This window comes from Paenibacillus sp., from assembly GCF_048976745.1.
Taxonomy (GTDB): Bacteria; Bacillota; Bacilli; order Paenibacillales; family Paenibacillaceae; genus Paenibacillus.
In genome coordinates, this window is sequence record NZ_JBHGUU010000014.1 from 173015 (window position 1) to 214039 (window position 41025).

The following is a 41025-nucleotide window of genomic DNA, read 5'->3' on the forward strand; positions in this document are numbered from 1 at the left end:
GTATGTATTCGTTAATATTGCTCAGTCATATCAGAGCTGAGGTTATCGCATTCGGCTACGTCCCGTAATGAGGGAGATGACGAACAGTACAACAAAGATGAAGAAGAGTACTTTCGCAATTGAAGCAGCTGCTTCAACAATACCGAAGAATCCAAAAATACCTGCTACCAGTGCAATAATTAGAAATAAAACAGACCATTTCAACATAAGGTTTCATCCTTTCGTTTGCTTGATTCTGGAGTGAGTTGTGTTCACCTCACCGCCTTGTGTAGTCTAACTTTAACCGGGGGCTATCCAGTTGAAACATTGGTTTTTTTTCCAAGCGCGAGCATATTTGAAGTAACATGTTATTTTGTTTCGTCCGGGAAATCGCCGGGTAACTATAGCAATAACAAACTGATGCACATATGGAAAGTGAGGTTCTTCTATGATCTATCAAATTAGCGTGGCCCTGATTGCAGTGGCATTTGCAGTCCTTGTGTTCTTTTTAATTCGTACCTTGAAATCCGCTCAGGGTTCCCTGGACAATGTCTCACAGACATTGCAGGAGGTACAGAAAACGATTGATGAACTTAGCTATGAAGTGAAGCAAACGGTAAGACACGCCAATGATATTACGGTGGATGTACAGCACAAAATGAAAAAAATTGATCCTGTGATGGAATCTGTCGAGAATCTCGGAGAAGTGTTGAATGAAGTGACGGCAGCAGCCAAGCAAGTCTCCTCAACACTGATGGCTAAATTTCAGACCAAACGTAGCAATACTGAACAGAGCAAGCGCCCTGAAACGAGTCATGCAATTACACCGCCTGCTACATCAACGGATCGTACGCTGCAATCCTACGAAGCTACATATAATGATGAAGCTAGGGGCGGGAAAAATTGGATGAAGTATATTGATATAGCAGCGAATGTGTGGCAACGGATGCGCAAGTAACATTACCGCTTTGTAACCCGTGAAAAAGCCTTCGGAGCGGTGATGAACCTGATGAAAGGGTGAGAATCATGATGAAACTACTGCTTGTGATGTTTAGCGTAATTTCTCCCTTTTCCGTTCAACCGGCAGCGGTACCCGCTGCTCACGATATGCAATGGACGGCAATGGAAGAGAAGGCGTCAGAGGTAACTCTGGCTGTTGATCGATCCGAGACTTTCCAGCATATTCGGACTCTGAATGGCATTTCTCTGGATGACACCATGGACGATTTGTTGGCCAAGAAGGGCCAGCCGGTGTATAAACAGGAAGATCCTTATCTGGGATGTCCTGAATATCACTTTCGTGATGTGAAGGTTGGTTTGTGTGAAGATACGGATGTCATTCATTATGTGCATATCGATGCATCTGAAAATCACATTATGTTAAACGGAAAGAGAATCGAGATGAATATTGAAGCGATCCATCATGCTCTCGGGAAACCGTATTATGTGGCTGAGGACGGAGAAGTGTTTCTCCGTGGAGACCAGGCTCTAAAGGTATATATGAAGTCAGGCTCTCATCAGATTGAAGGTATTGATCTTTTTGATGACACAGTTTCCTAGGATTGGTTATTACCGAATCGTTTCAACCCCATATAGTATGGTTATATATTAAGTAGCTCGATACAGAAGATTAAATCAGAGGAGAGTGGAAACGATGAATTCAACCAATGAGCAAGCATATGCAAAAGTGGTAGAAAACGGAGTCCAAGCGGTAGAAGCGGTGAAAGAATTGCAGATTACCGGATACCTTGCTGATCAAATCTTTGTTCTCGCCCATGAGAAGGATCGTACAGATCGAATTGCTGATACAGCAGATGCCAAAGAAATTGGCATAAAGGAAGAAGGCGTATTTGATTCCTTGGCGAATCTGTTCCGCTCACGTGGTGATGAACTCCGGGCCAAAATTGTTTCGATGGGCTTTACCGAAGCTGAAGCTGACTTCTACGAGAGTGAGTTAGACAAAGGTAAAGTACTCGTAATTGCCAAAAAGAAAGATTGATCAATATAACGGTGAAAGTGGAAGTTTGCTGAACAGGACAAGCTTCTGAATCACTTAAGTAAAATGCTTAATCAAAAACATAGATAAGGAATGGGGCTTCCCCCATTCCTTATCTATGTTTTTGCAAGTTTGGAAGCGGGATCAGGACGCTGCAAAAACAGGGCGAAAAGCGGTGAAGATTACCCGTGATGGTGCCATTTACTGATAGAGTTTTTTTGTTTTTACGATTATAGTTATACTAGGAATTATTATGTCTACTGCCGTTTTGTATGCAAAATTTGTATAATTAACGTTCGTTTTACCTTAATAAGAATCGACAAACCCGGACGCCACAGATAAGGAGATATCAATGAGAATACTTATTGTTGACGACAATCCGACGAATGTCATTATCATTCGAGAAATTCTGAAAAAAGAGAACTATCGTGACATTGTAACCGCGAGTTCCGCCATGGAAATGTTTGAAGTGTTGGGAATTGGGGAGGAAAGCAACGAACTTCGCCCAAAACCGTCGGATATTGACCTGATTTTGCTAGATATGATGATGCCCGAGATGGATGGTATCGAAGCCTGCAGTATTGTGCAAAAATTTGAAAATTTAAAGGATATACCGATTATTATGGTGACTGCGATCGGGGACTCCAAGAAACTTGCCGAAGCATTGGATGCAGGTGCGTCAGACTATGTGACCAAACCGATTAATAAAGTCGAACTGATGGCCAGAATTCGACTTGCACTTCGTTTGAAACAAGAGAAGGATTGGCATAAAGAGCGGGATCAACGTATTCAGGATGAGCTCAAGTTGGCAGCGATGGTCCAAAATGCCGTATTAAGTCCGGCAATTAGGGACCCGTTGTTCCAAGTGCACGCCATCTATAAACCATCCTTTGAGCTAGCGGGTGATCTATATTCTTGGTACCCCCTTGGAGAAGGTCGTTACGGAGTGCTGCTGCTCGACATGATGGGACACGGGATATCTTCATCCCTGTTTACCATGTTTATCGCTTCTGTCTTGAAAGATACAGTGACCACATATGTGGATCCAGAGAAGGTCATTCAGGAGTTGAACCGTCGTTTTAACCAGCTCCATCTGGAGAAACAATTGGTACAGTATTATTTTACGGCCATTTATCTGGTCGTTGATACACGAATGAAGCGTATTGATTATGTTAACGCAGGGCATCCACCTGCTTTATTTTTCCGAAACGACGGCAGTGTCACCACATTTGACAGCGTCTGCTGTCCTGTTGGTTTATTTGACAAAATGGATATTGAACCACAAACGATTCATTACGAGGGTGATGGGCATATAGCACTTTATACGGATGGATTATTGGAAGCTGTTCAGGGCGGGCAGGAGGAGCAACATGAATTCCTGATCGAAAAATTGACCGGCTCACATCAGTGGGATGAAGCTGCTATGCAGGCCATGTTTTTTGACGACGAAATTCCCCAGGAGCGGGATGATGATAAATGTCTGGTCTGGATTACTTTAGATAAAGGGGCGGGGGATGAATGAAGATCAGAAATAAACTGCTGATTGGTTTTACCGCTCTGATGGCTATTTTGATCGTGCTCACGTTTGTGAGTTATGAGCGCCTGAACAGTAGCAATCAGCAGATTGATCAGATGTATCAGGAACGTTATCTCAAAGTGAGGTTCACCTCAGCTGCACGCGGAGAAGTTAACGACATTGCCAAAGTGCTGGCTAACTTGTTATTAAATCCGAACAATTCGATTAGTGCTGCTGAAGGTGACCTGAAGGAGATGAAGGAACGAGGTGATCGTAATCTCGAAGAAGTGAGAAATCGGGCGGACAGTGCACCTGAACATCAGCTGGTGGATCGAGTAAATTCGGCGTGGACCGCTTATACGTCCTATGCTACGAAACAGATCAATCTCATGTCCCAAAACCGGGTAGAAGATGCGAATAACTACCGCAATGCAACAGGGCTCGCGGTGCAAAAAGAAACTGTGGATAGTTTGAATGCTCTTTCCCGATATCAGGATCAAGAGATTGATGCCGAGATCAAAAACGCTAATGCAGCGTATACAAGAGCAGTGCAGATCACAATAAGTATTATGATTGCGGGGCTGTTGCTTGCATTGGGGGTCATTATGTGGGTGCTGCCGAGTATTACGCGGGGGCTGAACACCGTATCCATGATGATCACCAGTTTTGGCAAAGGCCGTTACCGCACAATCAGACGCTTACAGATCAAATCCACAGACGAGATTGGTCAGATTGCCAGTGTGTTCAAAGATGTATCCAGTGATCTGGAAGAAAAACTGGAAGTTGAGAAGGCTTATATTCAGGCTCAACAGGATCAAAACTGGATGAACTCAAACATCGCACGAGTTCCCGAGTTACTTCGGGGAATTGGTTCCATTCGACAAATCTCACAGATGTTTATCAGTGAGTTCACACCGGTCCTTGGTGCTCAGCTCGGTGTCGTTTATCTGATCGATGAGGAAAAACATCCCGACGAACTGAGACGGTACGGTGCATATGCATTTGAAGAGAACGAAGACGTTGGTAAGGAAATGTACCGGATCGGTGAAGGCCTAATTGGTCAGGCAGCACTGGATATGACACCAATTGTTTTGGAAAATACGCCTGAAGATTACGTGAATATTGGTTCAGCTTCAGGTTCAACACGTGCTACAGGTATCATGATTTATCCTGTCGTGTTTGAAGACGAACTGATTGGCGTTGTGGAACTTGCTTCCTTTGAAGGGTTCAATGAGCTTCACAAACAATTGTTTGCTCAACTGATTATGAACTTGGGCGTTATTCTGAACAACGTTCGTCGTCGTTTACGTGTCGAGGAACTGCTTCGTGAATCCCAGGCACTAACAGAGGAACTACAGGTTCAATCCGAAGAACTGCAGACCCAACAGGAAGAACTGCGCCGCTCCAATGAGAATCTGGAGGAGCAGACAGAAGCGCTTAAACGCTCCGAGGAACTATTACAGCGTCAACAAGAAGAATTGGAGCATTACAATACGGAGCTCATTGCCAAGACGCGAGCGCTTGAAGAGCAGGTACGTGAAGTTGAAGAGAAAAATGACGAAATTGAGAAAACGAAGACACAGTTGGAACAACAAGCTACGCAGCTGTCGATGACAAGCAAGTATAAGTCCGAATTTTTGGCGAATATGTCGCATGAACTTCGTACACCGCTGAACAGCCTGCTCATTCTTTCCCAATTATTGTCGGAGAACAAGGGCGGAAATCTGACTGACAAACAGCAGGAATATGCACAGACCATCTACATGTCGGGTGCAGACCTGCTGAAGATGATTGATGAGATTCTGGATCTGTCCAAAGTGGACGCAGGGAAGATGGATATCAATTATGAGACCGTTCGAATGGAAGAGCTGACCAGCTTTGTTCAGCAAAACTTTGGACCGATGGCGAATAAAAAAGAACTGAACTTGCACATCGAATTCGACAGCGATTTGCCGGAATGGGTGTATACGGACAGTCATCGCGTGAAACAGATTTTGCGGAATTTGTTGTCAAACGCGTTTAAGTTTACCAATCGAGGTTCGGTTAGTCTGATTGGACGACGGATGAAACCGGAAGAACTGCCAGGTTATATGAACACGAATCAGGAATATCTCGGATTTAGTGTAAAAGACACGGGGATTGGTATTCCATCGGATAAAACAGATCTGATCTTTGAAGCGTTCCAGCAAGTGGATGGGACAACAAGTCGGAAATACGGCGGAACTGGCTTGGGATTGTCCATTAGCAGAGAACTGGCACGTTTGCTTGGTGGTGCAATACAGGTGGAATCATCCGAGGGTGAAGGTAGCTGCTTTACCTTGTACCTGCCGGATAATCATGAAGAAGAAGCCTTGGCAGAGGAAGGTGCTTCAAGAGAAGCGGCTGTATCCTCAGAGGATCTTTATGAACAGTCCATTGAAACACGGACCATGCTTTCAAGTCATCAGTCCATCCTATCTCCTGATCCGGAACGGAGCGTAGGTACAGATCTGTCTCCTACCCACACTCCAGATGTCACGCAGATCGAAGATGATCGGGAGAATATCACGGAAGGTGACAAAATCCTCCTCATCATTGAGGATGATGTGAACTTTGCACATATTTTGATGGATATGGCGAGAGGAAGAGGATTCAAAGCACTTGTTGCCCTGCAAGGTGACAAAGGTCTTGAAACGGCCCGTCAATATCTGCCGGATGCCATCATCCTTGATATTCAACTGCCTGTAATGGACGGTTGGACCATTCTGGGTGAACTGAAGAGCAGTTCGGCAACACGTCACATTCCGGTACATGTCATTTCAGTCATTGATGATATGAAGCAAGGTCTGATGATGGGCGCCATTGCTTACTTGAAAAAACCTTCCAGCAAGGATTCACTGGATAAAGCTTTCTCGCATATCAAATCATATACCGAAAATCAGTTGAAACGACTGTTGATTGTGGAAGATGATGAAATTCAGCGTAAAGCCATTATTGAATTGATTGGTCATGATGATGTTGCAATTACGGCAGTATCTACAGGTAGTGAGGCGCTGAATGAATTACACAGCCAGCGTTATGACTGTATGGTACTGGATCTGATGTTAACGGATATGACCGGCTTTGAGTTGCTCGACCAGATTCGGGATGACGAATATCTGAACGATCTGCCGATTATAATTTATACAGGCAAAGAACTGGATTCCAAGGAAGAAATGAAGCTGCGCAAATATGCGGAGTCCATCATTATCAAGGACGTGAAGTCACCAGAACGTTTACTGGATGAAACCACCTTGTTCCTGCACCGGGTAGAAGCCAATTTACCGGAAGACAAGCGTCGCATCTTGCAGAAGTTACACAACAAGGAAACGTTGTTTGAAGGTAAGAAGATATTGCTTGTTGATGACGATATTCGTAATGTATTTGCTCTTTCCAGTGTCCTTGAAGGTTATCGTATGGATGTAACGTTTGCAGAGAATGGCCGCGAGGCTCTGGAGATTTTGGAGAATAATCCGGAATTTGATCTGGTACTGATGGATATGATGATGCCAGAAATGGACGGTTACGAAGCGATGACACGAATCAGACAGATCCCGCAGTTTGAAAAGTTGCCGATTATTGCGCTCACGGCCAAAGCGATGAAAGAGGATCGCGGCAAATGTATTGAGGCCGGAGCATCTGATTATGTGAAAAAACCGATCCAGACCGATCAATTGTTATCCTTAATGCGCGTATGGCTGTATTCGTAAGTTCATTATTCGTATGTTCATGGTTTGGGTAATGAAAGACAATACGACGAATACGCAAGTAACAAATGAAGAAGTGGAGAGAATTTATGACACCGTGGGAACCTACCGAGACGGGGGCAGATTTGGTCCGTATGCCGCAAGATGAAGAACGCGAGCTGATCGAGATTGAGTTGCTGTTGGAAGGCATGCACCGTTTATATGGATATGATTTTAGAAACTATGCACTGCCATCCCTGAAACGAAGAATCTGGCATCATGCACATGCTGAAGGTGTTAAGAGCATATCTGGATTGCAGGAGCGTGTTCTTCATGACCGTTCCGCGTTTGACCGTTTTGTACAGAACTTATCCATCCCTGTAACGGAAATGTTTCGAGATCCTTCGCTTTTCCGAATGTTTCGGGAAAAGATTATTCCTATCCTGAGAACCTACCCGTATATCCGAATATGGCATGCGGGTTGCTCTACGGGAGAGGAAGTCTATTCCATGGCGATCATGTTGCATGAGGAAGGACTGTACGATAAGGCAAGAATCTACGCAACGGATATGAATGATCGCTCTTTGCAACAGGCCAAAGAAGGCGTATATGGTATTGAGAAAATGAAACTATTTACTACAAATTATTTGGAGGCAGGGGGTACCAGAGCCTTCTCCGAGTACTATACAGCGAAATACAATTCGGTGATATTTCATCCTTTTCTAAGGAAGAACATCATTTTCGCCGAGCACAACCTGGCAACAGACCGGTCATTTAACGAGTTTAATGTTATCTTTTGCCGTAATGTCATGATTTATTTTAATGATGAACTGCGGAACCATGTGCATGGGCTGTTCCATGAGAGCTTGAGCCACTTTGGTATTCTGGTTCTGGGGTCAAAAGAATCGATACATTTTACAGAGTTCAGTGATACCTATGAGCCGTTAGACCGGACCGAAAAAATATACCGGAAGATCAAATAGGGGGTTAGGGTTAGCCATGGGGCTCAATGAACCAATCCACATATTATTGGTAGATGACCGCCCTGAGAACTTGCTTGCTCTTGAAGCAGTTCTGGAATCGGAACAATATAAACTCGTTAAGGCAACTTCCGGAGAAGAGGCACTCCGCTGTCTGCTAAAAGACGAATTTGCGGTTATCGTTCTCGATGTGCAGATGCCTGGAATGGACGGAATTGAGACAGCAAAGTTAATTAAGGCACGGGACAAGTCCAAGGATGTGCCGATTATATTCATCTCAGCGAATAGCAGAGAAGCGGAGCACTTGTTTGCCGGATATTCAGCCGGGGCCATTGATTACATGGTTAAGCCATTTATTCCTCAGATTTTGAAATCCAAAATCGAGGGATTTGTGGAGATGTTTATCACCAATAAACGACTGAAGACACAGACGATGCTGCTTCACCAGAAAACACAGGAACTGGAGAAGATGAACCAACAACTCATTCAGGCCAAGGAAGAAGCGGAAATCGCAGCTAATGCAAAGACCGAGTTCCTGGCGATGATGAGTCATGAGATTCGCACACCGATGAACGGAGTTATCGGTATGGTGGATCTGCTAATGGAGACGGAACTGAAGGAAGATCAGAAGGAATATGCAGACATCGTTCGCCGCAGCGCGGATGCACTGGTCACGGTCATCAACGACATTCTTGATTTTACCAAGATGGAATCAGGCAAAATGGAACTTGAAGAGCATCCTTTTGAAATTGTCTCTTGTATTCGGGAAGTGTTGGGGTTGTTTGCTGCAGAAGCAGGCAAAAAGAATCTGGAACTGGATTATTTCCTGGAAGATTCTGTCCCTGAATTAATATATGGAGATATGGCAAGGTTACGTCAGGTTCTCTTGAATCTTATTGCAAATGCGATCAAATTCACCGATCAGGGTGGAGTGTATCTGATTGTGTCAGTTAAGGAAGAACAAGACGGACAACTGGCATTGGAGTTTGCTGTTAAAGACACCGGGATAGGAATCGCTTCAGACAAAGTTGATCGCCTGTTTCAGCCTTTTTCCCAGCTGGATACATCCATGACACGTAAATACGGTGGAACTGGCTTAGGACTGGCAATATGCAAGACTCTGGTTGAAATGATGGGTGGGCAGATCTACCTGGATATAACAGAACAGCGGGGAGCGACGTTTGTATTCACGATTCAAGCGAAACGTTATGTAGAAACCGAACTGGTCCAGAGGAACGGGGAAGAGAAGTCGACGGATGTGAAGAATGAGAATAAATACCCCACGGTATTAATTGTGGATGATCATCCTATTAACCAGAAGTTGATGGCGATTATGCTCGGTAAACTTGGCTTGCTCTCAGACATTGCTGAAGATGGACAGAGTGCACTTGATATGGTAAACGGTAGCCGTTATGACTATGTATTCATGGATCTGCAGATGCCTGTTATGGACGGTTTGGAATGTACACGGCGGATTCGAGAAAGCCTATCCCAGTCCGATCAGCCCATCATTATAGCCATGACAGCTAACGTGATGGAAGGTATTCAGCAACGCTGTATTGCTGCAGGGATGGATGATTATATTAGTAAACCGGTGAAAATGGGAAATGTAAAACAGAAAATAGCCCAGTTTCAGAAACAACGACAAATGCTAAACCCAGGCCCTTCAGCCATGAATCAGGCCAATTGAAACATTTGCCAAACTCCTTTCTGTTTCACTCGTGCTGAAGTTGGGTTATTAGGTAAGGAAACCATTGATCAGGAGAGAGATGTCTAATGAATACAAATAAAAATGAAAAATTCAATGCAAGAACCGAAACTCAGGACGGCGTGTGCACGGTGTATCTGACTGGCGAACTGGATTTGTCGGTTGCTCCTGACTTCCGCTTGGTGATGGAGCCGCTCGTGGATAACAAGGAACAGGATCTTGTAATCAACATGAAAGAATTGAAGTACATTGATAGTACAGGGATTGGTATCCTGTTATCTGTACTGAAGGCAAGACATGGAATGGAAGCTCGCTTTGAAGTACAGGAAGTTCCTGCGCAAATCCAGAAACTTTTTGACATGACGGGCATCGCCAAATTCTTTGTCACACAGAAGAATTCCCAATAGGAAAGGATCGAAAAAGGAATGAATGCAGAAGTTCAAAGAGTCACCCTTAATTTACCGGCGACAGCTGATTACGTTGATATTGTAAGACTTAATCTCTATGGAGTTGCCTCCAAGATGGGATTTTCTTATGAAGACATTGAGGATATGAAAGTTGCTGTATCCGAGGCCTGTAACAACTCTGTACTGTATGCATACTCACACGAAGGCGGCATGGTTGAAGTTGTATTCGAAGTGGATGGCGAAACATTGTCCATTACTGTCAAGGACGAAGGTGCCAGCTTCGAGAACATGAATCCTGCTGTGTCGCGTGCCGGTCTTCACGACAAAGAACTGACAGAAGCACAGATTGGCGGACTTGGGTTCTACCTGATGCAAGCCTTGATGGACGATGTCAGTGTGGAAAGTGAGACGGGCAAAGGTACGAAAGTAGTACTCGTAAAACGTCTTGCAAGAAGTGAGGAGAAAGTATGAATGAAAAAGTGACTCCCCCAGAGTCCATGTCTGAAGCTATAGGTTTGATCTGGGAATACCAGCAGACCCAAGATAATGAAATTGCAACAGTTCTTATCCGTAAATATGAACCAATGGTCAAAATGGCAGCAGGTAAGATTGCTCGGAATCGCCCCGATCTATACGAAGACTTGTATCAGACCGGGCAGATGGCCTTGATTCGTTTGCTTAAGCAATACGATATCAATCTGGGTATTCCGTTTGAACCTTATGCCATGAAGAGCATGATTGGTCATATGAAGAACTACTTGCGTGATAAATCCTGGTATATTCAGGTTCCCCGGAGGATTAAGGAAAAGGGGGCCCTTGTACAACATGCCATTGATGAGTTAACCGTGAAGTTGGAGCGCTCACCCGGTGTGAATGAAATTGCTGAATACCTTGATTTGACTGCGGAAGAGACGATTGAAGTTCTGGCTGGTCGGGAATGTTATCACTATGTGTCACTGGATTCTCCTTTATCTCAGGATGACAGTGCAGCAACATTGGGTGAACTGATCAGTGCAGATGTTAATGACTATGATTCGGTCGAAAAACGGATGGACTTGCAACAGGCATTGGGACAATTGAAGGAACAAGAGCAGCAGGTACTTATTCTAGCATTTCAGGATGGCCAATCTCAGCGTGCAATTGCACAAAAGCTTGGTGTTTCGCAGATGAGTGTATCTCGGATTCAGAAGCGAGCTACAGAGAAATTGAAACAGATCATGTCGAATGCTTCAATGTTATGAAAAATGTAACCCTAATGTTGTTGAGTACGGCATAAAGAAGGACACGTCATTGCACTGAAATGCATACGTGTCCTTTTTGGGATCAAAAAAAAGATAAGTATGCAATGAACGAACATAAGTGCAGGAGTGATAAAGTGATTGAGAACCAAATCAAGTTGGAAGCCCGCCGTGACAAGTTACTTTGCACGGATCAATGGCAATGGTGGGATTGGGTTGCACCTGACTCGTATAACATGAACGATGCTTTGGAGGAGCTGACAGAGGCATTTCCGGATATGCAGTACTGGCTTCATAAAATTCCGGAAGTTGAATCGAATTATTTGTCCGTGCGTTTTGTGAATGGCATAGAACCAGTTATATTTGGTTCATTGTTGTATGCGGTCAAGAATGAGAGAGATGACAAACGTCAAGATAATCAGATGTTTTTTTATGTTGATCGCAATAACCTGGTTACCTTGAATATGGATGACAGTACCCGAGGGATTATGAAGACGGACGAACGTGCCCATATGTTACAGCAATGTAGTGAGGCCAGGGACGGGATGTTTGTACTTTTTCGAGCTATACTGCATTACTACCATGTGGGAATGGATCATTTTGAGATGAACCTGCGTGATCTGGAACGGAAGATGGAATCCCGCAATGCTCGCACCTTGATGGACCAGATTCTCGCCGCTCGATTTGAGTTATTGTATTGGAGTAATCTGTTCATCCCTTATTCGGAACTGATGGCCGCTTCACATGAGGCTTACCTTGATGAAATAAATGAGAATCGATACTTCCAACAGCTCCAACATCGAGTTGAGCGAATGGAACGATTGTTTAGTCACTACGAGAAAGAGATCGATACATTAATCTCCATTGATAATGCAATCTCCGGTGTACGTGGCAATGAGATCATGAAAACACTGACTATTGTCACAGCTGTGTTCATACCCGCCACGGCAGCTGGCGCGATATGGGGGATGAACTTTGAGAACCTGCCCTTTATTGATAAATCATGGGGAGTTGTACTGGTCCTTGTTGTTATTATCTTAAGCATGATCAGCATGTATGTATGGCTGATGATGAAAGGCTGGACAGGAGATCTGCTCAAAGTGAAGTCCTCACAGCCTTCAGCTGAAGAGACAGAGAAAAAAGGAGCAACGGAATAGCGTAAGGAATAGCCTACTGTTGGCTAGTCCTCTTAGTTTTTGTAATCTTCAATATAACCAAGCAAGTCAGCGATATATTGTCCGACAATCGGCATATTGACGAATTGGCTGAGAATGAACGCGAGCAGACCCAGAACAACAAAGGTACCTACGGTCAGACCGAGTCCTCGTGCCATACCTGCTGTAAAGTTGGTAATAATCCGCTTTTTGGGACTGCTGTAATTCTCAATAATATCTTTGATCTGTGCTCTCTCCAGACTGTCCGCAATCTGGTCCAGACGTGTGTTCAATCGTTTTACCTCATGCCGCAATTCAAAAGGATGCTCGCTAGTATCATACTGCTGTGCCGGTGTTCCTCCCGTAATTGGAGTATTTCCGTTCATTGTAACTTTACTCATGATTTGTCCCCCTCAACTCACATTGGATAAAAAATAGCCAGCTGGAGTGCAGCTGGCTATTGGTCACTCGATCTGTATAGCCTTATAGGCTAGTCGAGTTAAGTTCTTTACGTGCATCTTCCTTCGCTTCTACGGAAGCGGCAGCCACTTCTTCAGATGCACGGGATGCTTCGTTAGCCACATCTGCGGATGCTTTTCTCACAGATTCCATTACATCATTGCGGCCTTGGTTTACGGTTTTTGCAATGTCGGAAGTTTTGGATGAGACCGTTTTAGCCAGTTCAGATGCTCTATCACCTACAACGGTTGCAACTTCTTTAGTACGGTCTGTAACCATGCCTACTTTCTCGGAAAGATCACCACGCAATTCACGTCCCGGTTTAGGCGCAAAGAGTAGTGCCGCAGCAGCTCCCAGCAAACCTCCGATGAAAATCCCTTTGGCGAAAGTCGAACCCGTCTGTACAGGATATTGCTCTTCTGCTTTATTCATGTCTAATCACTCCTTCTTCAAATTAAAAAACAAATACGAAACAACGAACACCTTGTTGCCCGAATCAGGCAGCCTGTCTTAGCAGTCTGGACACAAGCCCCAGCAAGAAAACAAAGAGCGCTGTACCAATGATGGCAGGGATGATGGCAAAGTTACCGATAACGGGTCCCCAGTTACCAAGCAAAAGTGCTCCCAGCCAGGCTCCGGCAAATCCAGCAATCATTGCACCGATTATGCCTCCAGGCATGTTGTGACCGGCAAGTGCATCTCCGATCAAAGCGATGATGACAGCCATCACAATGCTGATAATGATGCCCCACATAACAACCGCCTCCTTTAAACTTGATGTAGGATGTTGTCTGTTCGCGTTTGCTTACTTCGTATATAAACCCCGTGCAACCCTGTGAAACAATAATGATGAGGATGAATGAACTGGAAATCAGAGGAATTCATTCTTTAGCGGCTTTGTTTAATGCCTTTAATCATGCAGAAGATCCATGCCAATCCAGCAGCAAATCCGGTAAATACATCCGTAGGATAATGAACGCCCAGCATGATGCGGCTGAGGCCAATCAAGAAAATAAAAATGATACCACATAGGACAGGAAGCCACACACCTGAAGATGTATGTCGCTGTTGCTCAATAGCCCAGATCACAAAGAGCATCCCGTAGAAGCCCATGGAGATCATGGCATGTCCGCTGGGAAAGCTGTACCCGTGAACGACCAACAGATGATCCAGTTCAGGTCGGCTTCGTCTGAAAAACTCTTTCAATACTGTGTTCAGAATCCACATCATGGCAAAACTTCCCGAGATCGCATATCCATATATAACAAACCTTGGGCTGCGCTGCATGAAGAATAGAAGAGCAAAACCTCCTGCAGCTACAGCAGAGATTTTGAATGAGCCCAGCGCGGTTATGAATGAAGTGTAAGGAAACAGATAAAGACGTGAATCTGAATTCAGATAAAATAATTGCTGAATTTGGTCATCCAGACGAATAATAGAATCATCGCCCAACCAAGCACCCAGACCTGCCAAAATGAATACGACTGAAGCACTGATAGCCATACCAGCCAAACTCCAGTTGACGAGGGGGCGTAACAACATACCAGCGGTTGAACCAGATGAGGATGGTGTAGACATTTTACGTGGCATAGTAAGTTTCTCCTTCAGTATGGTAGTAGATGAACATAGATGATAAAGCTATACCCGAAATGCCTGTCGAAAAAACTGTAAAAACGTCGCTTTTGTACTATACTATTTAAGATATCCCATGCGGCGTCGTGACGCAAAGCAGAGATGAAATCGGGAGCACAAAGGAGAGAACTCGCATGGAGAGTGCCTTGTTAATTAAAGAATACCGTGCAGGCGTTATGGAATGCGCCCATTACGGACACATAAGTATTACGGATGAGTATGGCCGAATCGTATACTCGGCTGGTGACCCTCATTTTAGAGCGTTCACTCGCTCATCTGCCAAACCTTTTCAAGCGATTCCAGGAATCCGCGCAGGAATTGCCAGCCACTATGGTCTATCAGCACAGGAGATTGCCATTATGTCCTCTTCGCATCGTTCGGAACCGGAGCACATTCGGGTGCTGAAGGAGTTATCCGGTAAAATCGGATTGGGTGAAGAATGCCTGATCTGTGCACCAAGCTACCCGCTTAATGAAGAAAGCCGTAACCAATGGATACGTGGACAAGGGGAGAAACGCCGCATCTTGCATAACTGTTCTGGTAAACATCTGGGCATTTTGGGATATAGTCAGATGAAGCAGGTTGATCTGGGCAGTTACGCTGAACCGGATCATCCCGTGCAACGTGAAATTCTTGAAACCTTTGCCGACCTGGCAGGTATTGAGCAAAAAGAGATTGAGCTTGGGACGGATGGCTGCGGCTTTCCGGTATTTTCGTTGCCGTTGTCGGCATTGTCGAACGCCTACCTGAAGCTCGCTTGTCCAGATCTCATCACCGATCCTTCTACAAGAACAGCTGTAGAGACGATCACATCAGCCATGAATGAACATCCGTTAATGGTAGGTGGCACGGAGCGTGTAGATTCAGTTCTGTTGGAAGACGATAACATTGTAGCGAAGGGTGGATTCAAGGGCGTATTCGGTTTTGGTCTGAAAAAAGAACGATTGGGAATCACCTTCAAGGTACTTGATGGTTCCGAGGAAGAGTGGGCCCTCATTGCCCAATCCATCCTGACACAGATTGGTTATTCCAATGATAGAACCATTGCACGATTGGCTGAAGTGTTCCCTTCGGACATCCGAAATGATGCCGGTACCCTTGTAGGTCATGCAGATAGTGAGTTCATTCTCCACTCACTTGAAGATAGCGTATAACCTTAAGAAGGGGCGTGATTAGAGTTGCCGGACCCCGGGTAAAGATGACATACCAACTGGTATTCATCTATACAATTCATATACACGCATGGACTGCTGCGGTACGTAGCAGCTCTAAACCCTTGGAGGTGGATGAACATGATTAAAGTGGTGACATCGGAAGAAAGGCACACGTCGGATCGAGGTTGGATACACAGTGAATTCAGCTTTTCCTTTGCGGATTATGATGACCCAAGCAATGCCCATTTTGGCTGTCTGCTGGCTCATAATGAAAATACGTTGATGCCGCAAGAAGGCTTTAAGAAACATCCACATCATGATCTTGAACTTGTCAGTTATGTGATATCAGGTACACTCCAACATACGGATAGTATGGGAACGGACCAATGGCTTGAACCGGGTACGGTCCAAGTGATGAGTGCGGGTACGGGAGTGGAACATTCCGAGACCAATCCATCAGCGGATGAACCGGTACGTTTCCTCCAGATGTGGTTTTTGCCATCGGAGCGTTTGCTGAAACCATCCTATACCAATCGAAAAATAGAGCCGCAGGAGCCTTTGAATCGTCTATGTCCGATTGTATCCGGGCAAGGGGGAGAGGGAACCGAAGGCGCATTGCCTATTTCCCAGGATGTAACCTGTTACCTGTCCCATTTGGAGACCGGGAAGAAGTTGATGTACCCGCAACACGAAGATCGAAGGACACACCTTTTCCTGATTAGTGGACATGTGGAGATTCATTGTTCGGACGGCAGCTTTAACCTGAAACCTGGCGATGCTGCACGAATTCGCAAAAGCTGTGATCTGCAAATTACGAGCACAGCCAGTGAACCTGCCGAATTTGTTCTGGTGGATCTGCCTTAAGGGGCAGATTGTAGTGTGAAAAATAACCCTGAGATATAAACATACAAAAAGGACCTGTTACCACGTTGATGTGGAAAACAGGTCCTTTTTTTGGACTAAGATTTACGAAGATTACCCAGTTCCGAAGCGACGGCTTCCACTTCAGAGATACTGAGATGTTCCTTGCTCAAAATCATTTCATACAGGTCAAACAGATCTTCATATTTCTCAAGTGGGAATGACGAAGCTTGCATGGCGGCACCGCTTGCCATACGAAGTTTGGTTTTGATCGCTTCAATCATATATTCCATATTGGCTGCTGTTGCTTGAGTTAAATCCATCGTTAAGTTCATCCCTTCCGTATCGGAAACTCTTGTTATTGTATCATGATTGGAAGTGCTCAGGCTAATGCTTTTGCGGGGAAACCAAGCATCGGTTACAATGATGGATACAACAACAGGTTTTCATGGAAACCTGGGTGTACTGGAGGGAATACAGCTTGGCAGCGTATAAGCGAGAAATGGTTCGCCATCAAGGAAGGGAAGTCCGTAAAGGCGTGCCTGCAGAGAATCTGGTTTTATTTTTCAAGAATATCTTCAAACTTCACTCTCCAGATGAAATCACGTTTGTCTGTATTGGTACGGATCGTTCCACCGGGGATGCTCTGGGTCCACTGACCGGAAGTATGCTGCAAGAGAACGGAATGGGTAACGTGATAGGCACGCTGTCTTCCCCTTGTGATGCAGATACGCTGGAGAAGAAATTGGCACTTATTCCTGCACACCATGCCATCATAGCCATTGATGCATGTCTGGGTCCAAAACATGCCGTAGGTACATACTATCTCTCGAATAACCCACTCATTCCGGCCCAATCGGTTGGAGGTAAGTTACCTCCTGTCGGACAATACAGTGTAGCAGCTGTGGTAAATGCCACTGGACCAAGACCCTATTCCATTTTGCAGATGACCTCGCTTCACTTGGTTATGAGGATGTCTCGAACGATTGCAGACGCCGCAATCGAAGCATGGAAATGGGGACAAACGTTTCATTCCTGATATGTAGGCTTAATAATATACAACCTGAATTATTTAATTCGCGCAGAGAGAGGGATTCATATGGAAAAAGTGATGTGTGATGGAACGACGATTTGTTATGCCGAACAAGGTAAGGGAGAAGCACTCATTTTGCTCCACGGATACTGTGGCAGTTCATCGTATTGGGATGAGGTCGTACCTGAACTGGCACGCAGCTATCGCTGTATCGTACCTGATCTGCGTGGACACGGAAAAACAGATGCACCTGTAGGAAGTTATACCATCGAACAGATGGGCAACGATGTCTTACAGCTGATGGATGAATTAAATGTGGAAAAAGCGGTCCTTCTGGGACACTCCATGGGGGGATATATTGCACTCTCGATTGCACAACGTCACCCGGAGCGTTTGAATGCATTTGGCCTGATTCATTCCACAGCCTATCCGGACAGTGAAGAAGCCAAGGAGAAACGTCTTCGCGCCGTTTCCACCATTCAAACGGAAGGTATCGTGAATTTTGTAGATGGATTGGTTCCTGGCTTATTTGCACCTGAACATGTGGAATCGTTATCTAAGCATGTCACACGTGTGAAGGAAATTGGTTACCAAACTGCTCCTCAAGGTGCGGTTGGTGCTGCACTTGCTATGCGAGAACGTCCGGATCGCCGCGATGTGTTGTCTGCCACACCGTTGCCTGTATTGCTGGTAGCAGGAGAGAAGGATGCGGTTATCCCGCCAGAACGTACATTTACAAGTGACAAGCCACATATCGTGCAAGCGGTGATCGCGGGTGCAGGTCATATGAGCATGTATGAAGCTCCTGAAGAGTTAATTCAGGTCATTAAACAGTTTATGGCTGGATTATCGAAGTAATTTATGAAGTGATTTATGTTGATTTCATTTGAATATAGTTTGGTTTCTGGATGATTCAACCTCTTCTAGAGGAGGAGTAACCAGTTCCATTTCAACCGAGCCCCTGCCTCGTCCCTTTGGGATAGGCGGGGTTTGGCGTGTTCATGGCCAGAGTGCAGACGCGTGCGTCTTGTTTTTGGCTTTTTGTCATGGCATGAATTAAAATAAATATAAAGGAACGATTGGATGTATAGGGTCGAATGATGAGGGGGCATACAGCATGTTCAGAAAAGATTATCTGCTCCGCATGATGGAGGAAATGACTGAAGCTATTGGCAAAGTGTTCACGCTCAAACAGCAACGTAAGCATACCGAGGCATTGTCTGAACTGGATGAGCTGATGCGCAGGCAGTTTGGGATGAACTTATCGCTACTGAACTCGTTGCCAGCAGAGGATGTTATTGAAATGTTCCGTTTTCGCGGAATGATTGAAGTGGACAATCTGCAGCAAGCCGCCAGGCTGATTGAAGAAGAGGCATATATTTATCAAGAGAAGGCCAAAGTGGAAGGCATCGATGATCAGGAGAGAATGGACGCAGAGGATGACGCGCTCATTCGATTGATGAGATCACTTCATTTTTACCTCTATGCATTAAATCATGGCGCTAATCCTAAGTTATTGGACGCACCGGAACGGGTGGAGGGTGTATTGGGACTCACCAGAGAGTATGAACTTCCTGCCCGGACTGAAAGACAGCTTGCTCTCTATCGTGAACAACAAGGACGTTACGACCAAGCAGAGAACAGTTGGTACAGGTTGCTCCAGCTTGGTGCTGAATTCCCGGTGAGCTACCGAGATGATGTACAGGCGTTCTATGAAAGGTTGAGCCAACTCACAGATGAACAACTGGTGCAAGGCGGTTTGCCACGCAACGAAGTTGAAGAGGGGTTAGTCGAACTAAGTCGTCAAGAGATGAACTCCTAAATATGAATTGGATCAAGGTTTGTTACATGCCTTCACTTGGAGAGGGAACGGAAGTGTGGTATGGTAACGGTTGACCAAACCAAACCGAAAGTGAGATGTACCCCGTGGATTCATTGCGAAAGCTTATACAAGACATCTTTGAACAGAATTCGCTGATTACAGCGACCTGGAGCCAGCTGCGCAGACGGGACAATGTCTCGTATACCAAAGTGCAAGTCAAGCCGGTGACACTGAAGAATCAGCTGCATTATCAATTTGCATTTCATTATAACAACAAAGTGCTGCACGAGAATTTGACTCCGGCTGAAGCGGCTGAGCGCATGACTTTGCTATGCGAAGAGACGTTTCGTCAAGGCCTGCTCTGTACGACCGAGGCAGACTATCAAATTTTGATCAGCAAAAAATATAAAGTATCCATACTGACTAAATCTGCTTCCAAGACTGCGGTGGATCTGTCGCATAATCGCAAGAAGCAATATGTTTTGGAAGAGGGAGTGCCCGTCTCGTTCCTCGTTGAACTTGGCATTATGAACGAAGAAGGTCGTGTGCTGGCCCGCAAGTATGACAAGTTCAGACAGATCAACCGTTTCCTCGAAATGGTGCAGGATGTCATTCCGCATCTGCCGGAAGGACGTCCACTGACCATCGTTGATTTTGGTTGTGGCAAGTCTTATCTGACCTTTGCTTTATATCATTATCTGTCTGTACAACAGCGGCGGTCACTCCAGATTATTGGGTTGGATTTAAAGGCAGATGTCATTGAACACTGTAATGATCTGGCTAATCGATTGCATTATGGCGATCTGAAGTTTCTGGTTGGAGACATCGCGGACTATGATGAATTGAACGAAGTGGATATGGTTGTAACACTGCATGCCTGTGATACAGCTACCGATGCTGCTTTGGAGAAGGCCGTTCGTTGGGGGGCTTCTGTTATTTTGTCTGTTCCCTGCTGTCAGCATGAACTGTTTGACCAAGTAGAGGCTTCCGTGATGAATCCGTTGTTGTCCCATGGCATCCTCAAGGAACGTTTTTCCGCACTGGCTACGGATGGGATTCGTGCCAAGTTGCTTGATCTGATGGGATACAAAACACAATTGCTTGAATTCATCGATATGGAGAATACGCCTAAAAACATATTGATTCGTGCTGTTCGCGGTCAGGCCGGCGAAGTGACGGAGATGTGGAATGAATACACAGCTTTCCGTGATTTCATTCATGCCGATCCATATTTGGAGCGGGCTTGTGCGGATTTGCTTCCTGACGATGGCAAGCAGGTCAGCGGGAAAACAAAATCGAGCAAAGAAACCGTTCAAGATTCCGCCAATTGCGACCTTTGTTGAGTGTGCCAACGCCCATACAGGGACATACTACAGTTAGGGTCTCTGAATGTGAACTTCAATAGAGTGCACATACTTCGTAGCAAGCAACATCATAGCTGTCAGGTATATATCTATAAGACAGAAGGACCCGATATCGGGATCTTCTGTCTTTTTGTTATGCATAGGGACGGTGGAAGGAGGGTGGATGTGGATGAAAAAAGGGACAACGGATAAGGGAATTAGAAGGTACAAACGGGGTCATGGGGAGAGCGAGAAAATGATGGCACGGGCATTTGAGGGGGTTCATCATGCCAATGATTCAGAATATGTAGATACCAGGGATTTATATAATGGGCACAGTAGGGGCAGTAGAGACTATAGAGACAGTACATATGATAGGGAAGATACATACAACAAAGATGATATGTATAAAAAGGATGAACCATATCATTCAAATGGAGCTATCCAAACGGAGGGGGCAGGCAGTTCTTCTCGAATTCTGAGGAATGAACATTATTCAGGGTCGGGATGGACTGTTGGGTTGGGCATACTCTCCATTGCCCTGCTGCTCGCAGGGTGTCTGAGTCGGGGAGTGTACTATTCCGCCGATCTGTATGCTGTCCTTCTGATCACAGCAGGAAGCGCCTTAATCATGATCGTTCTATTTCTTACAGTCTTTCGTCCACAGAAAGGGCAAGGGCAAGCAAGAAAACAAGTACCCCTGTCACTGGCATATTGGCTAGGGAACAATGAACGAATGGTTGGGCGAACGATTCGAATCCCGGGAATGTGGCGGATGTTGTGGCCGCTAGGGATGATGACTTGTTTTGGACTACATGCATGGGCAGGCTCGGTAAGCAAACAGGGCAGCATGGATGAGATGCTGAGATGGAGCATGCTTGCGCTGTTTACGCTACTCACCGCAATATTGGCTACGCGCACGGATGGTGCGCGTTGGTTAGCCTGCGGGTGGCGGATGGCAGGCGGCTTGCTTGTGCTAAGCGGCATTCTTGCCGTGTGCGGAGTATTGCCGCTGCCCTTTGGGGTGATGCGGACTGCTGACCCCGAGATCAGCTCCGCCGGGGCCCGGCTCGGCGGATTATTGCAGTACCCTAATGCGTACGGTGCCATTGTTGGCATGTACGCATTGGAGCGGCTGACAGCCGCCGCACGAGGCATAGCCCGGCCTGTGCCGGCCGGGCGACTCATCGCGGCAGTGCTGCCGCTCATGCCCGCGCAAGCCGCGCTCCTGCTGAGCGAGTCGCGCGGCGCTTGGCTGGCGACCGGCTGCGCCGCGGTCGCCGCCTTTGCTTTGCAGCGGCGCGGTGCCCGCCTGCCGCTGCTGCTGACCATGGCCGCGCCGCTGGCTTGCGCGGCCTGGCTGTACCGCCAGCTGGCTGCTGCCCAGCTGGCGCCTGCGCCCGTGCCCGGCCTGCTGGCACTGGCCGGGGCATGGGCAGCTGCGCTGCTCGGCACGCTGCTGCTGTGCCGCCTATGGCACAGCGGCGCCGCCAAGGCTCCTCGCGCCGCTGCCCTGTCGGCCATCGTGCTGGCGGGAGCCACCGCCGCACTGATGGCCGTGGCCTCCACCGCCGATCGCCTAGCGGCGGGTGTCGGCACTGGGGTGTCCCGCCTACAGATGTGGCGGGATGCCCTCCAGCTGTGGAGCGAGGCCGCATGGCTTGGCCACGGGGGAGATACATGGCGCAACATGTTTCGCGCCATTCAATCCTCGCCTTATGTTGGAGGCGAGGTCCACAACGGCTTGCTCGATCTCGCCCTGGATACGGGCATGATCGGCATCCTGCTTGTCGCAGGGTGGTTTCTCCTCACCCTGCGAAGCATGCTTAACTTTGCACCACAGCTCATGCCCTCCGTTCTTGTTTTTGGACTGCATGGGGCGATGGACTTTGACTGGAGCTTCACCTTATTCTGGATGTTCTTCATCTGGCTCGGTGCTTGGGCATCAGCATTAAAGACGGAAGCATTGGAAGGAAAGCAATTGGGTGGAACTGCGGAATACACAACCTCCAGGTCCAAATTAAGATTCACATTCAGATCCACATCAAGATTCACATCCACTTCCACATTCAGAGCAAGAACTCGTTTTTTTCGATCTTTGTCAACTCAATTCCGCCGATCAACTATCCCGATGTGTACCTTCTTTCATATTCTTCAGCGAGTGACGGCTCGGTTAATAAGGTTATCCACCGTGGTGATTATCCTTTTCTGGCTTGGTGCGACAGGATGGTTGACCTTTCGATACGCTGTAGCAGAAGTGCAGTACCGTCAGGCGATGTCTGACCCGGATGGTACTCCAGCACAGACGATGCATCTTATGGCTGCCCTTCAGTCTAACCCGAATCGACCGGATATCGTGATAGCCCTTGCACGATCTCTTCCAGGAATAGAAGCAGAATCACTCCTTTTGAACAGCCTGTCCCATTCCCCGATGGACCCTCAGATTTACATCGAACTCGGACGATTGGCAGCTCAATTTGGGGAAGGACAGCAGGCTGGAAAATATTTTGAACAAGCGATCGCTTTGAATCGGTATGATGGCACTGGTCAATCCGTAGCTTTGTATTGGATGGAGCAGGCAGCGCGGCGGGAATGGAAGGCAGGATATAGAGATCGAGCCCGACAGACTGCCGCTGCTGGTGTACAGATGTATGAACGGTATCAACTGCTGGCTGAGGAAGTGGAAGCAGGAGACGTTCGCAATGACCGCCGTTTTGTAATTGGAGAGCATGCTCCAGGCTATGGTGAGAGCCTGCGCAGGCTTGATTCGGCTTATTCTCCTCCATTTCCTCCAGAGTTGACCAAGCAGAGTCCTTGAATCCCAGGGATTTTCTAAGGAACACAGGACGTCTTATTTGGCCTTCAACTGCTCCTTTTAAATTGTAAGGAACTTCAGACATGTTATTTTCCCAAATCCCCTGACAAAAAACCTATAATAGGCCGGAAATTCCGATATAACATGTCTCAGATTCTTTAGATTTCTAAGTGTACTTCAAATCCTTAAATAAGATGCCTCGGATTCGTTACAGCTCGTGGGCGTGAGCGTAAGCATGAGTATGAGTATGAGTATGAGTGTGATCATGTGAAGATGACCCAGCTTTGTTCAAAATCACGTTTATGCTCGCATCCCTGTTTAGGTTCATACTCCAAGCTTTCTTCACACTCCCTGTGGTGCTCATCGGCTCCATGCTCTGCGCCAACCGTATGCCAGAGGACGACCCCGAATACCATCCAGAGAGAAGCTTTGAATTCCTCCATATCTACAGACGATAACCGCCAAATGCATGCTGAAATGCATCTTTTAATGGTTCAACATCTACTTCCCACAGCGCGGCGATCTCTGCACTGACATCCGTGTTCCACCACTCGCATAATTTCTTGCGGTTGTCGCGATTCTCCCCAATCCAGAGCAGATTTGCAATCACCTTCCCATAATAATATTCTTCCGCCTGCTTCATTCGTTCGGGAGAGACATATACCTTTAGTCTTTTGGCTGTCCGGTACAATTCCTTGCTGCATGCTCGGCGAATTCCCCTTGCGGAAGGAAGGTTTTGACCGGATTGCGTATGTTTGACCGGCGGAGAACCGGGTATTGACTTGTGTGACATCTTCTCACGCTCCTCTCCCCATACCATATGCGGACTGCTGCGAACGGGACACTATCCCAACCTTGTGAAGTAGCAACGTCCACAGCCCTGTGATAAAATAGGGACGAACATCTATGGTGCGGAAGGGCACCGCCAATCAGGATGGAGAAAGAGGGTTGAGATGGACTTTATTCATAACCTTGTCGGCCAATTGTTCGAATGGATTCAAAGTCTTGGTTACTTTGGAATCATGCTTGGCTTAATGTTGGAAGTCATCCCGAGCGAAATTGTGCTGGCGTACGGAGGTTTTCTTGTTTCACAGGGTAATATCAACTTCTTCGGTGCTATGATCTTTGGCACGGTGGGCGGTGTGATTGCCCAGTTATTTATTTACTGGATTGGCCGTTATGGCGGCAGACCTGTACTTGAACGCTACGGTAAATACATACTCATCCAGAAAAAACACATCGACCATTCCGAGGAGTGGTTCCGCAAGTATGGTACAGGTGTCATTTTCACGGCGCGTTTTGTTCCGGTGGTAAGACATGCCATCTCCATCCCGGCTGGCATCACGAAAATGCACGCAGGCAAATTCATCTTGCTTACTACACTCGCTGTTATACCTTGGACTGCATTGTTTATATATTTAGGGATGATTCTTGGAGATCAATGGAAACATATTGATGAGAAAGCGGCACCATATGTTATGCCTATTTTGCTTGTCGCCCTTGCCCTTATGATCGTTTATGTACTTATTAAATGGATGAATGCTCGCAAAAAGAAAGGAAGTGTCTAGTTATGGGTAAACCCAACTTGTCTCACAAATTCGGAAAAGGTCTGCCACCGAAGGATTTCATCGAGAGTATGACCAAGAACCAAAGTGAATTCCAGGCCAACTATGATAGCTTTACTTGGTCGAACGAAGAGGATCGTGAGTTCTTTGAGAGCCTGAACCATCGCGACGACCTGCGCGTGTTAATTCTGGCTGCTGACTGGTGCGGGGATGTTGTCCGTAATATTCCTGTTGTATTCCAGGCGCTTGAAATCTCAGGAATCCCAACGGAAGTTCTGATTATGGAGAACCATCCGGAAGTGATGGATGAGTTCCTTACGATGGGTGGCCGTTCCGTACCAGTCGTTATTTTCGCAGATACAGGTGGTCATGTGCTCGGTCAGTGGGGACCTCGTCCGCAGCATGTACAGGAAGTCATGATTGAATTCAAACGCCTTAATCCGGATCGTGAAGCTGCAGATTATCAGGAAAATTTGGCTGTAGCTCGTCAAGAGATTGGCAAACGTTATGGGGAAGGAACGGAGTCACATGCGGCCATTATCCGTGAGCTGCGTGAACTGATTTCGGGTTACTAAGTCGATATGCTTAACATTCGTACGTTTACACTAGGCCCGCTTCAGACCAATGCGTATCTCTTGCAAGGAGATGATCCGGGCAAAGCTGTCATTATCGATCCTGGCATGAATCCGGGGCCGCTGCTTAAGGCGATCCAAGACTTGGAGATTGAAGCCATTCTCCTCACGCATGCTCACTTTGATCATATGGGCGGGGTCGATGAGATCCGTAAATTGAAGGGCTGTCCCGTTTATCTTCATGACTTGGAGAGTGACTGGCTTACCACCCCGAAATTAAATGGATCCTTGAATTGGCCGCAGGCGACACCACCGCTTTCGACAGATCCTGCTGAATATGCCATGGACGAAGGGCAGAAGCTGAATCTGATTGGACATACGTTCAAAGTGTTCCATACACCCGGACATTCACCAGGCAGTGTAAGTTTGCTTTGTGATAACGACCTGTTTGCCGGTGATGTGCTGTTCCGCATGGGTGTGGGCAGAACGGACCTCACGGGAGGACGTGAACGGGATCTGATTGATTCGATCCAGAACAAGCTGTATACCTTTGGCGATGAGGTGAAAGTGTACCCAGGCCATGGCCCAAAAACGACCATTGGTTATGAGAAACAGAACAATCCTTACGTGTCCGCAAGATAATCCGACATGATATGTGAAGAAAGTCTGGACAAGTGACAACTTTTTCATTAGAATAGCAATTAGTTGTTACAAGCGTTAAGGCATCATCTAACTGAAGCATTACCAAGAAATACCCAACCTTGCGAAGCACGCAGACTGTGGTCTATACCCGGTTTGCGTTCTTTTTTTGTTTTCAGCCTCTTTTCATCACAGATTTAGCCTGTTTCACCCTACATAGAGATGCATAATGAGCTTCATCACAATTTAGTTTGAGACCAATAGCAAGTTAGCAACAAGCACAGATTAATGAATTTAAATGAAAATATTATATAAGTTGAGCTAATCATTTACATGATAACGGAGAGGACAGGAAGAGCCTGAAAAAGCGAAGCTACAAGCTTTCTGCAAGAAAGCTACTTCGGAAGCATACGCTATCTCCGGATTTTCTCCTTCGGAAAAGGGAATCAAAAATCTGGGGATAACAGCGATTGGAAGGTTATTCTGTCATCGTAGTGTCCGTGTAAATAATCTTTAGTTCAACTTATATAGATCATGAGAGAGCGGGGAATACCAAAGTGGAGAAAACAAGAGTTATTCCGTTGGGACAACGTGTCGAGTATTCGATTATGGAAGAAAACCGTCGCATCGTGGAAAGTGGGAAAAGAGAAACGGGTACAGAGCGAGCTTTAATACATAACCCTGGCGTGGCCGGAGAAGAGATGAAGTCTCAGCAGAATATATGGACAAGCCGTGTGTTGAGAAACGGAGCCCGCAACCAACCGTGGTTCGACAAGCTGCAAGATTACCGGAATCAAGTCTGATTGCCCGGGAAATTGTCGGGTTTGATTTTTTTTTAATTCCATTGAACGTTTCAGCAGAGCCTGTCGTATTAACTCCAGATTGAACGGGAAGCAGGTGATGACCATGATAAAGGCAGCTGAACTCGAAGAGGTACGCAGAGCGGTATCGGGAGATGATAGCGCGCTCGCAGCTTTGTTACAACGTCACTACACGTTTGTGTATAAGTATCTTGTCAAAGTTACAATGGATGCTAATCTTGCGGAAGAGACCGTGCAGGATACGATGGTTCGTTGTATGGAAAATATCCATCGATATGACGGCACCTCTGCCTTTTCATCATGGATGATTACCATTGCGACCCGAATCTATATCGACAAGACAAGACGCAGGAAGAGAGAGCAGAGCTGGCTTAGTCTTATCCGTGATCAGGCTGTACGTCGATTTCGCTGGCAGCTTGAGAGTCGGAATGAAGAATGGACAGATGTCATGGATGCGATGACAAGGCTGACACCCGAACATCGAATTGCAGTGCTGCTGAAGCATTATTATGGTTACGGATATGACGAGATTGGCGAGATGTTGGGTATTCCCTCCGGAACGGTGAAGTCACGAACAGCCTACGGTCTCCGTCAGTTAAGAAAGGAGCTGGAACAAGGATGAGCAGATCAGATGATGAACAGGAACAAGAGGTTGTCGAGCGATTGCAGCATCACATGAAAGTACTTGATGATGCATTTGAGCCAACAAACATACCTTCATTAGGTTCACTTGAAGCCCAAGTCAGAGAACGAAGACAGATCAGACGCCGAACCAATTGGATCGAGATGATATGTTTCTGGTTGGTAGGGTTGCTTGCCATTGTGTTCGGGGCATTATTGTTCGTATCTGCTCCAGCTCTATATTTGAGTATCCAGGCTCTTGGTACAGCTGTTGCCGTGATTTTAGTTGTGATCTGGGCAGGACGGCGCCGGAAGGAGGTTCATCATGAATAAAATGCATTATTCATTGGATGAAATTTCTCCAATATGGCTTATACTGCTTGGCATTTTCCTCCTGGTTCAAGGCACATGGATCTTTCAGGACGCACGCAGACGTGGACGTTTCCCTTGGCTATGGGGATTGTGGGGGATCACCGGATTTCCCACGCCGCTCATCATATACTGGTTCGTCGTGATTCGATCACAACGCAAGCCAGGTGGACCCACAAAGAAAACATGATTGTTTTAATGGAGGATGTTTAAAAAATTCGCTACTCCATTTTTAGCTTCATCCCATCTTCTCGATACCTAATACCGTTCTTTTTAAACACGTACTAATGCAGAGAAAAAAGATTTTGCACAAATATGTTGTTTAATTCTAGTATTCCTAGACATCGTTATTCTTTTCTAGTAGACTATACAAATAAATATTAATGATAGACTACCAGGAGGTTAGACGATGCTGCGATTAGGAGAGAAGGTTGTCATCGTCGCGGATGCGTTTGAGCAGAATCTTCCTGTGGGGGAATATGGTTTCATCATCGCTTATGACCGGAATCCGGACAATGCGTTCGATTACGTGCTTCGAGTGCCGCAGGTGAATCGGAACTTTTTTGTTCCATCCGGCGACGTCGATCTGGAAGAGGTTCTGCTGAAGCAGGAAGCTGAGCGGGTCGAGCGAGAAGCGTTGATAGATTACGCCCTTGCGACACACAATGAGAAGCTGTTTCATCATTTGATGAACGGAGATTTTCAAGCTGTGGAAGAGGAAGAGGAAACCGCGAACGATGTTATGTCACAGGCGGATTTTATAAAGCAGGTTAATCTGCGTGCATGGATTTAGAATTTGAAGAGTCGGCTGATGCCGGCTCTTTTTTGTTTTATAAGTTCGTTTTTAGCTTCCCGGAAGACTGTCGGGTCATTTGCATTGAATTGTCGAACTATCTCACCTATAATGAAAAAAGTTATCTTGAGACTTTAGCCCGTTAAACGAGCGATTCGTTTCAGGTCGTTTCGGGAATCAGAACGAATGAAGGAGGCCTCCGCTAATGAGTATTTCGAATAATGACGTTCAGCATGTGGCCAAGCTGGCTCGGCTCAACTTGACTGCTGAAGAAGAACAGACCCTGACAGGTCAGCTGAACGCGATTTTAAAATATGCAGAAAAGCTGAATGAGCTGGATACGGAAGACATCGAACCCACCACTCATGTTCTGCACGTAAGCAATGTCATGCGTGAAGATGAGACCAAAGAAAGCCTGTCGATTGAACAGGTGATGCGTAATGCACCGGAAGAAGAAGACGGGCAGTTCAAAGTGCCTGCTGTAATGGAATAACGGATAATCGGAAGGAGGACAAAAACTGTGAGTTTATTTGAACAATCGTTGCCTGAGTTACATAACAAGCTGCATGCCAAAGAGCTGTCGGTCAGCGATCTGGTGGATCAGGCGTATCAGAATATTGGCGCGCATGATGATAAAGTTAAGGCATATTTGGCACTGGATGAAGAACAGGCACGCGCTCGTGCTCGTCAACTGGATGATCGTTTGGTGAGCGGTGAGGAGAAAGGTTTGCTGTTCGGCCTGCCTGTAGGTATTAAGGATAACATCGTTACGAACGGACTGCGCACGACGTGCGGCAGTCAGTTTCTTCGTAATTTCGACCCGGTGTATGATGCGACAGTTGTCGAGAAATTGAAAGCTGCGGACACCGTAACTATTGGTAAACTCAACATGGACGAATTCGCCATGGGTGGCTCCAATGAGAACTCAAGTTTCTCCCCTGTACGTAATCCATGGGCACTTGATCGTGTTCCAGGAGGCTCCAGCGGTGGTTCGGCAGCAGCTGTGGCTGCGGGAGAAGCATACTTCACGCTTGGATCAGACACAGGTGGTTCCATCAGACAGCCTGCTTCGTATTGCGGTGTTGTTGGATTGAAGCCGACATATGGACTTGTTTCCCGTTTTGGTTTGGTAGCATTTGCTTCATCTTTGGATCAGATTGGACCTTTGACGAAAAATGTTGAAGATTCTGCTTATGTATTACAAGCCATTGCTGGTTATGACGCCAAGGATTCGACATCTGCCAAAGTAGAGATTCCGGATTATTTGAGCGGACTGACAGGTGATGTCAAAGGACTTCGTATTGCTGTTCCGAAGGAATACATTGGTGAAGGCGTCGACCCACAAGTGAAAGAGACGGTTCTGGCTGCATTGAAAGTTCTCGAAGGACTTGGGGCAACATGGGAAGAAGTATCGCTTCCGCATACCGAATATGCGGTGGCTACGTATTACCTGCTTGCTTCTTCGGAAGCTTCTTCGAACCTGGCTCGATTTGATGGTGTACGTTATGGCGTACGTGCAGACAATCCGGATAACCTTCTCGATCTGTATCATCAGTCCCGCAGCCAAGGTTTTGGTCCCGAAGTGAAACGACGTATCATGCTTGGAACGTATGCACTCAGCTCGGGTTACTATGATGCCTACTATCTGAAAGCACAGAAAGTACGTACATTGATCAAACAGGATTTCGACAATGTATTTGCCAAATATGATGTGATTATCGGACCAACTGCACCAACTACGGCGTTCAAACTGGGTTCACAGGTGGATGATCCACTTACAATGTACTTGAACGATATTTTGACGATTCCGGTCAATCTGGCTGGTGTACCTGCCGTTAGTATTCCATGTGGATTCTCGGATGGATTGCCTGTTGGCCTGCAGATTATCGGTAAAGCCTTTGATGAAACAACCGTATTGCGTGTAGCGCATGCGTTTGAACAAAATACAGAATTCCACAAGCAGCGTCCGCAGCTGTAGACTGCCCGGAACGGAGGAATATAGAAATGTCCGCATCTAAATATGAAACGGTCGTTGGACTTGAAGTCCACGTGGAGTTGCATACCAACTCCAAAATTTTCTGCGGCTGCTCCACAGCTTTTGGAGCTCCGCCGAACACGCATACCTGCCCGGTCTGTCTCGGACATCCGGGCGTACTGCCAGTACTGAATCGTCAGGCGGTAGACTACGCCATGAAGGCAGCGATGGCCCTGAATTGTACGATTGCTGATGTCAGCAAGTTTGACCGTAAAAACTACTTTTACCCTGACTCACCAAAAGCCTATCAAATCTCGCAATTTGATCAACCGATTGGTGAGAACGGCTGGATTGATATCGAAGTGAATGGGGAAACGAAACGAATCGGCATCACACGTCTTCACTTGGAGGAAGATGCAGGGAAGCTTACACATATCGATGGCGGATACGCGTCTTTGGTTGACTTTAACCGTGTCGGTACTCCGCTCGTCGAGATTGTATCCGAACCTGAGATTTCTTCTCCGGAAGAAGCACGTGCGTATCTTGAAAAATTGCGTGCAATCATGCAGTACTGTGATGTATCAGACGTGAAGATGGAAGAAGGTTCACTGCGTTGTGACGCCAACATCAGTTTGCGTCCACATGGACAGGAGAAGCTGGGAACAAGAGCCGAGCTGAAAAACATGAACTCCTTCCGTGGTGTTCAACGTGGTCTCGAATATGAACAATATCGTCAGGCTGAAATCCTGGATGATGGCGGTGAAGTGGTTCAGGAGACACGTCGCTGGGACGAAGCACAAGGAAAAACACTGTCGATGCGTGGTAAGGAACAGGCGCATGACTACCGTTATTTCCCGGACCCGGATCTCGTGAAGCTGCATATTGATGCAGCCTGGAAAGAGCGCATCAAGGCGAGCATACCCGAGCTCCCAGACGAGCGTAAAGCGCGTTACACGGCTGATTATGGGTTGCCTAGTTATGATGCAGAGGTGATTACTTCATCCAAGGCTATAGCCGATCTGTTTGAAGATAGCTTGAAATTCACTCAGGATGCGAAGTCCGTATCCAACTGGATTATGGGCGACTTGTTGGGTTACCTGAATACAAGCAATCTTGAGGTGACTCAGGTTCCGCTGACAGGTCAAGGTTTGGGTGAGATGATCGGACTGCTGGAGAAGGGCACCATTAACAGCAAAATTGCCAAAACCGTATTCAAGGAAATGCTGGAGAGCGGCAAGCTGCCACAGCAGATCGTTGAAGAGAAGGGTCTTGTGCAGATTAGTGATGAAGGCGCCATTCTTGCCATCGTTGAGCAGGTTGTTGCGAACAACCCTCAATCTGTTGAAGACTATAAAGCTGGTAAACAGAAAGCCATTGGCTTCCTTGTTGGTCAGGTTATGAAAGAAAGTAAAGGCAAGGCGAATCCGGCTTTAGCCAACCAACTGCTTGCAGATGTACTGAACCGCTAATCCTTCCGGTGAGGCCGGACAGAAAGAGGCTCGTCCCTGTGACAGCCTCTTTTTGACATTGATAAATACAAATGTATTTCGGACGGGGGAACGGATAATGAACATTCAACCATTGTTACTGAGTGATCTGGAGACGCTGGGACAATTATGGAGACTACAACATGTGGCTTATCGATTGGAAGCTGAAATCATCGGATTTCAGGAGATTCCACCTTTGATGGATACGATGGAGACACTTCGGGATTGTGGAGAGACTTTTTATGGCTGCATCCATGATGACGGAGAGCTTATTGGAGCTGTCGCTGTGGCGGAGGAAGAGGAGAATACACTTACCATTACACGAATGATGGTGCACCCGGATCACTTTCGCAAGGGAATTGCAGCATCTTTAATGACGTATGTGTTGGAACAGCATGCGGATCTTCCGCGTTATATCGTCTCCACGGGAACGCTGAATCAACCTGCAGTGAATCTGTACATCAAATTTGGTTTTAATCCCGTGGAAGTCACACCAATTGCACCTGGAGTGGAATTAACAACTTTTCACAAGAATAAACTTTAATACTATTAACAACTTGAGGAGGAATACCGACTTTGGGCGATCCCTGGTTTATTGATGAGTGGCACATTTTATTGCGATTATTACTGGCTATGCTGCTTGGAGGGCTCGTAGGCCTGGAGCGGGAGCGGTCCAATCATGCTGCCGGTTTGCGTACACATATCCTGGTATGTCTTGGTTCTGCATTAATTATGATGTTATCTGTTTATGGTTTTAAAGATTTTGCTAATGAATTAAATGTAAGGATCGATCCAGCACGTCTGGCTACGGCTGTAATTACGGGTGTCGGATTCCTGGGAGCAGGAACAATTCTCTTCACGGGAAAATCCATCACCGGACTGACTACAGCTGCTTCCATCTGGGTTGTTGCAGCCATTGGGCTTGCAGCAGGCGCAGGATTCTTTTTTGCCTCTATCGTATCAACTGTACTGGTATTGCTTAATCTATGGGTCTTCAACAAACTAGAGCTGAGGTATTTACGAGGGAACAAACTGCATGTGGTTACACTTCATACGTTGTCAGAACCCGGTTTTCTCGAACAACTGTCTTCATGTATGGAGCAGGAGAAGATCAAAATTCGTAAAATTACCGTGAATGAACAAGACCTGGCTTATGCAGAGATGGTGTCGGTTGAGCGTAAAATTGAGATTGTGTTACATGTTCAGGTACCGCATGATTTCCAAACGGTCGGCTTGGTATCCAGGTTACGACAATGGGAACACGTTACCAAGGTATCGGTCGAATAAATGAATTACAACCCTCCACAGGCCAGTAGTGCCGGAGGGTTTTTGGTCATATCCATATTTCTTCCAGTTACTCTCCTTGCTCTTTAGGGTACTATCTAACCAAATGCAAGAAGAGCGGAAGGTCAGTTCAGAAGAGAGGAGTATGTTATGAAACGGAGACGTCAATCAAACCGAAGGTTCAGCACAGTTCAGAGCAAACCGGTCAGGAATCGGACGCACAAGTTTATTGCGGGATTACTGAGCGCCATTATTCCTGGCCTCGGTCATATTTATCTGAGATTGTACATGAGAGGTTTGACCTTTATGCTGCTTGTTTTGCTTGATCTGTCAGCAGTGTTATACTTCTCATCCATTGGTATACAGATCAATGTGCCACTGCTTATCCTGCTGGCTTTGTGTATCCCGGTTATTTACTTTTACAATGTATATGATGTTCTGCAATCTGCGGATTGGGTCATGATGCGAAGACGCAGAGCAGTGACCCAGGCAACCTCGGACAAGCCGATATCCAATGAACGTTCTATACGAGATGCAATGATGGTCTGGGAGAGAGGCATATCGTTTGGGTTACTTCTGATTGTGGGAGGATCACTGATGGTGCTGTTTTTTCGTAAACCGCGCTGGTTTCAAGAGCTCCTCGCCGTGTACGGCGGGTATTCATTTGCGGTTCTCATGATCGTAGGAGGTTTGCTTCTGTTTGGGCGTGAGTTCTGGGTAATGTTGAACAAGAAAAAAATGTAGTTGAAATGATACAAGGGGGGAACATGATGAACCGTAAAGTCCGGATTGGCCGCTATACGGCTGCCGCCTTAATCGTAGCGGTAGGTGTGCTGTTGATTTTGGATAAACGGTGGGGAACTGACTATGTATATGAAATGGTGGACTGGTGGCCATTTTTGCTCGTTGTTTTAGGTGTTGAATATATTGTGCTGTTCCTGTGGACACGCATAAGAAACAAGGTGCAATCCGATAACCCGAGCAATCCTGATGAGCAAATCAAAGTACGTTTCAGACCTGATGCCAAAGGCATTCTAACCTCACTGATTTTGGCGGCTTCCGTATTTATCGTCACCGAGCAGGATCATTACATGCACTTATGGAATAGAGTGAGTCTAAATCTCGGAGCGGCATCCATGGACTACAGTCAAGCGGCAGGATATATGGAGGATAAGGGCACGATTCGTGTACCTGTTGGCATGGATACGTCGGATCTTGTGATCGAAGGTGTCAACGGAGACATCTCGGTACAACGCGGAGATACGGAGGAGATTGAAGTACGAACGGTGATCTGGGTAGATCAGACGACGGAAGTACAGGCAAAGGCTGTTGCAGCAGCCTCCTTTGTAGAGACCGATGGTACAAAAGTAATTCATATCAAGGCTACAGGCAAGACGTATGGAGACAATGAAAAAACGCAGCCGCGTATGAATCTTACCATCACGATCCCGGATGATCGTCGTTTTAATCTGGATATTCGAACTTCCAATGGAGCCATATTATTAAACCGTCCGGAAGCCATTAGTACTATACTGGCCGAAACGGGTAACGGACGTATCCGGATAACCAATGCTGTTGGAGATATCTCAGGAAAAACGTTGAACGGGGATGTCATTGTAGCCAACGCCATTGGTAATGTAGATCTGGACAGTAACCGTGGAGACATGAAGGCTCGTGGTATTTCCGGCGATGTGGATCTCACTACACAAGTGGGAAGTATCAGTATTGCGGACTCGGTTGGTGAATTCACCGCAGAGACACGCAACGGCAATATCACGCTGGATGGAGCCAATCTGGGAATCAAAGCTCAATCGCTTAATGGCAGTATTAACATCGTATCTGCCAAAGTCGGTGGCGACTGGGATGTGTACAGTGCTGTGGGAGCCATTAACGTATTACTTCCTGATCGTGGAGACTATAGTCTTGCGGGTTCCAGCAGTTATGGAGATCTAAGTACGGATCTGCCTTTCAAAGTACAGAACAAAACCATAGAAGGCCAGCTCGGTGAGGGTGAGTACAGGGTGAAAATCGAAGGCAACAGCGATCTTACCATTCAACGGAACCCGGCTGTATCTACGCCTGAAACAGTCACATCTGATTCTGAAGATACGGCTGAGAATCTGGATCAGACTACCGGGGAGGGAGCAAATTCCCAGGATGATTCTACAGAGGTTCGATGACTGCCGCGTTGACAATAAACTTGTAATCGCCGTACAATAAATGTACACTGGCAAGATTACACGGCATGAAAGATGGATTGTCGTTCTTCATGGCCGGAAATCAACTCTGTACGAGGAGAGGTAACTTACTCTTCATCCAGAGAATGAAAGGTAAGGCGGTGGGTTTTATGGCAACACGTGTCCAACATGCGTTGGAGCATCTGAAAACGACCGGTGTCCGTATTACACCCCAGCGTCATGCCATATTGAACTATCTGATGGAATCCATGGGGCATCCGACAGCCGATGAAATTTACCGAGCCCTTGAACCCCAATTTCCCAGTATGAGCGTGGCAACGGTATATAACAATTTGAAGATGTTTCTGGAAGCTGGCATGGTCCGGGAATTGACATACGGAGATAATTCAAGCCGCTTCGATGCCAATGTGACGGATCATTATCATGTTATCTGTGATCAATGCGGCAAGATTGAAGATTTCAGCTACCCTTCACTCAAAAGCGTAGAGCTTCAGGCGGAGTCTAGCACAGGGTTTGAAGTACACGGTCACCGATTAGAAGTATATGGTGTTTGCAAAAGTTGCAGGGATTAAGAGAGTTGAATTACAATATTAACGTGCAGAATTCAGTATGGATTCTTCACGTTTTTTTTTTAGCATTTATGCAAAACACTCATTTTTATAACAACTTATGCGCACATCCTTATGGTTCAGCATAATTAACGGAGGTAGACGATTGGGTAGAAAAAGCAGATATACACGTCAGAAGCGACGTTCATTTTGGCCCGGTTTTCTCGGGGCTTGTCTGATCGCTGGGGGGGCTTACTGGCTTATAACAAATGTATGGTTGAACCAGACCCATGAAGACCCCGATTGGATAGGAAGAAGCCAGCCTATTTTTGTAGATGGGCAACTGATGGATGGAGACGCTCTGGGTACAGGAGATCAACTCAAGTTGCCTGTAAAGGTACTGCAAGAAGCAGTGGATGCGGGAATACGTTATGAACCAGAATCAGGTGATATCATTATTGCCTCTCCTCAGCGAGTTCTTCATATGAAAGAGGACAGCACACAAGCAGAGCTTAATCACAAAGATTATCCCATGACGGTTAAGCCTGAGGTTAAGGATGGAGAAGCATACATTCCACTCAAACCTTTGAAGGAAGTATACGGCATTGCCATACAGGAAGATTCGGTAACGGGTGCAGTTCTGCTGATGCGTGGAGGAGACACGATACAATATGCAGAGATAGACACCTTGTCATCCAAAGCAGACAAGACGGTGCCGTTATATAAACGTGGGGGAGAATCCTCTCCAATCATTGCCGATATGGAAAAGGATGCACGTGTACGTGTATGGCAGACGGGGGATGAACAGAGCTTTGTCCAACTCGATAATGGATATGCCGGATATGTAGATAATGATCATATTGCACTCACTGAGAAAAAGAAGGTGGACACGCCCAAGTATACGCTGACGGTTGCAGAGAAGAAGTGGCAGAATAAACCGGTAAATCTGGTTTGGGAAGCCGTGTACAATCGTCAGCCTGATGTTGGCTCTATCGGTAAAATGCCTGGTGTGAATGTGGTCAGCCCCACATGGTTTCATATCACGGATGGACAGGGCACTGTGAAAAGCAAGGGGAATCAAGCTTATGTGAACTGGGCTCACCGTTCAGGTATGGAAGTATGGGGACTCATGGATAACAGCTTTGACCCGGACGTTACCAAAGAAGCTGTAGCTTCTTACGAGACACGCACTCATATTATTGAGCAGATGTTGGAGTATGCACAGACGTATCAACTGGATGGTATCAATATCGACTTTGAGAACGTATATACAGATGACGGGCCGAATATTACGCAGTTTGTGCGCGAGATCAAGGCGATGGCACGCATCCATGGATTGATGTTATCGATCGATGTAACACCAAAATCAAATAGTGAGATGTGGTCCGCCTTTCTGGATCGCCGTGCATTAGGTTCTTTTGCAGACTATGTTATTGTGATGGCGTATGATGAACATTGGGCGGCAAGTCCCAAGGCAGGTTCGGTAGCGTCTCTCCCATGGACCGAGGCTTCCATGAGACGCATACTTGAGGAGGATGAAGTCCCTTCTAACAAGTTGATCATGGCGGTTCCGCTTTACACAAGAATCTGGACAGAAGAGAAGAATGATCAAGGCGAGGTTAAAGTGTCTTCCAAAGCGGTAGGCATGAATACCATTGTGGAACTGATCCAAGAAAAGAAACTCCAACCCGAACTGGATCAGGCAAGTGGACAGAACTATGTGGAATATGAGGAAGACGGAGCTACCAAGAAAATATGGATCGAAGATGCCGTGTCCCTTCAGGCGCGTGTGGATTTGATTGCTTCGTTGAAGCTGGGCGGAGTAGCGGCATGGAATCGAAGTTTTGCTAATGCCTCCGCGTGGGAGGTATTGAAGCAGGCTGGTTATCAGTAAATAATTTACTCATCCTCGGTGTTCGACGGATGGATAATATTTCTTTGCTTTGCAAAGTTAGAAGTTGCTCCCGTTTGATACCCTCTTACATGTCATCTAGTATTCTATTAGCCATAGGAATCATAACTTAACATCATATTTTTAACTGTTAATAACAGTAACAATGACTCATTTATAAGCCAAATCCAAAAAGGTCCGGTAGACATACCGGGCCTTTTTTTGTTCTTCCATGAAATTAGGGCAAAGACAATAAGCGGTTGAGAATGAATCTCGCGCTATCCATCAGTGGGGGGAACTGTTGTAGAAGGCGCTTTCAGTTGTTGACTGGTCATATTCGCCTTATTAGGGTCCAGGGTGAGGATGGTATGACAGAACATACAACGATCCGTTTTGCCCAGCATTTTGGTTAACTTCCCGCATTCCGGACAGTCGACTTGTACTGCACTGGTGGAGAGCATACCTGCCCAGAAATAAATGGCTAGACTGGCCATCATGGCAATCAGTCCGATGACAAGTCCAACAGCTGCGAAGACCTTGCCTGCATGTCCCCAGAAAACAATCCCGGCTGTTCCCAGTATCATTAGGCCCATACCTAGCATGGTCAGTAGTAATCCCCAAGTGCGAAAAGCATTAATTTTTGCTGATTTAAAAATCATGAAAAATGCTCCTATCGTATGAGTAGTATTGGACCTGGAAAAGAAGGAAACTTCAGTCTGGATGTAGAATTACATTATAACTGACTTGGCGCTTATCTGCCATGAAATGTATGGAGGGAATCGTGGAATTAAAGAACCTTTCTTTTTTGTCCGAACAGTCGGAAGAGACAGGGGCAGTTGGGGCTATCGCTTATTCCCACCCGGGAGAGCGATTCCACGGCTCCCTAATTCAAGATTTCGAATTATTAGTACTTGTTGTTCATAATGATGATCAATTGAAGTTGGCAGTGGGACATTACAAGTATGGTGATCTTCGTTATCAAATGATCTATGCAAGCCGTCATGAATTAGAGAGTAGTGTAGTTACCGGGAATCATAATAATCTCACCCAGTGTCTAATTGATGGTGAGATCATTTGGGAAGCGGACAATGCCTTAAGTGATTTGCGAGAAGAGCTATCTGCTTTTGGGGCAGAATTACGTGAGCAGAAGCTGCTGCATGAATTCACCTGTTTCTTGAGAATGTATGTTGAGGCGAAACGTCATATTCTGGAAGGTCATGTTGTAGACGCCTACTACAATGTATTAGAGGCTCTGGGAAACTGGGCAAGAATTGTATTGATTGAACAGGGGATATACCCGGACCATGCCGTCTGGACACATGTACAGAATCTGGATCGCGCTTTATGGAAGCTGTACCAAGAACTTACCGTAAGCTCGGAGACGCTGGAGCAGCGAGTGGAGCTAGTCCTGCTGGCCTGTGAGTTTTCGGTTATGTCCAAAATGAGCGAATGCTCGGAGCTGCTGTTGCGTGTGATAAGAAGTCGCAAGGAACCTTGGAGCATGAATGAACTTGTTCATCATCCCCAGTTAAGATTTGTTCAAGAAGATCTGCCTTTGGTTATACGCAAGCTTGTCTTTCGTTCCATAGTAAAAGAATCGGCAGGGTGGCCATCGATCGGAGCAGAGGGCCGGGAGATTCGGTATTGGATCGAGACATAAACTTCTCCGAAAGTCTGGCATTATATTAATCACATTAGGGAGGGGAAACCTTCCTTTTTTGTTTGTTTAATAATTTATAAAAAAATGTTGACTCTGATTCGTGATATATGATACATTATATTTCGTTCCCCAAAAGAGATTGTCGCCAACAAACGATAAATTCTTCAGAAGGAAAAGTGAAGAACTAAAGCTTCAAAAAAAGAAACTGAAAAAGTTCTTGACGAAAACAAACGAAATGTGATACATTATTTAAGTCGCCGCCGAAACTTGGTTAAGACGAAAAAGAGTAAAACAAATCGTGTTTGATCTTTGAAAACTGAACAACGAGTGAGTTAACATTCTGCTTGCAGAATGAACGCAAAAGTTTGAAACAAGCCTTGGCTTGGATCGACTGGAGCACAAAATGAGATTTTAATCTCGTCAGATTCAAAATGAGCTTATCGCTCTTTTCAATACTTTATTGGAGAGTTTGATCCTGGCTCAGGACGAACGCTGGCGGCATGCCTAATACATGCAAGTCGAGCGGAGTTGATAGGAAGCTTGCTTCCTTGATACTTAGCGGCGGATGGGTGAGTAACACGTAGGCAACCTGCCCTCAAGTTTGGGACAACTACCGGAAACGGTAGCTAATACCGAATAATTGTTTTCTTCGCCTGAAGAGAACTGGAAAGACGGAGCAATCTGTCACTTGGGGATGGGCCTGCGGCGCATTAGCTAGTTGGTGGGGTAACGGCTCACCAAGGCGACGATGCGTAGCCGACCTGAGAGGGTGATCGGCCACACTGGGACTGAGACACGGCC

The 41025-nt window shown here is 46.2% G+C and carries 44 protein-coding genes and 1 rRNA gene; 37 read left to right on the forward strand and 8 right to left on the reverse strand.

From position 1 onward, the window contains the following. Positions 1–42 precede the first annotated feature (42 nt). The gene (locus ACE3K2_RS21670) at positions 43–207 is read right to left on the reverse strand and encodes a DUF1328 domain-containing protein (protein ID WP_017692264.1); all 165 of its coding nucleotides are present in this window, start codon (positions 205–207) and stop codon (positions 43–45) included. Between the two features lie 220 nt (positions 208–427). Between ACE3K2_RS21670 and ACE3K2_RS21675 the strand changes: the two genes are divergently transcribed. The 11 genes from ACE3K2_RS21675 (at position 428) to ACE3K2_RS21725 (ending at position 12685) form a co-directional block, all read left to right on the forward strand. Further along, positions 428–937, forward strand: coding sequence for a DUF948 domain-containing protein (locus ACE3K2_RS21675; RefSeq protein WP_421894902.1), 510 nt, complete (start codon positions 428–430; stop codon positions 935–937). 68 nt (positions 938–1005) lie between these two features. Beyond that, positions 1006–1539, forward strand: coding sequence for a hypothetical protein (locus ACE3K2_RS21680; protein WP_421894905.1), 534 nt, complete (start codon positions 1006–1008; stop codon positions 1537–1539). A gap of 94 nt (positions 1540–1633) precedes the next feature. After that, complete coding sequence (locus ACE3K2_RS21685; RefSeq protein WP_017692267.1) at positions 1634–1978, forward strand: general stress protein; 345 nt, start codon at positions 1634–1636, stop codon at positions 1976–1978. Positions 1979–2327: 349 nt separating this feature from the next. Beyond that, positions 2328–3497, forward strand: coding sequence for a PP2C family protein-serine/threonine phosphatase (locus ACE3K2_RS21690; RefSeq protein WP_421894908.1), 1170 nt, complete (start codon positions 2328–2330; stop codon positions 3495–3497). Beyond that, entirely contained in the window at positions 3494–7219 is a 3726-nt protein-coding gene (locus ACE3K2_RS21695) for a response regulator (protein ID WP_421894911.1), read from the forward strand. Before ACE3K2_RS21690 ends, ACE3K2_RS21695 begins: the two co-directional genes overlap by 4 nt. An 86-nt stretch (positions 7220–7305) precedes the next feature. After that, on the forward strand, positions 7306–8178 hold the full coding sequence (locus ACE3K2_RS21700; protein ID WP_017692270.1) for a CheR family methyltransferase: 873 nt from the start codon (positions 7306–7308) through the stop codon (positions 8176–8178). Between the two features lie 16 nt (positions 8179–8194). Next, positions 8195–9865, forward strand: coding sequence for a response regulator (locus ACE3K2_RS21705; RefSeq protein ID WP_421894914.1), 1671 nt, complete (start codon positions 8195–8197; stop codon positions 9863–9865). Between the two features lie 86 nt (positions 9866–9951). Beyond that, on the forward strand, positions 9952–10290 hold the full coding sequence (locus ACE3K2_RS21710; protein WP_036606989.1) for an STAS domain-containing protein: 339 nt from the start codon (positions 9952–9954) through the stop codon (positions 10288–10290). 18 nt (positions 10291–10308) lie between these two features. Then, on the forward strand, positions 10309–10761 hold the full coding sequence (gene rsbW / locus ACE3K2_RS21715; RefSeq protein WP_062836469.1) for an anti-sigma B factor RsbW: 453 nt from the start codon (positions 10309–10311) through the stop codon (positions 10759–10761). Beyond that, a complete protein-coding gene (locus ACE3K2_RS21720) occupies positions 10758–11531 on the forward strand; it encodes a sigma-70 family RNA polymerase sigma factor (protein WP_047841571.1) in 774 nt (257 codons plus the stop codon). Before rsbW ends, ACE3K2_RS21720 begins: the two co-directional genes overlap by 4 nt. Before the next feature lie 59 nt (positions 11532–11590). Beyond that, on the forward strand, positions 11591–12685 hold the full coding sequence (locus tag ACE3K2_RS21725; RefSeq protein ID WP_421894919.1) for a magnesium transporter CorA family protein: 1095 nt from the start codon (positions 11591–11593) through the stop codon (positions 12683–12685). Between the two features lie 32 nt (positions 12686–12717). Here the strand turns inward: ACE3K2_RS21725 and ACE3K2_RS21730 are convergent, their stop codons facing one another. The 4 genes from ACE3K2_RS21730 to ACE3K2_RS21745 all read right to left on the reverse strand — a co-directional run bounded on the left by ACE3K2_RS21730 (position 12718) and on the right by ACE3K2_RS21745 (position 14731). Continuing rightward, positions 12718–13083 carry a DUF5665 domain-containing protein gene (locus ACE3K2_RS21730; protein WP_421894922.1) on the reverse strand — a complete coding sequence of 122 codons (366 nt, stop codon included), beginning with the start codon at positions 13081–13083 and terminating at the stop codon, positions 12718–12720. 82 nt (positions 13084–13165) lie between these two features. Beyond that, complete coding sequence (locus ACE3K2_RS21735) at positions 13166–13573, reverse strand: YtxH domain-containing protein (protein WP_074096444.1); 408 nt, start codon at positions 13571–13573, stop codon at positions 13166–13168. A 64-nt stretch (positions 13574–13637) separates the two neighbouring features. After that, a complete protein-coding gene (locus ACE3K2_RS21740) occupies positions 13638–13895 on the reverse strand; it encodes a GlsB/YeaQ/YmgE family stress response membrane protein (protein ID WP_421894926.1) in 258 nt (85 codons plus the stop codon). Between the two features lie 134 nt (positions 13896–14029). After that, on the reverse strand, positions 14030–14731 hold the full coding sequence (locus tag ACE3K2_RS21745) for a phosphatase PAP2 family protein (protein ID WP_421894929.1): 702 nt from the start codon (positions 14729–14731) through the stop codon (positions 14030–14032). A gap of 176 nt (positions 14732–14907) precedes the next feature. Between ACE3K2_RS21745 and ACE3K2_RS21750 the strand changes: the two genes are divergently transcribed. Further along, entirely contained in the window at positions 14908–15927 is a 1020-nt protein-coding gene (locus tag ACE3K2_RS21750) for an asparaginase (RefSeq protein WP_421894933.1), read from the forward strand. Positions 15928–16065: 138 nt separating this feature from the next. Next, the gene (locus ACE3K2_RS21755; protein WP_421894935.1) at positions 16066–16791 is read left to right on the forward strand and encodes a pirin family protein; all 726 of its coding nucleotides are present in this window, start codon (positions 16066–16068) and stop codon (positions 16789–16791) included. Between the two features lie 95 nt (positions 16792–16886). Here ACE3K2_RS21755 and ACE3K2_RS21760 read toward each other — a convergent pair whose 3' ends face one another. After that, the gene (locus ACE3K2_RS21760; protein ID WP_017692283.1) at positions 16887–17111 is read right to left on the reverse strand and encodes a DUF1128 domain-containing protein; all 225 of its coding nucleotides are present in this window, start codon (positions 17109–17111) and stop codon (positions 16887–16889) included. A 158-nt stretch (positions 17112–17269) separates the two neighbouring features. Here ACE3K2_RS21760 and yyaC point away from each other — a divergent pair, with 158 nt between their 5' ends. From yyaC to ACE3K2_RS21785, 5 genes are all read left to right on the forward strand, one after another. Beyond that, the gene (yyaC, locus tag ACE3K2_RS21765; RefSeq protein WP_421894938.1) at positions 17270–17827 is read left to right on the forward strand and encodes a spore protease YyaC; all 558 of its coding nucleotides are present in this window, start codon (positions 17270–17272) and stop codon (positions 17825–17827) included. Between the two features lie 60 nt (positions 17828–17887). Then, complete coding sequence (locus ACE3K2_RS21770; protein ID WP_036607004.1) at positions 17888–18679, forward strand: alpha/beta fold hydrolase; 792 nt, start codon at positions 17888–17890, stop codon at positions 18677–18679. A gap of 259 nt (positions 18680–18938) precedes the next feature. Then, positions 18939–19643, forward strand: a complete 705-nt coding sequence (locus ACE3K2_RS21775) for a DUF6483 family protein (RefSeq protein ID WP_421894942.1) — start codon at positions 18939–18941, stop codon at positions 19641–19643. A gap of 95 nt (positions 19644–19738) precedes the next feature. Continuing rightward, a complete protein-coding gene (locus ACE3K2_RS21780) occupies positions 19739–20986 on the forward strand; it encodes a class I SAM-dependent methyltransferase (RefSeq protein ID WP_421894945.1) in 1248 nt (415 codons plus the stop codon). Between the two features lie 190 nt (positions 20987–21176). Then, the gene (locus ACE3K2_RS21785; RefSeq protein WP_421894948.1) at positions 21177–23804 is read left to right on the forward strand and encodes an O-antigen ligase family protein; all 2628 of its coding nucleotides are present in this window, start codon (positions 21177–21179) and stop codon (positions 23802–23804) included. A gap of 442 nt (positions 23805–24246) precedes the next feature. On the opposite strand, the gene ACE3K2_RS21790 is transcribed toward ACE3K2_RS21785, so the two are convergent. Then, positions 24247–24594, reverse strand: coding sequence for a dehydrogenase (locus ACE3K2_RS21790; protein ID WP_421894951.1), 348 nt, complete (start codon positions 24592–24594; stop codon positions 24247–24249). Between the two features lie 160 nt (positions 24595–24754). Between ACE3K2_RS21790 and ACE3K2_RS21795 the strand changes: the two genes are divergently transcribed. The 17 genes from ACE3K2_RS21795 to ACE3K2_RS21875 all read left to right on the forward strand — a co-directional run bounded on the left by ACE3K2_RS21795 (position 24755) and on the right by ACE3K2_RS21875 (position 38567). After that, a complete protein-coding gene (locus tag ACE3K2_RS21795) occupies positions 24755–25369 on the forward strand; it encodes a DedA family protein (protein ID WP_421894954.1) in 615 nt (204 codons plus the stop codon). Positions 25370–25371: 2 nt separating this feature from the next. Beyond that, the gene (locus tag ACE3K2_RS21800; protein WP_017692292.1) at positions 25372–25941 is read left to right on the forward strand and encodes a thioredoxin family protein; all 570 of its coding nucleotides are present in this window, start codon (positions 25372–25374) and stop codon (positions 25939–25941) included. Between the two features lie 6 nt (positions 25942–25947). After that, entirely contained in the window at positions 25948–26580 is a 633-nt protein-coding gene (locus ACE3K2_RS21805; protein WP_421894957.1) for an MBL fold metallo-hydrolase, read from the forward strand. Positions 26581–27134: 554 nt separating this feature from the next. Then, positions 27135–27380: a hypothetical protein gene (locus tag ACE3K2_RS21810; protein WP_421894960.1), complete on the forward strand. Its 246-nt coding sequence runs from the start codon at positions 27135–27137 to the stop codon at positions 27378–27380. Positions 27381–27477: 97 nt separating this feature from the next. Beyond that, positions 27478–28020, forward strand: coding sequence for an RNA polymerase sigma factor SigY (gene sigY / locus ACE3K2_RS21815; protein WP_421894963.1), 543 nt, complete (start codon positions 27478–27480; stop codon positions 28018–28020). Next, complete coding sequence (locus ACE3K2_RS21820) at positions 28017–28352, forward strand: DUF5345 family protein (protein ID WP_421894966.1); 336 nt, start codon at positions 28017–28019, stop codon at positions 28350–28352. The genes sigY and ACE3K2_RS21820 overlap by 4 nt, the downstream gene beginning before the upstream one ends. Continuing rightward, entirely contained in the window at positions 28345–28578 is a 234-nt protein-coding gene (locus ACE3K2_RS21825; protein WP_421894969.1) for a sigmaY antisigma factor component, read from the forward strand. Before ACE3K2_RS21820 ends, ACE3K2_RS21825 begins: the two co-directional genes overlap by 8 nt. 219 nt (positions 28579–28797) lie before the next feature. Continuing rightward, positions 28798–29181, forward strand: coding sequence for a hypothetical protein (locus ACE3K2_RS21830; RefSeq protein ID WP_024631336.1), 384 nt, complete (start codon positions 28798–28800; stop codon positions 29179–29181). Between the two features lie 205 nt (positions 29182–29386). After that, complete coding sequence (gatC, locus tag ACE3K2_RS21835; RefSeq protein WP_036607033.1) at positions 29387–29674, forward strand: Asp-tRNA(Asn)/Glu-tRNA(Gln) amidotransferase subunit GatC; 288 nt, start codon at positions 29387–29389, stop codon at positions 29672–29674. Positions 29675–29701: 27 nt separating this feature from the next. Further along, positions 29702–31159, forward strand: a complete 1458-nt coding sequence (gatA, locus tag ACE3K2_RS21840) for an Asp-tRNA(Asn)/Glu-tRNA(Gln) amidotransferase subunit GatA (protein ID WP_091038584.1) — start codon at positions 29702–29704, stop codon at positions 31157–31159. A gap of 26 nt (positions 31160–31185) precedes the next feature. Beyond that, complete coding sequence (gene gatB, locus ACE3K2_RS21845) at positions 31186–32625, forward strand: Asp-tRNA(Asn)/Glu-tRNA(Gln) amidotransferase subunit GatB (RefSeq protein ID WP_421894974.1); 1440 nt, start codon at positions 31186–31188, stop codon at positions 32623–32625. 97 nt (positions 32626–32722) lie between these two features. Next, positions 32723–33187, forward strand: a complete 465-nt coding sequence (locus ACE3K2_RS21850) for a GNAT family N-acetyltransferase (RefSeq protein WP_421894977.1) — start codon at positions 32723–32725, stop codon at positions 33185–33187. Between the two features lie 32 nt (positions 33188–33219). After that, positions 33220–33930 carry an MgtC/SapB family protein gene (locus ACE3K2_RS21855; protein ID WP_421894980.1) on the forward strand — a complete coding sequence of 237 codons (711 nt, stop codon included), beginning with the start codon at positions 33220–33222 and terminating at the stop codon, positions 33928–33930. A gap of 147 nt (positions 33931–34077) precedes the next feature. Continuing rightward, positions 34078–34671: a hypothetical protein gene (locus tag ACE3K2_RS21860; RefSeq protein ID WP_421894983.1), complete on the forward strand. Its 594-nt coding sequence runs from the start codon at positions 34078–34080 to the stop codon at positions 34669–34671. A gap of 23 nt (positions 34672–34694) precedes the next feature. Then, on the forward strand, positions 34695–36107 hold the full coding sequence (locus tag ACE3K2_RS21865; protein ID WP_421894986.1) for a DUF4097 family beta strand repeat-containing protein: 1413 nt from the start codon (positions 34695–34697) through the stop codon (positions 36105–36107). Between the two features lie 167 nt (positions 36108–36274). Further along, positions 36275–36697, forward strand: coding sequence for a peroxide-responsive transcriptional repressor PerR (gene perR, locus ACE3K2_RS21870; RefSeq protein WP_026081471.1), 423 nt, complete (start codon positions 36275–36277; stop codon positions 36695–36697). A 142-nt stretch (positions 36698–36839) separates the two neighbouring features. Further along, positions 36840–38567, forward strand: coding sequence for a glycosyl hydrolase family 18 protein (locus ACE3K2_RS21875; RefSeq protein WP_421894990.1), 1728 nt, complete (start codon positions 36840–36842; stop codon positions 38565–38567). A gap of 275 nt (positions 38568–38842) precedes the next feature. Here ACE3K2_RS21875 and ACE3K2_RS21880 read toward each other — a convergent pair whose 3' ends face one another. Beyond that, entirely contained in the window at positions 38843–39223 is a 381-nt protein-coding gene (locus ACE3K2_RS21880; protein WP_076319627.1) for a DUF2614 family zinc ribbon-containing protein, read from the reverse strand. 122 nt (positions 39224–39345) lie between these two features. On the opposite strand from ACE3K2_RS21880, the gene ACE3K2_RS21885 reads away from it, so the two are divergent. After that, positions 39346–40224 (forward strand): nucleotidyltransferase-like protein, encoded by an 879-nt coding sequence (locus ACE3K2_RS21885; protein ID WP_421894993.1) that lies wholly within the window; start codon positions 39346–39348, stop codon positions 40222–40224. 457 nt (positions 40225–40681) lie between these two features. Beyond that, a 16S ribosomal RNA gene (locus ACE3K2_RS21890) occupies positions 40682–41025 on the forward strand; the annotation flags it as partial.

Bases quoted from the DNA above. Each gene is read 5' to 3' on its own strand.
- ACE3K2_RS21830 (WP_024631336.1), top strand. From the start codon at position 28,798: ATGCTGCGATTAGGAGAGAAGGTTGTCATCGTCGCGGATGCGTTTGAG.
- ACE3K2_RS21860 (WP_421894983.1), top strand. From the start codon at position 34,078: ATGAAACGGAGACGTCAATCAAACCGAAGGTTCAGCACAGTTCAGAGC.
- ACE3K2_RS21795 (WP_421894954.1), top strand. From the start codon at position 24,755: ATGGACTTTATTCATAACCTTGTCGGCCAATTGTTCGAATGGATTCAA.
- ACE3K2_RS21865 (WP_421894986.1), top strand. From the start codon at position 34,695: ATGATGAACCGTAAAGTCCGGATTGGCCGCTATACGGCTGCCGCCTTA.
- ACE3K2_RS21700 (WP_017692270.1), top strand. From the start codon at position 7,306: ATGACACCGTGGGAACCTACCGAGACGGGGGCAGATTTGGTCCGTATG.
- rsbW (WP_062836469.1), top strand. From the start codon at position 10,309: ATGAATGCAGAAGTTCAAAGAGTCACCCTTAATTTACCGGCGACAGCT.
- gatC (WP_036607033.1), top strand. From the start codon at position 29,387: ATGAGTATTTCGAATAATGACGTTCAGCATGTGGCCAAGCTGGCTCGG.
- ACE3K2_RS21760 (WP_017692283.1), bottom strand. From the start codon at position 17,111: ATGGATTTAACTCAAGCAACAGCAGCCAATATGGAATATATGATTGAA.
- ACE3K2_RS21685 (WP_017692267.1), top strand. From the start codon at position 1,634: ATGAATTCAACCAATGAGCAAGCATATGCAAAAGTGGTAGAAAACGGA.
- ACE3K2_RS21790 (WP_421894951.1), bottom strand. From the start codon at position 24,594: ATGTCACACAAGTCAATACCCGGTTCTCCGCCGGTCAAACATACGCAA.
- ACE3K2_RS21785 (WP_421894948.1), top strand. From the start codon at position 21,177: ATGAAAAAAGGGACAACGGATAAGGGAATTAGAAGGTACAAACGGGGT.
- ACE3K2_RS21755 (WP_421894935.1), top strand. From the start codon at position 16,066: ATGATTAAAGTGGTGACATCGGAAGAAAGGCACACGTCGGATCGAGGT.
- ACE3K2_RS21825 (WP_421894969.1), top strand. From the start codon at position 28,345: ATGAATAAAATGCATTATTCATTGGATGAAATTTCTCCAATATGGCTT.
- ACE3K2_RS21695 (WP_421894911.1), top strand. From the start codon at position 3,494: ATGAAGATCAGAAATAAACTGCTGATTGGTTTTACCGCTCTGATGGCT.
- ACE3K2_RS21740 (WP_421894926.1), bottom strand. From the start codon at position 13,895: ATGTGGGGCATCATTATCAGCATTGTGATGGCTGTCATCATCGCTTTG.
- ACE3K2_RS21710 (WP_036606989.1), top strand. From the start codon at position 9,952: ATGAATACAAATAAAAATGAAAAATTCAATGCAAGAACCGAAACTCAG.
- ACE3K2_RS21690 (WP_421894908.1), top strand. From the start codon at position 2,328: ATGAGAATACTTATTGTTGACGACAATCCGACGAATGTCATTATCATT.
- ACE3K2_RS21675 (WP_421894902.1), top strand. From the start codon at position 428: ATGATCTATCAAATTAGCGTGGCCCTGATTGCAGTGGCATTTGCAGTC.
- sigY (WP_421894963.1), top strand. From the start codon at position 27,478: ATGACCATGATAAAGGCAGCTGAACTCGAAGAGGTACGCAGAGCGGTA.
- ACE3K2_RS21750 (WP_421894933.1), top strand. From the start codon at position 14,908: ATGGAGAGTGCCTTGTTAATTAAAGAATACCGTGCAGGCGTTATGGAA.
- ACE3K2_RS21770 (WP_036607004.1), top strand. From the start codon at position 17,888: ATGGAAAAAGTGATGTGTGATGGAACGACGATTTGTTATGCCGAACAA.
- ACE3K2_RS21705 (WP_421894914.1), top strand. From the start codon at position 8,195: ATGGGGCTCAATGAACCAATCCACATATTATTGGTAGATGACCGCCCT.
- ACE3K2_RS21775 (WP_421894942.1), top strand. From the start codon at position 18,939: ATGTTCAGAAAAGATTATCTGCTCCGCATGATGGAGGAAATGACTGAA.
- ACE3K2_RS21670 (WP_017692264.1), bottom strand. From the start codon at position 207: ATGTTGAAATGGTCTGTTTTATTTCTAATTATTGCACTGGTAGCAGGT.
- ACE3K2_RS21880 (WP_076319627.1), bottom strand. From the start codon at position 39,223: ATGATTTTTAAATCAGCAAAAATTAATGCTTTTCGCACTTGGGGATTA.
- ACE3K2_RS21735 (WP_074096444.1), bottom strand. From the start codon at position 13,573: ATGAATAAAGCAGAAGAGCAATATCCTGTACAGACGGGTTCGACTTTC.
- ACE3K2_RS21850 (WP_421894977.1), top strand. From the start codon at position 32,723: ATGAACATTCAACCATTGTTACTGAGTGATCTGGAGACGCTGGGACAA.
- ACE3K2_RS21800 (WP_017692292.1), top strand. From the start codon at position 25,372: ATGGGTAAACCCAACTTGTCTCACAAATTCGGAAAAGGTCTGCCACCG.
- ACE3K2_RS21680 (WP_421894905.1), top strand. From the start codon at position 1,006: ATGATGAAACTACTGCTTGTGATGTTTAGCGTAATTTCTCCCTTTTCC.
- ACE3K2_RS21805 (WP_421894957.1), top strand. From the start codon at position 25,948: ATGCTTAACATTCGTACGTTTACACTAGGCCCGCTTCAGACCAATGCG.
- ACE3K2_RS21730 (WP_421894922.1), bottom strand. From the start codon at position 13,083: ATGAGTAAAGTTACAATGAACGGAAATACTCCAATTACGGGAGGAACA.
- gatB (WP_421894974.1), top strand. From the start codon at position 31,186: ATGTCCGCATCTAAATATGAAACGGTCGTTGGACTTGAAGTCCACGTG.
- ACE3K2_RS21725 (WP_421894919.1), top strand. From the start codon at position 11,591: ATGCATACGTGTCCTTTTTGGGATCAAAAAAAAGATAAGTATGCAATG.
- ACE3K2_RS21720 (WP_047841571.1), top strand. From the start codon at position 10,758: ATGAATGAAAAAGTGACTCCCCCAGAGTCCATGTCTGAAGCTATAGGT.
- ACE3K2_RS21745 (WP_421894929.1), bottom strand. From the start codon at position 14,731: ATGCCACGTAAAATGTCTACACCATCCTCATCTGGTTCAACCGCTGGT.
- ACE3K2_RS21780 (WP_421894945.1), top strand. From the start codon at position 19,739: ATGTACCCCGTGGATTCATTGCGAAAGCTTATACAAGACATCTTTGAA.
- ACE3K2_RS21820 (WP_421894966.1), top strand. From the start codon at position 28,017: ATGAGCAGATCAGATGATGAACAGGAACAAGAGGTTGTCGAGCGATTG.
- perR (WP_026081471.1), top strand. From the start codon at position 36,275: ATGGCAACACGTGTCCAACATGCGTTGGAGCATCTGAAAACGACCGGT.